Raw genomic sequence first — 57,162 nt, forward strand, 5'->3', positions numbered from 1 at the left:
TGGAGTTGCCGACGATCAACGAGATACCGCCCAGCAATTGAGTGCTGGCGGTCACTTCGGCATTACCGTCTTCAAGCAATTTGTAGCGCCCGTTGAGGCTCTTGTCGCGCAGGCTGAAAACATCGGCCTGAGCGCGACCGTTGACCACGTATAGCCACTGCTGACGCGGGTCGACGAAAATGTTCTTCACCGGCTCGGTCATTTGCGGCAGTTCGATGCGCTTCTGCTCGTTGGTGACTTCGCCGGTCATCATGTTTTCTTCGCTGGTCAGCGACATGACATGCAGCTGCGCACCGGTGGAGCCGGCCAGCATCAGGGTCGAATCGGTAGCGTTGAGGCTGACGTGCTCCAGAGCTCCGCCCGCCTCGTTCAGCGCGATGGGTGTCTCGCCGTACGGGTATTCGATGGCCGGGGAAATGGTTTTCTTGCCGTCCGGGTAGCTGACTTTATACGTGTGACGAAACACCAGCGCCTGGCCGTTGGACAAGCCCACCGCCACCAATGGATGGCCGGGCTGGTCTTCAGCGATGGAGGTCACGCTGGTGCCGGCCGGAATCGGCAGGTCGACGCGGCGCAGCTCGGCACCAGTATCGATATCGAAGAACAGTGCCTGGCCCTTGTCGGAAACCCGCATGGCGACCTGGTTCTGTTCTTCGAGGGAGATCATCAGCGGTTTGCCGGCGTCTTGCATCCAGGCGGGCGTGATGGCGTCTTTGGCGGTCAGGTCGGCACCCTGGAACAGGGGCGCGACGACGTAACCGAGAAAGAAAAAAATCAGAGTGATCGCACCAAGAACGGCGAGGCCGCCGACGAGGACGTACCAGCGGGTCAGGCGATCTTTCAGCGCACGAATGCGGCGCTTGCGGTGCAGCTCAGGCGTATTGAAGTCAATTCGCTTGGGAGGATTTGTAGTCATGGTGGAGTTGGCCAGATCATTCATGCGCACACCCTAGCGATCCTGTATGACAGAAAGATGACAATGCAGTGACGCAACAAATCCGCCGCCCGTGGGAACTGGCAGTGGATCGGAAATTTGGGGGTTGCAGGAGCTGTCGAGGGAACCGAGGCTGCGATCTTTTGATCTTGCAGCTGGAAGCCAGATCAAAAGATCGCAGCCTCGTTTCACTCGACAGCTCCTACACAGGTCCGGGGTTTAGCCCGGACCTAGGGTTTTACTTTTTTGCGACGTTGCCGCCTTCTTGCAGACCCAGGTCAGCCAGTGCTTTTGCAGCAACCTTGGCTGGCAGCGGGATGTAGCCGTCTTTCACAACCACTTCCTGACCCTGCTTGGACAGAATCAGTTTCACGAACTCGGCTTCCAGCGGGGCCAGAGGCTTGTTCGGGGCTTTGTTGACGTAAACGTAGAGGAAGCGCGACAGCGGGTATTTGCCATTCAGGGCATTTTCTTCGCTGTCTTCGATGAAGTCAGTGCTGCCCTTCTTGGCCAGGGCCACGGTCTTCACGCTGGCGGTCTTGTAGCCGATGCCCGAGTAACCAACGCCGTTCAGCGAAGAGCTGATCGACTGCACGACCGACGCCGAGCCTGGTTGTTCGTTGACGTTTGGCTTGTAGTCGCCTTTGCACAGGGCTTCTTCCTTGAAGTAGCCATAAGTGCCGGATACCGAGTTACGACCGAACAGTTGTACTGGCTTGTTGGCCAGGTCGCCGGTCACACCCAGGTCGCCCCAGGTTTTCACGTCGGTTTTGGCACCGCACAGACGAGTCGAGGAGAAGATCGCGTCGACTTGCTCCATGGTCAGGTGCTGGATCGGGTTGTCTTTGTGTACGAACACAGCCAAGGCGTCTACGGCAACCGGGATAGCGGTTGGCTTGTAGCCGTACTTCTGCTCGAAGGCAGCCAGTTCGGTGTCCTTCATCTTGCGGCTCATCGGGCCCAGGTTGGAGGTGCCTTCAGTCAGCGCAGGTGGCGCAGTGGCGGAGCCAGCGGCCTGAATCTGGATGTTTACGTTCGGGTATTCTTTTTTGTAGTTCTCAGCCCACAGGGTCATGAGGTTGGCCAGGGTATCGGAGCCGACGCTGGACAGGTTGCCCGACACACCAGTGGTCTTGGTGTAGCTCGGGATAGCAGGGTCAACAGCGGCAACCGCGTTGGCAGTCGCAACGCCAGCAGCGACAAAAGTCATTGCCGCCATCAAACGCTTCAGTTTCATGCCTTACTCCTAGCAGATAGGTGTGTTAAGTCGGGGCCAAGTATCAGCAGGCCGTGTGAACACTCTATGGCTGAAATATGACAATTGGATGAAAGGCCAGTATTTGGATTTACAAGATGATTCGCGTCACCTTCATCGCGAGCAGGCTCGCTCCCACAGGGGATCTGCGGTGAACACAGAATAAATGTGGGAGCGAGCCTGCTCGCGATGGGGCCAGTGCAGTCGATGAAAGCGTCGGCTTAACGCCCTTTCTTCCAGAGATACCCGCCCACCAGAACCCCGACCCCACAGATAATCGCCACGTAATAGGCCGGCCCCATCGGGCTTTCCTTGAGCAGCAGGGTGACGACCATCGGGGTCAGGCCACCAAAAATCGCGTAAGCCAGGTTGTAGGAAAATGACAACCCGCTAAAACGCACCACCGCCGGGAAGGCTTTGACCATCACGTACGGCACCGCACCGATGGTGCCGACCAGCAAACCGGTCAGGGCATACATCGGGAACAACCAGTCGGGGTGGTTGAACAGGCTGTGATAGAAAGTCCACGACGTCAGCAGCAGCAAACCGCTGCCGAACACGAACACCCGACCGGCACCGAAGCGGTCAGCCAGTGCACCGGAGGCGACACAACCCAGGCTCAGGAACACGATGGCCAGGCTGTTGGCCTGCAACGCGGTAGTCGGCGCGAAGTGGTAAACGGTCTGCAGCACGGTCGGGGTCATGAGGATGACCACGATGATGCCGGCGGACAACAGCCAGGTCAGCAGCATGGAGATCAGAATCGCACCGCGATGGTCACGCAACACCGCGCGCAGCGGCACTTCTTCGGCCAGGGCCTTGCGCAATTGCAGTTCGGCGAATACCGGGGTTTCGTGGAGCCAACGGCGCAGGTAAACCGAGAACAGGCCAAACACACCGCCCATCAGGAACGGGATCCGCCAGGCGTAATCCGAAACTTCAACCGGCGTGTAAATGCTGTTGATTGCGGTGGCGACCAGCGAGCCCAAAAGAATACCGACGGTCAGACCGCTGGTCAGCGTGCCGCAGGCATAGCCGATGTGCCGCTGTGGCACGTGTTCGGAAACGAATACCCACGCCCCCGGCACTTCACCGCCAATCGCCGCGCCCTGAATCACCCGCATCAGCAGCAATAGAATCGGCGCCCACATACCAATCTGCGCATAAGTCGGCAGCAAGCCCATGATCAGGGTCGGCACGGCCATCATGAAAATGCTCAAGGTGAACATCTTCTTGCGCCCCAGCAGGTCACCGAAGTGCGCCATGACGATGCCGCCCAGCGGCCGCGCCAGGTAGCCGGCGGCGAAGATGCCAAATGTCTGCATCAAGCGCAGCCATTCGGGCATGTCGGCGGGGAAGAACAGTTTGCCGACCACCGTGGCGAAGAACACAAAAATGATGAAGTCGTAAAACTCCAGCGCGCCGCCCAAGGCAGACAGCGACAATGTCTTGTAGTCGTTACGGGTCAGCGGACGTGCGGGTTGGGCTGGCTGCGCGAGGCTCGAGGGCGCTGTGGTCATGGCAAGGGCTTCTCTTATAGTCGGATCTGCAACCTCAACAACGCTGGCGGAGGCTTGGGCAGGTTCGGCACGATAGCAAATTGTTCGAAAAAGCACATAGAGGTGCGTATTTGACGGTCAAAATGAGAACCGGACGGTCGTCTAGGAGTCTACCGATCGATATACTCGCAACATTGCAACGGCTTGTAAGGGGTTGCTGTGCGAAACCGTCGTTGGCGCCCGTCAGCCGATTTCGCAGAGTTTCCCTTTAGGCGCCTTACGAAAAACGTGACGAACGTAGTATGTTCGGGGCTGAATCGTTTTTCTTAGAGACGGCTATTCAACCTGAAGTACCAATGAAGAGTCACGGGTCAGAGGCACCCCCGGCATGATAGAGCTCGAACAAGAAGATCCAATCCCGCAAGGCGATCTGGCCCTGCAAATCACCGCACTTCCGCGCGAAACCAACGGCTTTGGCGATATTTTCGGCGGCTGGCTGGTGGCGCAGATGGACTTGGCCGGCACAGCAATGGCCAGCAAAGTGGCTGGCGGGCGCGTGGCCACCGTTGCGATCGACCGCATGGCGTTCCTGGTACCGGTGGCAGTGGGCGCTCAGCTCTCCTTCTATACCCAGGCCCTGGAAATCGGCCGCAGCTCGATTCAGATGATGGTCGAAGTCTGGAGCGACGATCCACTGTCCAGCGAATGGCGCAAAGTGACCGAAGCGGTATTCGTGTTTGTCGCCATCGACGGCAGTGGCCGTACGCGTTCGGTTCCGCCTAGAGCTCGTTAAACCCGGCGACCATTTTGCGGTCCATTGCAGCCCTGTTCCTGATTGAGAGTCACCCCATGAGCACGCCCAACGTTGAAGCCGTGAAACTGGATGAACTGAACTGCTGGCGCATCCGCCACGGTCAGGCCGAATTGCTGGTGGCTCAGCAAGGCGCGCACATCCTCAGTTATCAACTGGCCGGCCAGCCGCCGCTGATCTGGCTCAACGACGAGGCGGTGTTCAAGACCGGCAAAGCTATTCGTGCCGGCGTACCGGTGTGCTGGCCGTGGTTCGGCAATCTGTCGCGTAACCCGCAAAGCGTTCAGGCCATGCGCGTCAGCCAGGAACCGCCGACCGCTCATGGGCTGGTGCGGGCGATGGATTGGGAACTGGGCGGCATCGAAGCCGAGGGCGAAAGCCTGAAGGTGGAATTCGTCCTGCCCTACCCCGAAGGCGGCTTGCCGGAATGGCCGCATCAGGTGGACTTGAAGCTGAGCATTCGTCTGGATGAACAGCTGCACATCAGCCTGACGAGCGAAAACAAGGGTGCCGAACCCGTCACGATCAGCCAGGCACTGCACAGCTATTTCGCCGTCAGCGACGTACGCAACGTGCATGTCGAAGGGCTGGATGGCTTGAGTTACATCGAGACGCTGGACGACTGGAAAACTGTCGCTCAGGCCGGTGATCTGCGCTTTACCGGTGAGACCGACCGCATCTATCTGAATACCCCGCCGAAGCTGAGCATCGTTGACCCGCACTGGGAACGACGCATTGAACTGACCAGCAGCGGCTCGCGCTCGGCGGTGATCTGGAACCCCTGGATCGACCGCGCCGCAGCGTTCAGCGACATGGCCGACGATGGCTGGCAGCGCATGCTGTGCATTGAAACGGCGAATGTGATGGATGATGTGGTGACATTGGCGCCGGGAGCGAGTCATACCCTGGGCGTGAGCATCGGCAGCAAATCCCTCTAACACCACAAAACGAATGTGGGAGAGGACTTGCTCGCTCCCACATTTTGATCCGTGCCAGGCTGACGGGCGCTTTTACAAATCCGACTCTTTGACCGCCCGCACCTGCGCCGCATCCAGCGCATACGCCGCATCCGCCAGGTCGTTGTTGACCGTCTCGATCTTCAGCGTGCCGGTCACCCACAGCGGCGTGTAGATGTCATTCAGCTTCAGGCCCTTGGGATAACGCACCAACACCAATTGGTTAGGCGGTGGTGGGGGCACGTGGATGCAAGCGCCCGGATACGGCACGAGGAAGAACAACGTGCTGCGGCCCTTGGCATCGGATTCCAGCGGTACCGGATAACCGCCGATGCGGATGTGCTTGTCGTTCATCGACGGCACGGTTTTGGTCGAATACATCACCGCCGGCAAGCCTTTGCTCTGCTTCATGCCACCCTTTTGGGTAAAGGTGCCGTTGGCTTCCGGGGAGTTGTGATCGATTTCTGGCATGGCCTCGAGGGCTTTCTGGTCCGACTTGGGCATCAGTTCGAGCCAGTCGGTTTCCGGCAGTTCGCCGGCATGGGCCAAACCACTGCCCAGGAAGAGAAGAGTCAACAGAAGACGGCGCATGAAAGTGCTCGGCAAAGGAAAGGACAGTGTGACGCCGAGCATTCTAGCCCTCTCCGACGATGGCGCAGAGAGGGCTTTGTCGCTTGAATCAGTTCTTTTTGATCAGGCCGTAGATCACCAGCAACACCACCGCCCCCACCAGCGCACCGATGAAGCCCGCGCCTTGACCGGCATGGTAAATGCCCAGGGCCTGGCCGCCGTAAGTGGCCGCCAACGAACCGCCGATACCGAGCAGGATGGTCATGATCCAGCCCATGCCGTCATCGCCCGGTTTCAGGAACCGGGCCAGCAGGCCAACGATCAAGCCGATAAAGATGGTTCCGATAATTCCCATGGCATTTCCCTCTGAATGATTTGGTGAGACAGGACACCCGGCCCAAGCCTAGACAGACTTTGGCATCCTGCCATCAGAGAGCGGCGGCCACTGAAGGTTCCGCCGCTGCCACATGAAACTATTCGGCGATGAGCGCTTCGACCTTGAGGATCTGCGCAGCCAACGTCTCACGGTCCGCACAGCGCAAATTGGCGTGACCGACCTTGCGGCCGACCTTGAAGGCCTTACCGTAGTGGTGCAGGTGGCAGTCGGCAATCGCGATCACTTTCTCTACTGGCGGCACGACACCGATGAAGTTGAGCATCGCGCTCTCACCAACCTTGGCGGTCGAACCCAGCGGCAGACCGGCAACGGCTCGCAGATGGTTTTCGAACTGGCTGCACTCGGCGCCTTCAGTGGTCCAGTGCCCGGAGTTGTGCACGCGCGGGGCAATTTCGTTGGCCTTGAGGCCACCGTCGACTTCGAAGAACTCGAACGCCATCACGCCGACGTAGTCCAGCTGCTTGAGCACCCGGCTGGAGTAGTCCTCAGCCAAGGCTTGCAGCGGGTGATCGGTGCTGGCCACGGACAGTTTGAGAATGCCGCTGTCGTGAGTGTTGTGAACCAGCGGATAGAACCTGGTTTCGCCATCGCGAGCACGCACGGCGATCAACGAAACTTCGCCGGTAAACGGCACGAAGCCTTCCAGCAGGCAGGCGACGCTGCCCAGTTCTGCGAAAGTACCGACCACATCTTCAGGCTTGCGCAGGACTTTCTGGCCCTTGCCGTCGTAACCCAGTGTGCGGGTTTTCAGCACGGCAGGCAGACCGATGGACGCCACGGCGGCGTCCAGATCGGCCTGGGACTGGATGTCCGCGAACGCGGGAGTCGGGATGCCCAGATCCTTGAACATGCTCTTCTCGAACCAGCGATCGCGGGCGATGCGCAGCGCTTCGGCGCTCGGGTACACCGGAACGAATTGCGACAGGAAGGCCACGGTTTCAGCCGGGACGCTTTCGAACTCGAAGGTCACCAGATCGACTTCATCAGCCAGTTGACGCAGGTGATCCTGATCGCCGTAATCGGCCCGCAGGTGTTCGCCCAACGCGGCTGCGCAAGCATCCGGCGCCGGGTCCAGGAAAGCGAAGTTCATGCCCAGCGGAGTGCCCGCCAGCGCCAACATGCGACCCAACTGGCCGCCACCGATTACACCGATCTTCATCGTCAACAACCTCAGGCGATGCGTGGGTCTGGATTGTCCAGGACGCTGTCTGTCTGCTCTGCGCGGAATTTTTTCAACACGGTATGAAACTGCGGGTGCTTGGCGCCCAGGATGCTCGCCGAGAGCAGCGCTGCGTTGATCGCGCCAGCCTTGCCGATGGCCAGGGTGGCGACCGGAATGCCCGCGGGCATCTGCACAATAGAGAGCAGCGAATCGACACCCGAGAGCATCGACGACTGCACCGGCACGCCCAGCACCGGCAGGTGGGTCTTGGCCGCACACATACCCGGCAGGTGGGCCGCGCCACCAGCACCGGCGATGATCACCTCGATGCCACGCGCCTCAGCCTCTTCGGCGTACTGGAACAGCAGGTCCGGGGTACGGTGGGCAGAAACCACTTTCACCTCGTAAGGGATGCCGAGCTTTTCCAGCATATCGGCGGTGTGGCTAAGGGTGGACCAATCGGACTTGGAGCCCATGATCACGCCAACCAGTGCGCTCATCGTCGTGCCTCTTCTCTCTGGGCGCCCGCAGGCGCGTCAAAAAACAACAAGCCACGCAAAATGCGTGGCTTGATTGTACGAATTATGGCCAGTCAAACCGGCCGAAGGCCGCGCAGTATACCTCAATGAAGCAGATAAACAGCCCCCTATACGACCATCTGTCATGCGGTGCAAAGCAGCGGTTTTGTTGACCTCAAGGTCAATCAAATACACCACAAGTCCCTGTGGGAGCTGGCTTGCCTACAATGAGGTCGGCATAGCAAACATTGATGTTGCCTGCCCCTCCGCAATCGCGGGCAAGCCCGCTCCCACAGGGTTCTTCTTTGTATTCAAGAGCCGGTGGTGGTTTGGGCTACGCTGCCCTCAAGTTTGCGCCAGAGCAACCGCACGTTCGCCTTGCGCACCAGCGCGCAGCGATACAGGCGAATCTCCAGCGGCACATGCCATTGCGGGCCACCGCAGACGACCAGCTCGCCGCGAGCCAGTTCGGCGCGCACGCTCAGATGCGGCACCCAGGCAATTCCCAAACCTTCCAGCGCCATGCTTTTCAGACTGTCGGCCATGGCGGTTTCATAAATTGTGGTGAATCGCAGGGCTCGCTGGCGCAACAACATGTTGACCGAACGCCCGAGAAACGCACCAGCGCTGTAGGCCAACAGCGGCACACTGGTTTCGCCCTCCAGATCGAACAATGGCTTGCCGTCAGCGTCCGCGGCGCAGACCGGGAGCATTTCGGTGTCCCCCAGATGCAGTGACGGGAAAATTTCCGGGTCCATTTGCATCGCTGCGTCCGGATCGTAAAAAGCCAGCATCAGATCACAGCCGCCTTCACGCAGCGCATGCACTGCATCGCCTACGTTGGTGGCCACCAGTCGCGTGGCGATGTTCAACCCTTCGTTGCGCAATTGCGCAATCCAGCGCGGAAAAAAACCCAGCGCCAGGGAGTGCGCGGCGGCGACTTGCATCACCTCGCCCTGCCCGCCTTCCAGATGATGAAGGTGACGCAGCACTTCACCCAACTGCTCGACCACGGTTCGCGCGGTGACGAGAAACAGCTGCCCCGCCGCCGTCAACTCGACCGGGGTGCGGGAACGATTGACCAGGGTCAGCCCCAGCGCGGCTTCAAGGCTGCGGATCCGCCGGCTGAATGCCGGCTGAGTTACGAAGCGTCTTTCAGCCGCCTGGGAGAAGCTGCGGGTAGCGGCCAGAGCACTGAAGTCCTCGAGCCATTTGCTTTCCAGATTCATCACGCCCCTCCCGAAAATGCACCGATTTAGGTCACACGTTCGCCGCACACGCGGCGTCACACCGGCATTATGCCGAATGTGCATAGGCTAGTGTTTAACAGCATTGGCTCAAAATTCTCCACACGCCTAGCATTTGCCGTGTTCCGGCACAGACCGGGTCCATATCGAGATGATTTCTATCATGTCCTCCGCTGCATCTTTCCGCACAGAAAAAGACCTGCTTGGCGTACTCGAAGTACCTGCTCAAGCGTATTACGGCATCCAGACCCTGCGAGCGGTGAACAACTTCCGTCTCTCCGGTGTTCCGATTTCGCATTACCCGAAACTGGTTGTTGGTCTGGCGATGGTCAAGCAGGCCGCCGCTGACGCCAACCGCGAGCTGGGTCACCTGAGCGAAGCCAAGCACGCTGCCATCAGCGAAGCCTGTGCCCGATTGATCCGCGGCGATTTCCACGAAGAATTCGTGGTGGACATGATTCAAGGCGGTGCTGGCACTTCGACCAACATGAATGCCAACGAAGTCATCGCCAACATCGCGCTGGAGGCCATGGGCCACAGCAAGGGCGAATACAAGTACCTGCACCCGAACAACGACGTGAACATGGCGCAGTCGACCAACGACGCCTACCCGACCGCGATCCGTCTGGGTCTGCTACTGGGTCACGACGCTCTGCTGGCCAGCCTCGACAGCCTGATCCAGTCGTTTGCCGCCAAAGGTGAAGAATTCAGCCACGTTCTGAAGATGGGTCGTACCCAGCTGCAAGACGCCGTGCCGATGACCCTGGGCCAGGAATTCCGCGCCTTCGCCACCACCCTGAGCGAAGACCTGGCGCGCCTGAAGACCCTGGCGCCTGAGCTGCTGACCGAAGTGAACCTGGGCGGCACCGCGATCGGTACCGGCATCAACGCCGACCCGCGTTACCAGGCCCTGGCCGTTCAGCGTCTGGCCCTGATCAGCGGTCAACCGCTGGTGCCGGCTGCCGACCTGATCGAAGCCACCTCCGACATGGGCGCTTTCGTGCTGTTCTCCGGCATGCTCAAGCGCACCGCGGTCAAGCTGTCGAAGATCTGCAACGACCTGCGCCTGCTGTCCAGCGGCCCACGCACCGGCATCAACGAAATCAACCTGCCAGCGCGTCAGCCAGGCAGCTCGATCATGCCAGGCAAGGTCAACCCGGTAATTCCGGAAGCCGTTAACCAGGTAGCGTTCCAGATCATCGGCAACGACCTGGCCCTGACCATCGCGGCCGAAGGCGGCCAGCTGCAACTGAACGTGATGGAACCGCTGATCGCGTTCAAGATCTTCGACTCGATCCGCCTGCTGCAACGCGCCATGGACATGCTGCGCGAACACTGCATCGTCGGCATCACCGCCAACGAAGAGCGCTGCCGTGAACTGGTCGAGCACTCGATCGGCCTGGTCACCGCGCTGAACCCGTACATCGGCTATGAAAACGCCACCCGCATTGCCCGTGTCGCCCTCGAAAGCGGCCGCGGTGTGCTGGAACTGGTGCGCGAAGAACGCTTGCTCGACGAAGAAATGCTCGCCGACATCCTGCGCCCGGAAAACATGATTGCTCCGCGTCTGGTGCCTTTGAAGGCTTAACCGAACGCAGGCTCTTTTGAAGAGCACGCTCACCAGGTCGAGGGACTAGACACCTCTCACCTTTTGAGGGCTTGGGGATTTGTTCCCTCAAGCCCTTTTTTTTCAACGCTTTTGCGGATTTTACGAACATGCTGAATGTTTCCGGTTCCGCCAAGATCGCAGCCTTCGACAGCTCCTACAGGGTCTGATATACCCCCGTAGAGGCTGTCGAAGGCTGCGATTTTTTGATCTTGCAGCCCTCTCGTTTCGTCGCTCGCACCACAACCGTGCAGACGGAAGGCACACTCCTATGTATAGTGCCGGCCCTCTTCGCTTGAGCGGTCGTCGGTAACGAGGCCCAAACACATGCGAAAACCGAACTAATAAAACCCGCGATATGGAACGGGGACGAACCTTCGACCCACCTGGTGTGCCACGCACAATCGGGTGTAAAGCGATGTGTCGGACCATCCAGCATTCGCACACACAAAAAATAGCGAGGAATAATCCATGCTCGAAGTCATCAACGACTTCCTCTCAGGGAAAGTACTGATCGTGCTCATTGTCGGGCTCGGTAGCTACTTCACGATCCGCTCGCGTTTCGTTCAGTTCCGTCATTTCTTTCACATGTTCGCGGTGTTCCGTGACAGTCTGCGCAGCAGCTCCGAACAACTCAGCTCGTTCCAGGCCCTGATGCTCAGCCTCGCCGGCCGCGTCGGTGCGGGTAACATCGCGGGTGTCGGCATCGCCGTGACCCTCGGCGGCCCCGGTGCGGTGTTCTGGATGTGGGTGACCGCACTGGTCGGCATGTCCAGCAGCTTCTTCGAATGCTCCCTCGGCCAGCTCTACAAGCGCTGCGACTCCGAAGGCCAATTCCGTGGCGGCCCGTCCTACTACATCCAGCACGGCCTGCAGAAACGCTGGTTGGGCATGATCATGGCGTTCCTGCTGCTGATCACCTTCGGCTTCGCTTTCAACGGCCTGCAAGCCCACGCCGTGACCCACTCGCTGAACAACGCGTTCGGCTTCGACACCACTTACACCGGGCTGGCCCTGGCGGTGTTGCTGGGTCTGGTGTTCATCGGCGGGATCAAGCGGATCGCCAAGGTCGCTGACCTGCTGGTACCGGTGAAAACCCTGGTGTACATCGGCGTGACCATCTACGTGATCGTGCTGCAGTTCGACCACGTTCCGGGCATGTTGATCACCATCGTCAAAAGCGCCTTCGGTCTGGACCAGGCGTTCGGCGGCCTGATCGGCAGCGCCATCGTCATGGGCGTGAAGCGCGGCGTGTTCGCCAACGAAGCAGGCCTGGGCAGTGCGCCGAACGTGGCCGCTGTGGCCTCGGTCGAGCACCCGGTCGCGCAAGGCGTGGTTCAAGCGTTCAGCGTGTTCCTCGACACCTTCGTGATCTGCACCTGCACCGCGTTGCTGATCCTGCTGTCGGGCTTCTACACTCCGGGCTTCGAAGGCGACGGCATTGCCCTGACCCAGAACTCCCTGGCTGCCGTGGTCGGTGAATGGGGCCGGATGTTCATTTCCGTAGCCCTGGCGTTGTTCGTGTTCACCTCGATTCTCTACAACTACTACCTGGGCGAGAACAACCTGCGCTTCCTGATCGGTGAAAACCGCAAGGCGCTGATTGGCTATCGCGCGCTGGTATTGGCACTGATTTTCTGGGGTGCCATCGAGAACTTGAACACGGTGTTCGCGTTCGCCGACATCACCATGACCCTGCTGGCGTTCGTGAACCTGATCGCGCTGTTCCTGCTGTTCAAGGTTGGCATGCGCATCCTGCGTGACTACGACGACCAGCGTGCCGCCGGTATCAAGACCCCGGTGTTCGATTCGAGCAAATTCCCGGATCTGGACCTGGACCTGAAAGCCTGGCCAGCCAATCCGCCAGCTGCTGCGCCTCAGGCACAGCCTCAGCCGGAAGGCGTGACCGCAGCGCAACGCTGATCGGTAAAAACCGGGCGTATCCCCTGCGCCCGGCGTGACACAGCGTTCGGTCGGCGTCATGCTCGACCCTACGCTGTGGCAGCTAGATGAGGCTGCCGTTCAGGGTTCAAGCCTGCAAGACCGCATCGCGGCCATTCGCGAGCAAGCCCGCTCCCACAGTTTTCGGAGACCCCCATGAATTCCTCGACTTTTCCTGCTGCCCAGCACGTCATGGTGCTCTACACCGGTGGCACCATCGGTATGCAAGCCAGTGCCCACGGCCTGGCTCCGGCGTCCGGTTTCGAAGCGCGGATGCGCGACTACCTGCACGGCCAGCCTGAGCTGGTGGTGCCGCAGTGGCGCTTTCGCGAGATGTCGCCGCTGATCGACAGCGCCAACATGACACCGGCGTACTGGCAGCAACTGCGTGAAGCGGTGGTCGACGCCGTCGATGTCCAGGGCTGCGACAGCGTGTTGATCCTGCATGGCACCGACACCCTGGCCTACAGCGCCGCGGCCATGAGCTTTCAATTGCTCGGCCTGCATGCCCGCGTGGTGTTCACCGGCTCGATGTTACCGGCCGGTGTGACCGACAGCGATGCCTGGGAAAACCTCAGCGGTGCGTTGGTTGCCCTTGGTCAAGGCCTGGCGCCGGGGGTTCATCTGTACTTCCACGGCGAGCTGCTCGACCCGACTCGTTGCGCGAAGGTTCGCAGTTTCGGTCGTCATCCGTTCAAGCGGCTGGAGCGCCAGGGCGGCGGTGTGAAGGCGACTTCCGTGCCGGCGCAGCTGAACTACAACCAACCCAATCAACTGGCGAAAGTCGCGGTACTGCCACTGTTCCCCGGCATCGGCGCCGAGCAGCTCGATGGCCTGCTCAACAGCGGTATTCAGGGTCTGGTGCTGGAATGTTATGGCAGTGGTACCGGGCCAAGCGACAACCCCGAGTTTCTCGCCAGCCTGGAACGGGCGCGAGACAAAGGCGTGGTGGTGGTCGCGGTCACGCAATGCCATGAAGGTGGAGTGCATCTCGACGTGTACGAGGCCGGTAGCCGCTTGCGTGATGCCGGTGTGTTGTCCGGTGGCGGCATGACCCGCGAGGCGGCGCTCGGCAAGTTGCGTGCGCTGCTGGGTGCGGGGCTTGAAACTGCTGAAGTTCGGCGGCTGGCTGAACTCGACCTGTGCGGCGAACTTATCTGACACAAAGCGGCCCTGTGGGAGCAAGCTCGCTCCCACAAGGTTATTGCGCTCGGCACATAACTTGCTCCCGTTCCAGCATCTCGACGCTGGAACACTCCATGCTCCACTCCCATCTCACCACCCTCAACGCCGTTTCCCTGGTGCTTAACACCTTCAAGGCCGAAGGCCTGTCCAGCGAGGCGTTATTGGCCGGCAGCGGCATCAGCGCGGCGGATCTGAGCCGGGCGGACACGCGAATCACCACCAATCAGGAGATGCTGGTTTGCGCCAACGCCGTCGCCTCGCCGCTCAGGCACTCCTCGATCAAGGCCACAAAAGGTCGCGATCCTCGATGTCGATTACCACCACGGCAACGGCACCCAATCGATTTTCTACGAGCGCAGCGATGTGCTGTTCACCTCGATCCATGGCCATCCGGAAGCCGAGTTTCCGTTCTTCCTCGGCTACGAAGACAAACACAGTGAAGGCGCAGGCGAAGGGTTCAACTTCAACTACCCTTTGCCCGCCGGTTCAGGCTGGGACCGTTGGAGCGGCCCGAACCTGTACCCGACGGAAACGGCGATGAGCACGCTTTACACCCTGCAACCGTTGCCTCGCGATGCCGAACGGGCGCGGACCCGGGCCTGGACCAAGATCAAGTCCGGGACCTGATGCGGACGCCGTCGCTCACGCCGGGCTCCAGACCTCTTTGAGCCTCGCCAGTGCCGATTCGATCGCCGCCTCCGGCACTGCGGCGAACCCCAGGACCAGCCCCGCTCGCTGGTCCTCGGGAAGCGTCGTGTCTGGCAGCCAATAACTGCTCAGTCCATTGACCTCCACCCCGACGCTGGTGGCTTGTTCGATCAATTCGCGCTCACGGGCCACGCTGTCGACACGTACCGTCAGGTGCAAACCGGCCGCCACACTGGGCAGCTTAGCGACGCCCGGGATATCCACAGGCCAACCATTGAGCAAGACGTTACGCCGACTCAACGCAGCACGGCGCATACGCCGGATGTGTCGCTGGAAGTGCCCGGCCGCCATGAACTCAGCCATTACCGCTTGAGTGCTGACCTCCGAATGCCGCACGTCCACCGCACGACGCTGGGAGAAAGCCTCAACCAACCCGGGCGGCAACACCAGATAACCCAGTCTTAACGCTGGGAATGCGACCTTTCCGAAGGTTCCGACATACAGCACTCGCCCCTGCCGATCCAGTGCAGCCAACGGCGCCAGCGGTGCGCCGCTGTAACGGTATTCGCCATCGTAGTCATCCTCGACGATCCAGCCTTGGGTGCGTTCGGCCCAGGCCAATAATTCAAGGCGTCGCGCCAGACTCATGACCACTCCGGTCGGGTACTGATGCGACGGCGTGACGTAAGCCAATCGACAATCGCTGAGCCCCGCCAATTCGGTGCAATCAATGCCCTCACTGTCCACCGCTACCCCGTGCAATCGCGCGCCAGCTACAGCGAACGCATGACCCGCCGCTCGATACCCCGGATTTTCAATGCCCACCCCATCGCCAGGCTCCACCAGCAACTGTGCACAAAGGCTAATCCCCTGTTGTGCGCCACTGGTGATCACTATTTGCTCAGCCGAGCACTGCATGCCGCGCGAACTGCGCAAATAAGCAGCAATCAGCCCGCGCAAGCGCTCATCGCCTGCCGGATCGCCATAACACAGTTGCTGTAAATCCGGCTTACGCCAGAAAGCCGCGCTCAGCTTGGCCCAGACCTCGAAAGGAAACAGATCGAACGCCGGCACACCGACCCTGAATGCGCGCGGTGGACCACCCGGCGGCACGGCCAAATGATTCTTTTCAACGCGTCCCAAAGCGTCGCTGTGGATAACTTTACTGGATGAAACCACAGGCAAATCCAGCCAATTTGTGGATAAGGCTGTGGGTAACCCTGTTGAAAACCCTGTGGATACTTTTGTGGATAATTTTTTCACCGGCCACGCGGCTTGAGGCAATTGCGCGACGTAAGTCCCATCGCCCACACGCCCCTCGATGAAGCCTTCAGCGTAAAGCTGATCGTAGGCCCGGACCACGCTGTTGCGGGAAATCGATAACGCCGCCGCCAGATCGCGACTGGCCGGCAGTCGTGTGCCGCTGGCCAATCGCCCGTCGAGCACGCGTACCCGCAGCGCTTGATAGAGCTGACGGCTCAGGCCCTGACGGCGATCGAGTTCGATACCGGCCGGATTGAACGACGAGGGAAGCGGCGTATTCGACATGAAAATGGACCTATGAAATTGGTCATTAATGGCTCTTACAACAGACCATTAGCCTGCCTAGGATGAAGGTATTCGCCAAGGAAATTTTCCCTGTACCTGCCACTTTGACGCGTTAAGGAATGAACATGAGTCAGATCGACATCCGCCAGGTCACCGCCGACGATCACGCTGCCTGGCTGCCGTTGTGGCAAGCCTATTTGCACTTCTACAACACCGAACTGCCCGATACCGTGACCCAAAGCACCTGGCAACGCCTGCTCGACCCGAACGAACCTACCCACGGGGCGCTGGCCTGGGCCGATGGTAAAGCGGTGGGCATGGTGCATTTCATCTATCACCGCTCGAACTGGAGCATCGAAAACTCCTGCTACCTGCAAGACTTGCTGGTGACGCCCGAAACCCGCGGCAACGGTGTCGGTCGGCAACTGATTGAGTTCGTCTACACCACGGCCAAGGCCGACGGGTGCTGCGAGGTCCATTGGCTGACCCATGAAACCAACGCCACCGCGATCCAGCTCTATGAGCGCATCGCCGAACGGCCTGGTTTCATCCAGTTTTGCAAAGCCCTTTAAGGTTCAAGGAGAGCAGCATGTCGACTTCACTCGCGGACTGGAAAGGTGTTCCGCCACCCTCGATTCAACTGATCGAAGGGCGTTTCATCCGCCTGGAAAAACTTGACCCGGCGCGTCACGCCGACGGCTTGTGGAAAGCCCTCGAAGGCCCGGGCTCAGATCCGAAACTCTGGGACTATTTGCCCTATGGTCCTTTCCCGGAGCGCAGCGCGTTCAACGATTGGCTGAACAACCATGCGGCCAACAGTGACCCGTATTTCTTCACGGTGATCGACCGCGCCAGCGGCGATGTGCAAGGCATCCTCAGCCTGATGTCGATTGTCCCTTCCCAGGGCCGCATCGAAATCGGCCATGTGACCTTCGGCGCGCCGATGCAACGTTCACCAAAAAGTACCGAGGCGGTTTACCTGCTGGCCAGGGAATCCTTTGCCTTGGGTTATCGGCGCCTGGAATGGAAGTGCAACAACGGCAATGCCCGTTCCAAGTATGCGGCGGAGCGGTTGGGGTTCAGTTTCGAAGGGGTGTTCCGTCAGCACATGGTGGTCAAGGGTCAGAACCGTGACACGGCGTGGTATTCGATTCTGGATTCGGAATGGCCGGCGATTGGCGCAGGGTTCGAGCGGTGGCTGTCCGATGAGAACCAGACGGAATCGGGGCAGGTGAAAACTCTGGTTGAGTGCCGCCAGTAATCTTCGGCGCCCGGACGGACGCTATCGCGAGCAGGCTCGCTCCCACATCGGATCGTTGTCGAGCACAATATACGTGTTCACTGAAGATCTATTGTGGGAGCGAGCCTGCTCGCGATTGGTGTCACGCCAGTTTCTGGGCGAGCACCGCAATATGCTCCGGCCCGATCCCGCAGCACCCGCCCAAATGGCTGGCCCCGCGCTTGCGCCAGTCGGCTGCCCACTGCAGATAACCCGGCGGGTCGAGATCCTCGCGCAACGGGTCCAGGCCGTCATTGGCCGTGGCCTCTTTCGGCTGCGGCGGGAAGGCATTGGCGTACGCGCCGATGTGAATCTTCACCCCTAAGCGTTCGAAGGTTTCCCGCGCCGCATCAATCGCCGCGCCGATCACCTCTGGCTGGCTGCAGTTGAACAGCAAGGTCTCGACACCCAACTCAGCCGCCACCACGGCGGCCTCAGCCACGGGTTCACCGGAACGCAATCGCGGCACTTCGTCGGTGTCTTCATCCTTCAAGGTAAACGACAACCAGAACGGCTTGCCGTCCTTCGGCAGACCCGCATGGATCGCCCGCGCCTCGATGATCGAACTCTGGGTTTCGGCCAGCCACAAGTCGACATGAGGCGCCAGTCCATTGACCAGGGGCGCCAGCAGTTCAGTTACGCGAGCAGCGTCGAACAGGTCCGGACGATAGGAGCCGAACAAGGGTGGCAATGAACCGGCCACACGCACCGGTTTACCCGCCGCATCGACCGCACGACGGGCCAGTTCACCGGCCAACGCTGCAAGCGCCTGCCCCTCAGCGGCAAAACGCTCTTCGCCAATATGGAACGGCACCACTGCGTAACTGTTGCTGGTGATCACGTTGGCACCGCTTTCAATATAAGCCGCGTGCACCGCCTCTACGGCTTGCGGCGCCTCGCTCAGGGCCAGTGCCGACCACTCGGGCTGCTTGAACGGCGCCCCTCGGCGTTGCAGCTCCCGACCCATGCCGCCATCCAGAATTACCGTGCTGCCTGCGCCCATATGCTTTTCACTCATAAGCTTATGAAAATAACTCACTATCGGAGTCGTTCTTATAACTATTTAATACGCACCATCAGGTTAATAACAACCTCTTTTTTCAGGGATCAACTGTGAAATTTCAACCGCTGCTGGCCCTGGGCCTGACGATTCTAGCTGCCTCCACCCAAGCCTTGGCGGGTGTCACCCTGGATCGCATCGAGCAAAAGAAAGAATTGGTGGGTGTGTTGATGGAAAGCTATCCGCCCTTCTCGTTTCTCAACGACAAAAACCAGCTCGACGGTTTCGACGTCGACGTGGCCAAGGCCGTGGCGGACAAGCTGGGGGTCAAGCTGCGCCTTGAAACGCCGTCCTGGGATGTGATCGCCGCCGGTCGCTGGAGCGGGCGTTATGACATCTGCATCTGCTCCATGACCCCGAGTAAGGCTCGCGCCGAAGTCTTCGATTTTCCGGTCGAGTACTACGCCTCCCCTGCCGTGATCGTGGTCAATGCCAAAGACGACAGCATCCACAGCGCCAAGGACCTGAGCGGCAAAAAAGTCGGCCTCACCAGCGCCTCCAGCTATGAAAGCTACCTGAACAAAAACCTGGTGATCGAAGGCGCTGAAGATACCCAATTGCAGTACCCCTTCGAGAACGTGCAAATCGCCCCGTATGACACCGACAACGTGGCATTCCAGGATTTGGGCCTGGGCGCCGGCGTGCGTCTGGACGCTATTCTCACCAACCTGGTGACCGCGCAACCGCGCCTGAACGAAGACAAACGCTTCAAGCTCGCCGGTGAGCCGTTATACTCGGAGCCAAACTCGGTGGCCATCGAAAAGGGCGACGCCCAGTGGGACGCCAAAGTACGTGATGTGTTTGCCCAGTTGAAACAGGACGGCACCTTGAGCAAGCTATCGCAAAAATGGATCGGCGCCGACATCAGTAAATGACTTCTTTCCCCAAACCACCTCAGCCACCGCAACCGGTGGCTGAGTCGTTGTTGCAACGGATTTTCGGTTTCCGCACGCGGTTGTACCTGACCTGGGCGGCGATGTTCGGCTTGTTCGCGAGTTTCTTCCTGAGCTTCGACCTGAAGTTCTCGATCATTCTCGACAAACTGCCAAACCTGATCGGCTTGCACCTGGCGCCCAACGGCTTTCTGCAAGGCGCGGCGCTGACGTTGTTCTTGTGCCTGTGCTCGATTGTGGCGTCGTCGCTGCTGGGCTTCATCACCGCCCTGGCCCGACTGTCGAAAAGTGCCGTAGCGTTCGGCATCGCAAGCTTCTATGCCTCGTTCTTTCGCGGCACACCGCTGCTGATCCAGATTCTGCTGATCTACCTCGGCCTGCCGCAACTCGGCGTCGTGCCGGGCGCCATCGCCGCCGGCATCATCGCTCTGTCGCTGAACTACGGCGCCTACCTGAGCGAAATCTTCCGCGCCGGCATCCTCGGCGTCCCCCACGGCCAACGCGAAGCGTCGCTGGCCCTGGGCATGCGCGAAACCGTGATCTTCTGGCGCGTCACCCTGCCCCAGGCCATGCGCACCATCATCCCGCCCACCACCAACCAGTTCATCTCCATGCTCAAGGACTCGTCACTGATCTCGGTGATGGGGGTTTGGGAAGTGATGTTCCTGGCGCAGTCGTATGGGCGCTCGAGCTATCGCTATATCGAAATGCTGACAACGGCGGCGATTATTTATTGGCTGATGTCGATTGGCTTGGAGCTGATTCAGGCGCGGATGGAGCGGCATTACGGGAAGGCGTATTTGAGCCGTAGCCAGGTTTAAAGCAAAAAGATCGCAGCCTTCGGCAGCTCCTACTTCGGGTCGACGTACACCCAAGGAGCTGCCGAAGGCTGCGATCTTTTGTTCTTTCACGTGCGGTAGATGCGCTTTGTTACGGCACGATAGCCCCCATGTCTTGATTCGCTGTAAGAAAAAGCGTCCAGCACGAATGGCTAAAAACAGCCGCCCTCAAGCGGCCGGCAATTTTCGACACATCCTTCTGACAACCCCCGCAAGCCCGCCGGAAGCGACTGACATCGGCACCTATAGCCTCCCTTTTAGAGTTTGGCCTCCTGTCAAAAGAGGCCTTACTCGATGCCCGTTCAACAAAAATACCGACCACAACACCTTGTCCTGGCCATTGCACTTGCCGTTGGTTGTGCAGAGTTCTCCCTGGCCCAGCAACTGGAGCCTCAAGTCGATGCCGACGCAAAGCCCACCAAAACCCGAAAAAAAACCGCCAAACCTGTAGCCCCCACTGGCAGTGTGCTTGAAGAGGCCTCCAGCGATCTGGCATTCATGACGCCGCAGGCTTCCTATAGTGACACTCAAGTGGCGCTGACCCGCAACGACGTGCCGCTCGAGACGGTTGCCACCTCTGACAGCGGGCAGGCCCTGGCCCGCAGTGTGGACACCCCCAAAACCGTGATCGCCAACCCTGCCGTCAGCGCGCTGGTGGTCAGCGACAAGGCCAATGCCTCCGTCGCCATCGAACAATTGGCCGCCGGTAGCAACGCCAACCTCGCAAAAGCCACTTTAAGCAGTGTCAGCCCCGTCAGTGCCAGCATGCTCTCAGCCATGCGCCAGCTGACTAACGGCACGGGCACTTTCTCCGACAAAACTCCACGCCTTGCCGCTGACAGTGAGAGCCGCAGCCGCGTCTGGCTTCAGGCATTGGGCAATGGCGGCAAAGTCGAGAGTGATTTCGCCAGCACTCTGAAACATTCCACCCAAGGCCTCGTTCTGGGCGCCGACTGGCGGCTCGACGAGCAATGGCAAGTCGGGGTGATAGGCGGAAAATCACAGACGAAACTCGATGCCCGGCAATTCGACGGCGATCTCGACAGTTGGCACCTGGGGGCTTATGCGATGCGCCAGGACGGCCCATTGGCGCTGCGTCTCGGTGCTACCTACGCCAGCCATGAAGGCAGCAGCAAACGTCGGGTCGCATTCAACGGATTCAACGACCGCCTCAAAGGCAGCTATGACGCCAACACCCAGCAGGCCTTCGCCGAAGCGGGCTTCAATCTGGGCCGCAACAAGGTGATGGTCGAGCCATTCGCCAGCGTCGGTTATCAACGCTACCAGCGTAACAACCACACCGAAAAAGGTGGGGATGCTGCGCTGAAAGTCTATGGGCAAACCCAGGACAACTTCAGCAGCACCTTCGGCCTGCGCGCGGCAAAGCTGAACACATTGGACAACGGCATGCGACTGACACCGCGATTCAGCGCCGGCTGGAAACACATCTACGGCGAGCTCGACAGCGAAACGCGCCAACAGCTGGTCAAGGGCGGGAAACGTTTCGACATCGCCGGGGCAGCGTTTGATCGCGACAGCCTGTCGCTTGATGCCGGGCTCGACCTGGGGCTCTCGGCCAACCACACGCTGGGTGTGGGCGTCACTGGGGAGATTGGCACTGACAGCCGCAGTCATGGCGTGATGGGACAATGGCGGATAGCGTTCTGATGAACTCGCCTCCCCCTCACTGATTCAGCACAGCACCTTGTGGGAGCGGGCTTGCTCGCGAATGCGGAGTGTCAGTCAATATGGATGCTGAACGTCACACCGTTTTCGCGAGCAAGCCCGCATTGGATCTGCGGAGCCTCACCAAAGTGGCCGGGCGAAAAAAAAGGGGAGCACATGCCCCCCCGAGGTTTAAAGCGGTATATCGAGGCTGTTAACTCAGCCTTCGATCTCGATCAGGATCTCGCCCGGGTTCACCCGGTCGCCCTTGACCACGTGAATAGCGGTGACTTTGCCGGCGATGGCCGATTGGACTTCGGTTTCCATCTTCATCGCTTCGGTGATCAGCACGGCTTGGCCGGCTTTCACGGTGTCGCCTTCCTTGACCAGCACATCGACGATGTTGCCTGGCATGGTGGTGCTGACGTGGCCCGGTGCAGTGGCTTGCTTGCGCTTGCTGCTGCCGCCGCTGACGAATTCGTTGAGCGGTTCGAACACCACTTCTTCCGGCATGCCGTCGATGGACAGGTAGAAGTGGCGCTTGCCTTCCGCTTTGACGCCCACACCGGTGATGTCGACGCGGTAGGTTTCACCGTGAACGTCGATGACGAACTCGGTCGGCACGCCTTCGCCACCCGCCGAAGTCACGCCGCCGGCTTCCGGAATCGGCAGCAGCACTTCTGGGGCCAGGGTGCCGGCAGCACGTTCTTCGAGGAACTTGCGGCCGATGTCCGGGAACATGGCGTAGGTCAGCACGTCTTCTTCAGACTTGGCCACGGCGCCGATTTCGGCACGCAGCTTGGTCATTTCCGGTTTGAGCAGATCGGCTGGACGGACGTCGATCACCTCTTCGCTGCCAATGGCCTGGCGACGCAGCTTTTCATTCACCGTACCCGGCGCCTTGCCGTAGCCGCCTTGCAGGTAGAGCTTCACCTCGTTGGTGATGGTCTTGTAGCGCTCGCCAGCCAGCACGTTGAAGAACGCCTGGGTGCCGACGATTTGCGAGGTCGGGGTCACCAGCGGCGGGAAGCCGAGGTCTTCACGAACGCGAGGGATCTCCGCCAGCACTTCGCTCATGCGGTTCAGGGCGCCCTGCTCTTTCAACTGGTTGGCCAGGTTGGAAATCATCCCGCCCGGCACCTGGTTGACTTGAACGCGAGTGTCGACGGCAGTGAATTCGCTTTCGAACTGGTGGTACTTCTTGCGCACGGCGTAGAAGTACAGGCCGATCTCTTGCAGCAGCTCCAGGTTCAAACCCGTGTCGAACTCGCTGCCTTTAAGGGCGGCGACCATCGATTCGGTGCCCGGGTGGCTGGTGCCCCAGGCGAAGCTGGAGATCGCGGTGTCGATATGGTCGGCGCCGTTTTCGATGGCCTTGAGTTGGCACATTGCAGCCAGGCCAGCGGTGTCATGGGAATGGATGAACACCGGCAGCGATTGCTCGGCTTTCAGCGCCTTGACCAGCTCGCCAGTGGCGTATGGGGTCAGCAGGCCAGCCATGTCCTTGATCGCCACCGAGTCGCAACCCATGGCTTCCATTTGCTTGGCTTGCGCCACGAAAGCCTCGATGGTGTGTACCGGGCTGGTGGTGTAAGCGATGGTGCCTTGGGCGTGTTTACCGGCAGCTTTCACCGCTTCGATGGCCACCCGCAGGTTACGCACGTCGTTCATCGCATCGAAAATGCGGAACACGTCGATGCCGTTGACCGCAGCCTTGGCGACGAAGGCTTTGACCACGTCGTCGCTGTAGTGGCGGTAGCCCAGCAGGTTCTGGCCACGCAGGAGCATTTGCAGACGCGTGTTAGGCAAAGCCGCGCGCAGTTGGCGCAGGCGCTCCCACGGGTCTTCTTTCAGGAAGCGTACGCAGGCGTCGAAGGTCGCGCCGCCCCAGCATTCCAGCGACCAGTAGCCGACTTTGTCGAGCTTGTCGCAGATCGGCAGCATGTCTTCGGTGCGCATGCGGGTGGCGAGCAGCGATTGGTGGGCGTCGCGCAGGATTGTGTCGGTAACGTGGATTTGCTTGCTCATTGTTCTTTTCCTCACAGGCCTGCGTGGGCGGCGATGGCGGCGGCGATGGCCAGGGCCAGCTCTTCGGGTTTGCGCTTGATCGAGTAGTTGGTCAGTTCAGGGTGGCTTTCAACGAAGCTGGTGTTGAACTGGCCGCTACGAAATTCCGGATTACGCAGGATTTCCTGGTAGTACGCGGCGGTGGTCTTGACCCCTTGCAGACGCATGTCGTCCAGAGCTCGCAAGCCACGGTCCATCGCCTCTTCCCAGGTCAGCGCCCAGACCACCAGTTTCAGGCACATGGAATCGTAAAACGGTGGAATGGTGTAACCGGTATAGATCGCCGTATCGGTGCGCACACCAGGACCGCCGGGTGCGTAGTAACGGGTGATCTTGCCGAAGCTCGGCAGGAAGTTGTTTTTCGGGTCTTCGGCGTTGATGCGGAACTGCAGCGCGAAACCGCGGTGCTGGATGTCTTCCTGTTTCACCGAGAGCGGCAGGCCGGAGGCGATGCGGATCTGCTCGCGCACGATGTCGATGCCGGTGATTTCTTCGGTGATGGTGTGTTCCACCTGCACCCGGGTGTTCATCTCCATGAAGTACACCTCGCCCTCGGCGAGCAGGAACTCCACGGTGCCGGCGTTCTCGTAACCCACGGCCTTGGCCGCACGCACCGACAGGTCGCCGATGTAGGCACGCTGCTCCGGGGTCAGTTGCGGGCTCGGAGCAATCTCGATCAGCTTCTGGTTGCGACGCTGGATCGAGCAATCACGCTCGAACAGGTGCACCACGTTGCCAAAGCTGTCACCGAGAATCTGCGCTTCGATGTGTTTCGGATTGACGATGCATTTTTCCAGAAACACTTCCGCCGAACCGAAAGCCTTGGTGGCTTCGGAAATCACTCGCGGAAAGGCTTGTTCGAGTTCTTCGCGGCTGTTGCAACGACGAATACCGCGGCCGCCGCCACCGGACGTGGCCTTGAGCATCACCGGGTAACCGATGCGGTCGCCTTCGCTCAGGGCTTCTTCGATGCCCGACACGTTGCCTTCGGTGCCTGGGGTGACCGGTACGCCAGCCTTGATCATGCTGCGGCGCGCTTCGGTCTTGTCGCCCATGCGGCGAATCACTTCAGCCGATGGACCAATGAATTTGATCCCGCGTTCAGCACAGATGTCCGCCAGCTCGGCATTTTCCGAAAGGAAGCCGTAGCCGGGGTGCAACGCATCGCAACCGGTTTCCACGGCCAGGTTCACCAGCTTGCGCGGGTTCAGGTAACCAGCCAGCGGCTCGGCACCGATGCTGTGGGCCTCGTCCGCACGCTTCACATGCAAGGCATGGCGATCGGCGTCGGAATAGATCGCGACCGAGCGGATGCCCATCTCGGCGCAAGCCCGCACGATTCGTACGGCAATCTCACCACGGTTGGCGATCAGGATTTTTTTTATCACTTGGAGGTTCCCTTGAGCCGGTGGTACCCACGACCTGTCAAACCAGGTCGACGCGTGACCAAATGTTTCAATTCAGTCGCAGCTCCACACTAGCGCTCGCAAGGGATTAACAAAAATGAATAATAATTGGGTCACGCATAAGCAAAGACTTATAGTTGAGGCATCAGCCTTCGCTCAGGATTTATAGAAAATGCGTAAGTCATTGATGCGTATGACATTGCGTCAATTGCAAATCTTCAATGAGGTGTGCGACCTAAGGTCCTACAGCCGCGCAGCTGATGAAATGTCTCTCACACAACCTGCCGTGAGCCTACAGATTCGTCAACTCGAAGAGCTGATTGGTCAGCCCTTGTTCGATTACGTCGGCAAAAAACTCTACATGACCGAGGCGGCCGAAGCACTGCAGCGCGCCAGCCGGGATATTTTCGGGCGCCTGGAAAACCTCGATATGCAGCTGTCGGACATGCAAGGCTCATTGCAGGGCCAACTGAAACTGGCGGTGGAATCCAGTGCCAAGTATTTCGTACCGCACCTGTTTGCCGCCTTCAAGCGCCAGCACCCGGAGGTGAATCTGCAACTGACGGTGGTCAACCGTGGGCAAGTGATCCGGCGCCTCTCCGACAACCGCGACGACCTGGTGATCATGTCCATGGTGCCGCAGGACATGGGGCTGGAGTTCTTGCCATTTCTCAACAACCCGATTGTCGCCGTAGCACCGCCGGATCATCCGCTGTGCCACATGGGCCCACTGCGCTTGCAGGATCTGGAGCCCTACACGCTGCTATTACGCGAATCCGGCTCCGGTACGCGATTGGCCTGCGAAGAGTATTTCAAAGAAAAGCGCGTGCACTTCAACCAGACCCAGGAGGTCTCATCGGCCGAAGCCCAGCGTGAATGTGTGCTCGCGGGTCTGGGCTTGGCGCTGTTGACGCGCCATGCCCTGAACCTTGAGTTGGCAACGGGCGGACTGATCGAGTTGCCGGTTGAAGAGCTGCCGCTGTTCCGTAGCTGGTGCCTGGTGCAGGCCAAAGCCAAACGGCTGTCACCCGTGGCGCACGCATTCCTTGCGTTTATCCGCAGCGAGCGTATGCAAATCAGCGCCCTGGTTGAGCGTTTCGACGGGAAGTTGCGGGAGCTGCCTGCCAGTAATTGAGTTCCAGACCGTCAGGAAATTCGCCGATTTCGGCCAGAAGCTGGCGGCGTTCGCAGCGATCTTCGATCGCGCGACGAAATTCCATGCGGCGCTGGTCTTCTTGCTGACGACGGGTTTTGACAGCGCTGTTGCGTTCTTCGTAGGGCTGGGCCATTTCGAGTCTCCCAAGGCGAGTACGGGAGTTTCAAGATAGGCGCGAGGGATGACGGTTTGGCGGCGGGAGGGTTACAGAGGTGTGAACATTGGCAGATGACAGGGGTGTTTTTGAGGGCGCCTTCCGGGCAAGCCCGCTCCCACAGGGGCCGGTGGTGTTCGCTCATTCTGTGCAACACAGCCGATCCTTGTGGGAGCGGGCTTGCCCGCGAAAAGGTCGGAACGACCTTCCGACTATTTCACGCCAAACGACGAATCAATCGTCGAGGGCTTTTACTGACTTGGGCGACAGTCGCAAGCTGCGAAGGCTGCGCTTGACGCTTTTCAGGTGATTGACCAGGCTCGGACCGCGGGCCATGGCGACGCCCATCGCCAGCACATCGATCACCACCAGGTGGGCGATGCGCGACGTCAGCGGCGTGTAGATTTCGGTGTCTTCGTGCACATCGATCGCCAGGTTGACGGTCGACAACTCGGCCAACGGTGTCTGGCTCGGGCACAGGGTGATCAGCGAGGCACCGCTTTCGCGCACCAGGTTGGCCGTGATCAACAGATCTTTGGAACGCCCCGACTGAGAAATACAGATCGCCACGTCGGTTGGCTTCAGGGTGACCGCCGACATCGCCTGCATGTGCGGGTCGGAATACGCCGCCGCGGTCAGCAGCAAACGGAAGAACTTGTGCTGGGCATCCGCCGCTACCGCACCGGAGGCGCCGAAGCCGTAGAACTCGACACGCTGGGCCTGGGACATCGCCGTCACGGCTTTTTGCAATGCCACCGGATCGAGTTTCTCGCGAACCTCCATCAGCGTATGCAGGGTGGTGTCGAAGATTTTCAGGCTGTAATCGGCAACCGAATCGTCTTCATGGATCGCGAACTGCCCGAAACTCGCGCCGGCCGCCAGGCTCTGCGCCAGTTTCAGTTTCAAATCCTGAAACCCGGAGCAACCGATGGCGCGGCAAAACCGCACGATGGTCGGCTCGCTGATGCCCACGCTGTGGGCCAGGTCGGCCATGGAACTGTGCATCACCGCCGCAGGGTCAAGCAGCACGTGGTCGGCGACCTTGAGCTCCGACTTGCGTAACAGGTGGCGTGACTGGGCGATGTGTTGCAGCAGATTCAAAGGGGCGGACTCTTTGTTATTGGCAGGTGCCGGGGATGTAGCACGCTTGTAGTTATACTACATGAATTGGCTTTTTGCCTGCTCAATGCGTAACTCGATGTCCCCATTTCACGCGACATGCACTCTATGTAGCACTTACAAGGGTTTCGCGTCCGCACGCAACAGCTCAGCCAGGTCAGCAGCCTCAACCGGGCGGCTGATCCAATAGCCCTGCACCTCATCGCAACGCTCGGCCCTCAGAAATTCCAGCTGCTCCGGTCGCTCGACGCCTTCAGCCACCACTTTCAGCGACAAACCATGGGCCATGGCAATAATCGCCCGGGTGATCGCCGCATCTTCACTGCTCTCCCCCAGACCACGGATAAACGCCTGATCGATCTTCACGTAGTCCACAGGAATGCGCTTGAGGTAGCTCAGCGACGAATACCCGGTACCAAAATCGTCGATTGCCAGCTTCACCCCAAGGTCACGCAACTGCTGGAAGGTCGCAAGGATGTGCTCGACGCTGTCCAGCAACTGGCTTTCGGTGAGTTCCAGTTCCAGGTAATGCGGCGCCAGACCGGTTTCCTCCAGCACCTGGCGCACCAGACTGACCAGTTTTCCCTGACGCAGCTGATGCACCGACAGGTTGACCGACACCCGAATCGGCTCCAGCCCCTGACGCTGCCACTCGCACGCTTGCCAACAGGCTTGACGCAAAACGAACTCACCGATGGCGCCGATCAGCCCGGTTTCCTCGGCCAGACCGATGAAATCCCCCGGTGGCACCTGGCCCAGGGTCGGGTGATTCCAGCGTACCAACGCCTCGGCGGCATTCAGCCGGCCGGTGGCGAGGCAGAGTTTGGGTTGATAAAACACCTTAAGCTGCTTTTCTTCGATGGCTTTGCGCAGCTGGTTCTCGAGCTGCAAACGCTCGAGCGTGCTGGCTTGCAAGCTATCGGTATAGAACTGGAAATTATTGCCGCCCAAGTGTTTGGCATGCTGCATGGCCATGTTCGACTGACTGACCAGCGCGGAAATCTCCCGTGCGGTGTCCGGCAACAGGCTGATGCCCATCGACACGCTCACCACCAATTCATGACCTTCGACGGTGATTGGCAATCGCAGCTTGGTCGACAAACGGGTCGCCACCCGTGCCAGGCTCGACAGGCTGCCGTAGGCATCGAACAGCACTGCAAATTCATCGCCGGACAATCGGGCAATGGTGTCTGCTTCTGGCAGCGCATTGACCAACCGTCGGGCCATTTTCTGTAACAACTCATCGGCAATTTCATGGCCGAGGCTATCGTTGAGCAGCTTGAAACGGTCAAGATTGATGTGCAGTAACGCCAGACTGCGACGACCGCCCTGGCGCCCCCGTTGATGAGCCTCGTGCAGCCGTTCGCGGAATAACGAACGGTTGGCCAGCCCCGTGAGTTCATCGTAATGGGCGAGGTAGCGCATACGTTCTTCTGACTCACGCCGAGCGGACAGATCGGCGAAGAAACCTACGATATGACTCACATTTCCCCGCGTATCGCGCACGGCATTCAGTTGCAGCCATTGCGGATACAATTCGCCATTCTTGCGGGTTTCGACCAGCTCGCCCTGCCAGCTGCCCTGCTGTTCCAGCGCCTGACGAATTGCCGCGTAATGCCTCCGGGCGTCGCGACTGCACGGCAACTCGACCACGTTTCGCCCGAGCATGTCTTCAATGTCGTAACCCGTCACCCGACTGAAGGCCTGATTGACGGCAATCAACGCGTAATTCGGGTCCAAAATCACAATGCCTTCGCTGGCGGCCTCGAACACCGTCGCCGCCAGTTGGCGCTGTTCTTCCAGGCCCTTGCTGGCGCTGATATCGCGGCGGGTGCCGACCATGCGGATCACTCGGCCGTTTTCGCTTCGCTCGACCGCTCGACCCCGGTCCTCGATCCAGACCCAATGGCCATCGCCATGTCGCACCCGGTACTCGATCTGATAATCCTCGGTGCGGCCCTTCAAATGCTCGACCAGCGCCCGCCTCAGCGATGGCAAGTCGTCGGGGTGCAGCCTCGGTTTGAGGTGGCGGAGCATCGCCGTCACGTATTCCGGTTCCAGCCCGAACAACTCCTGGAGCTGGGTGTGATGGACTTCGTCAGTCTGCAGGTTCCAGTCCCACAACCCGAGTTCGCTCGCCTTCAACGCTAGCGCCAGCCGTGCCTCGCTCTTGCTCAAGGCCTGGTTGGCCGCGTCCAGCTCCAGGCTGCGTTGGGCGACTCGGTTTTCGAGGTCGACCTGGGTTTCGCGCAATTCGTCTTCGGCACGGCGACGCTGGTCGATTTCCTTGGCCAGCTCGTGGTTGAGCTGGTCGCTGCGACTTTGGGCCTGCTGCAAGTGCTCGATCAGTGCCTGATTTTGAAAGCGTCGCAGCAACCCCTGATCGATCAGGCGATTGACCTGCCAGGCGACCACGCTCAATGAGCCCAGCAAAATCAGCCCGAACCAGCCCCAGCCCTGCTCCTGTTCATCGCCGCCCCAGAACAGATAGCCGATGGCCGGCAACAGACAGGGCAAGGTAAAGGACAGAAAAGCCGGCAGGCTGACGGCATAAGCGACACTGGCCGAGAGGGCTGCGGCGCCGATCAGGCCGAACACCCAGGCCTGCTGCATGAAATTATCAACGGGCACCAACGCGATGCCGGCACCGGCCAGGGTCAGGCCGGTCATGGCCGAACCGAGCAGGAACATACGACGCCAGATCGGATGGGCCTGACGGTTGGGAATCGCCGAATCGAAGGCCGCGACCTGAATCACTCGCAATGCCACCAGCGACAACAACCAGATCAGCCAGACGCTGACCACGAAGTAACGCTGCGGGCTCCAGAGCAACCCGGCACACACCAGACCGTTGATCAGCATGAACAGCGTCGGCAATAGCGAGCCCTGGTACAGCAGACGCGTGCGTTCGACCGCCATCTCCATGGCGTATTGTTTGCGGATAACCCGGGGCTCCACAGAGGGGCCCGACAGGTCGGAGCTGAGGGTCATAGGCAATGTTCTTGTTCTTATAGTGAGCATGTGAGCTCGAGTTGTGAACGGAGCATACACAAGCAAATGCCCGGACCAAACTGGTCCAGGTCATAAATATAGACAAAAATATCGGCCGCCCACGCCTGCAGCCAGTGACCGACCGGTCGTCATCGGTGCTTCTTTCATCGGCTAATGCAAAGCTCGGTTTGCCCGGTGTGACGGCGCACCCTAGAATGCCCCGATGCGCGATGATCTCTCCCTTCTGCTGAACTCCCTCAACGATGCCCAACGCCAGGCCGTAGCTGCCTCCGTGGGTCGTCAGTTGGTCCTGGCCGGTGCTGGCTCCGGTAAAACCCGAGTGCTGGTGCACCGTATCGCCTGGTTAATCCAGGTCGAGAACGCCTCGCCCCACTCCATTCTGTCGGTGACCTTCACCAACAAGGCCGCTGCCGAGATGCGTCACCGCATCGAGCAGCTGATGGGTATCAACCCGGCCGGCATGTGGGTCGGCACCTTCCACGGCCTGGCGCACCGCTTGCTGCGGGCGCACTGGCAGGAAGCCGGGCTGAGCCAGACCTTCCAGATTCTCGACAGCGACGACCAGCAACGGCTGGTCAAGCGGGTGATCCGCGAACTGGGCCTGGACGAGCAACGCTGGCCGGCCCGTCAGGCCCAGTGGTTCATCAACGGGCAGAAAGACGAAGGTCTGCGTCCGCAACATATTCAAGCCAGCGGCGATCTGTTCCTGGCGACCATGCGCAGCATTTATGAAGCCTACGAGGCTGCTTGCCTGCGCGCCGGCGTCATCGACTTCTCCGAACTGCTGCTGCGCGCCCTCGATCTGTGGCGCGATAACCCGGGACTGCTCGCCCATTATCAGAAGCGCTTCCGGCACATTCTGGTGGACGAGTTCCAGGACACCAACGCCGTGCAGTACGCCTGGTTGCGCCTGCTGGCCAAGGGTGGCGACAGCCTGATGGTGGTCGGCGACGACGATCAGTCGATCTATGGCTGGCGTGGCGCGAAAATCGAGAACATTTATCAGTATTCCGACGACTTCCCGGATGCCCAGATCATTCGTCTGGAGCAAAACTACCGCTCCACAGCCGGGATCCTCAAGGCCGCCAACGCCCTGATCGCCAACAACACCGGGCGCATGGGCAAAGAGTTGTGGACCGATGGCGGCGAAGGCGAAGCAATCAATCTGTACGCCGCCTTCAACGAGCACGACGAAGCACGCTACGTGGTTGAAACCATTGAAAGTGCGCTGAAAACCGGCTTGGCTCGTAGCGATATCGCGATTTTGTACCGCTCCAACGCCCAATCGCGCGTTTTGGAAGAAGCCTTGCTGCGCGAGCGCATTCCGTACCGCATCTATGGCGGTCAGCGCTTCTTCGAACGGGCAGAAATCAAGAACGCCATGGCGTACCTGCGATTGCTGGAAGGCCGTGGCAACGATGCGGCCCTGGAGCGGGTGATCAACGTTCCGGCCCGTGGCATCGGCGAGAAAACCGTCGAAGCCATCCGCGATCATGCGCGCCACAGCGAGGTGTCGATGTGGGAAGCCATGCGTCAGCTGGTGGCCAATAAAGGCCTGACTGGCCGCGCTGCCGGTGCTCTTGGGGCGTTTATGGAGCTGATCGAGAACCTTGCCGCCAAGTGCCTGGAAATGCCGCTGCACCTGATGACCCAGACCGTCATCGAACAGTCGGGACTGATCGCCTACCACCAGGCGGAAAAAGGCGAGAAAGGCCAGGCCCGTGTAGAAAACCTTGAGGAGCTGGTCAGCGCCGCGCGCAACTTCGAAAACCCGGAAGAGGACGAAGAGCAGTCGCCATTGGCGGCGTTCCTCGGTCACGCCTCCCTGGAGGCCGGAGATACCCAGGCCGACGAGCACGAAGACAGCATCCAGTTGATGACCCTGCACAGCGCCAAGGGCCTGGAATTCCCTTACGTGTTCCTGGTGGGCATGGAAGAAGGCCTGTTTCCGCACAAGATGAGCCTGGAAGAACCCGGCCGTCTTGAAGAGGAACGCCGCCTGGCCTACGTCGGTATCACCCGGGCGATGCAGAACCTGGTGCTGACCTATGCTGAAACCAGACGCCTGTATGGCAGCGAGACCTATAACAAGGTGTCGCGTTTCGTACGTGAAGTTCCGAAAGGCCTGATCCAGGAAGTGCGGCTGTCCAACAGCGTCAGCCGTCCGTTCGGTGGCGGCCAGCAGCAGAGCTCCAGCAGCCTGTTCGGCGGCAGCGAGATCCCGGAGACCGGGTTCAGCCTTGGCCAGACGGTGCGGCACTCGGTGTTCGGCGACGGTGTGATCCTGAATTTCGAAGGCGCCGGCGCTCAGGCGCGGGTGCAGGTGAACTTCAGCGAAGGCAGCAAGTGGTTGATGCTGGGTTACGCCAAGCTGGAAGCCGTTTAAAGGCTACCGTCAGGGCGCATTTCTGTGGGAGCGAGCCTGCTCGCGATGAACGATGACGCGGTGTTTCTGTTGTTCCGCGGTGCGACTATCGCGAGCAGGCTCGCTCCCACAGTTTGATCGCGTAGTGGCGCTGGTCGCTTTTCCTACAGAACTCATACACTCGTCCTACAGACCAAAGTTAACAGGCCTTATTGCGCTGACTGAAGCTGAACACAACCTGTCAGGCAAAAGCCCGAAACACTCTGCCGCTAGCCAGTAACACTTCAGCTGTGCAACATGGCGCGCGTGCCTTCCACAAATGGGAATTCCCTTTATGAAACGTTTTCTTAGCATCGCCATGGCGTTGTGCATTGGCCTGACGATGAGCCTCGACGCCAATGCCGCCAAGCGCTTTGGTGGCGGCAAAAGCTCCGGCGCTGCGCCGACTCACCAGACCAGCCAAATGGCTCCTTCTTCTGCTGCAGGCGGCGCTGCTGCCACTGCGGGCGCGGCCGGTGCTGCTGGCGCCGCTACCAAGGCCAGCGGTGCTTCGCGCTGGCTCGGCCCTCTGGCCGGTATCGCTGCCGGTGGCCTGCTGGCCTCCATGTTCATGGGCGACGGCTTCCAGGGCATGCAGATCTTCGACATCCTGATCATGGCGGTCATCGCCTTCCTGGTCTTCCGTTTCATCGCCGCTCGTCGTCGCAAGCAGCAGGAGCACATGGCTCCAGCCGGCGCGCCGATGCAACGTGAAGTGTTCGAGCAGAAACCAGCCATGGGTTCGATCTTCGGCGGTTCGGCTGCACCTGCTGCCGCGCGCCCTGTGATCAATGCGCCAGCCTGGTTCAACGAAGAGCGCTTCGTCGAAGCCGCCCGCAACCACTTCCAGTCCCTGCAGCAGCACTGGGACGCCAACGAAATGGACAAGATCGCCGAGTTCGTGACCCCGCAACTGCTGGAGTTCCTCAAGCGTGAACGCGCCGATCTGGGCGACGGTTTCCAGTCGACTTACATCGATAACCTTCAGGTACAGCTGGACGGCGTTGATGACCGTGCGGACAAGACCATCGCCACCCTGACCTTCAGCGGCGTGTCGAAAACCTCGCGTTTCGACCAGGGCGAAGTGTTCAGCGAAAGCTGGAACATGGAACGTCCACAGGGCGAAAACCAGCCTTGGCTGGTGGCCGGTATCCGCCAGAACGGCTGATCACTTCCCGCGTTTCAACTGTTGTAATAAAACCCCGGCCTCGGCCGGGGTTTTCTATTTCGCGGTTGCATCTATAGCGAGCTACTGTATAAACCGCCCCAACCAAACCGCGCCATCAAGCAAGAGGATCCCGGACGTGGAAGAAATCATCGAACAACTGCGTGAAGCCAACGAACCGGTACCGGTCCCCTTGGAGTTGCCAGACGAAGATCAGATTGTGGAAATCGAAGAGCAACTGTTCATCGACATCCCGTTTGTCTTCAGAGAGTTCCTGCTGACCGTCAGCGACGTGGTCTACGGCAGCCTGGAGCCGGTGACCGTCACCGACCCGCAATCCCACACCTATCTGCCGGACGTTGCCGCCAACGCCTGGGATGCTGGCGTCGATCGCAGCATGATTCCGATCTGCCAGGACGGTGACAATTACTACCTGGTCGAAGAAGATGGCACCGTGGTGCTGTGGTTGGCCGAAGAAGAGCTGATCGCCGAAGAAACCTGGGAGTCGGTGTGGCACTGGGCGCGGGACGTCTGGCTGGAAAGCTGATCCGCCCTAACCCCGACTTTGTAGCAGCTGGCGCAGCCTGCGTTCGGCTGCGAAGCAGTCGTGAACCCTGACACTCGGTTAACCTGAATCACCTCAGCGCCTGACTTGCGGCTGCTACGCAGCCGAACGCAGCCTTCGGCAGCAGCTACAGACGCGCAACGTCAGTGGCCTGATGCATCCTTGTGATTGTCCAGCGTTTCCAGCAAGGCCACCTGCATCCGCGTATGCACACGGATGAACCAACGCCAGAGCAGTGCCACCACGGCGGCCGCGACTACGACGATCAGCACCAGCAACTTGTTGGTCGGCAGAATACTGGCCGACAAGGCTGCCAGCAGCAGGAAAATCACCAATAGCGAGAGGATCGGGATCACTTCGGCGATCACCCGACGCACTCGCTGAGTGTGGCGGCCGGCCATCTCGGGCTTCACCCCCATCTCTGCCAGCAGCATCGACAGCGCCTTGAGTTTGCGATAGGCGGCGATCAGGAACGGCAATGACAGCAGCAACGCCCCACCCCAGATCAACGCCTTCTGCCAGCTCGGGTCGCTGATCCAGCCCTGCAGGTAAACGGACATGCGCTCGGCGAAGAAGGCGCCCGATAAAAAGATCGCAACCACCAGCGCCAGATTGACCCCTACCTGCAACAGAATCCGTCGAATCATCGATGCCAACAGCGCGCCCTCACCTTGAGGCTGGATGCTGCGCAGCCATTCGCCATACATCCCCAGCACACGGCCCAGACGCTGCGGCATCACCACGGCAAGCTTGAGCGACAGCGGATCGGCTGCGCGTATCAGATACGGCGTCAGCAGCGTGGTGATCACCGAGACGGCCACAGCTACCGGATAGAGAAAGTTGCTGGTGACCTGCAGCGTCATGCCCAACGCCGCGATGATGAAAGAAAATTCGCCAATCTGGGAAAGCCCCATCCCCACGCGCAGTGAGGTGCGTCCGTCATTGCCGGCGATAAACGCGCCAAGACCGCAGGACAGCATCTTGCCCAACACCACGGCCACAGTGATTACCGCAATCGGCCAGGCGTATTGCAGCAGGATCATTGGGTCGAGCATCAGGCCGATGGCGACGAAGAAGATGGCACTGAACAGGTCGCGAACCGGCTCGATCAACTGCTCGATTTTCAGCAGTTGCCGCGATTCGGCCATGATCGCGCCGATCAGGAACGCGCCGAGGACCATGCTGTATTCAAGTTTGACCACCAGCAGGCAGAAGCCGAAACACAGGCCCAGCACGGTGATCAACAACATCTCGTTGCTTTCGAATTTTGCCACATAGGCCAGTAGTCGCGGCACCAGCAGAATACCGATGACCAGTGCGACAATCATGAACAGTGAAAGCTTGCCGACCGTGGAAAACACTTCGCCGGAACTGACTGTGCCGCTGACCGCGATGCTCGACAGCAAGGCGATGATGCCGATGCCAAGGATGTCTTCGACGATCAGTACGCCGAAGATCAGCTGTGCAAAACGCTCGTTCTTCATCTTCAGATCGTTGAGCGCCTTGACGATGATGGTGGTCGAGGAAATCGCCAGGATCGCGCCGAGGAACAGCGAGTCCATGGTATTCCAGTCGAACCAGCGGCCGATTTCGTAGCCGATCCAGATCATCAGGACGATTTCCAGAAAGGCCGCGATAAACGCCGTGGCGCCGACCTTGAACAGCTTTCGCAGGCTGAACTCCAGCCCCAGGCAGAACATCAGGAAAATCACCCCGAGCTCGGCGAGGGTCTTGATGGTTTCTTCGTCGTGGATCAGGCCGAAGGGCGGCGTGTGCGGGCCGATGATGAAGCCGGCGACGATATAACCGAGCACCACCGGTTGTTTGAGACGATGAAAGAGCACGGTCACCACACCCGCGATCAACATGATCACTGCCAGATCCTGAATGAAACTGATGGCATGCACGGTGTGTGGCTCCTTGGGGTGGGCTTTTGAAGGGTAACACCGCGACTTCCGGCGGGAAGACGGTGCAATATATGGAAACAGATCGATTCGGGCGTGACGGCGGCGGCCCGCCCGGCGTCCCGATAACGTTGGTTTGAAAAACACCGACCAGGCACCCGCAGAGGTGTAACCCCGAAACCCTGCCTTGAACCCGTGAGTACGTTATGGAACCCGGAAACGCCCAGCTGTCGATGACGGTATTGATGACCCCCGACATGGCCAACTTCTCTGGCAATGTCCACGGCGGCACCTTGCTCAAATACCTCGATGAAGTGGCCTACGCCTGCGCCAGCCGGTATGCCGGCCGCTACGTGGTGACCCTGTCGGTGGATCAGGTGATCTTCCGCGAACCGATTCACGTCGGCGAACTGGTGACCTTTCTGGCCTCGGTCAACTACACCGGCAATACCTCGATGGAGGTCGGCATCAAGGTCGTGACCGAGAACATCCGCGAGCGCTCGGTGCGCCACACCAACAGCTGCTTCTTCACCATGGTCGCGGTGGATGACCAGCGCAAACCGGCCGCCGTCCCGCCGCTGCAACCGCAGCACAGCGAAGACAAGCGTCGGTACATGCAGGCCCAGCAGCGTCGGCAGATTCGTCAGGAACTGGAAAAGCGCTATCAGGAAATCAAGGGCGACGCCTGAGCTATTCCGTCAGTTTGATGGTGTTCATGAGATCGTCTTCGCGAGCAAGCCCGCTCCCACTCTGGTTCTCTGTCGTACACAAAATATGTGTGCACTGAAGATTTATTTTGGGAGCGGGCTTGCTCGCGAATGGGGCCAACGCGGATCAGAGGCTGATCGCAGTCGCCTCGAACCGCACCCGGGGATGGGCGATCCGGTCCTGCGCCCGCACCAGTTCCAGCTCATAGCTGGCGCAAGCCTGGGTTTCCAGCAGCACTTCATGCACCGCCGCTGCGGTGAATTCAAAGGCACTCACCAGACTGTCACCCAGCAGCACGCGCGCCAGGAACAGCCCGGAAGTCAGATCCCCAACGCCCACCGGCTGACGCGGAAACGCCAGCAGCGGCCGACGCAAGTGCCAGCTGCCTTCAGCGGTCACCAGTAACATCTCGAAGCCATCCGCCAGTTTGCCGGGATAGTCGAGATGCTTGACCAGCACCGCCTTCGGACCGCGCGCCAATAGCGCCCGCGCCATGGCCAGGCAATCGAACAACGACTGCGCCTTGCGCCCCGAGAAGCTGTTCAGCTCCAGCTGGTTCGGGCACATGAAGTCGGCCATCGCCGCCGCCTCTTCCAGCAGAAAATCGCTGACTTCGGCTGGAACGCTGCACCCCTTCTCTGGATGGCCCATCACCGGATCGCAGAGGTATAAGGCTTTGGGATTGATCGATTTGATTCGCTCCACCCCCACCAGAATCGCCCGGCCCTGGGCCGCGCTGCCGAGGTAGCCGGACAACACGGCGTCGCAGTTGCCCAATTCGCCAATCGCCGCAATCCCTTCCACCAGTTCCGGAATCTGATGCGGGGACAACACTTCCCCGGCCCACTGGCCATATTGCGTGTGGTTGGAGAACTGCACGGTATTGAGCGGCCAGACGTTCACCCCGACCCGCTGCATCGGGAAAACCGCGGCGCTGTTGCCAGCGTGGCCGAACACCACGTGGGACTGGATGGCGAGCAGATGGGGCGTACGTTTCATGCGGTGAGTTTTCCGTAAACCGATTGAAATTCGAGCCGCGCAGTATGCGACTAAACGCAGCCTGTACGACAGACCAGAGACGCAGTTAAGCTGGCACTATATTGTTGGAGCACCCTGTTGATGCTGACCCTCGGAAATATCTTCGTGCTGATGCTGCTCGCCTCCGGTGGCGCGTGGTTGTGGCACAACCACGGCTTGCGCGAACGTGCGCTGGAGCGGGTTCAGCAGCATTGCGCCAAGCTACGGATCGAGTTGCTGGACGGCAACGTAGCCTTGAAAAAGATCGCATTCATTAAAGATGCCAACGGCCGTCGGCGCCTGGCCCGTGTGTATGACTTTGAGTTCACCGTGACCGGCGAAACCCGCCACACCGGCACCATCACCCAGTTCGGCGCCCATAGCGCACAGATCGAGCTCGCGCCCTACCCGATGCCGTTCGACGATACACCGCCAGTGGTCGATATCGCGAAGCCCAGCGCCGAGGTGATTGAGTTGAGCCAGTGGCGGCAAGAACACACCAAGTGGCGGCCTTGAAGTAGTTGTCGTCAGCTAAATCCATTCGCGAGCAAGCCCGCTCCCACATTTGATCTGTTGTGCTGCACAACTTGCGTGCCTCCCAAGCCCCCTGTGGGGCTTGCTCGTGAAGAGGCCTGCACAGGCGGTGCAAAAAACCAGCTAGTTCGCTTGAACCCTGCATCCCGCCAGACCTTCCTGCAGCACTTCAACAGCCTGCGGCTCACTGAAAATCAGCTCGATACGCGAATCCCGACGCCATTCGCTGGGTTGCCAATCCAGTAACGAGTTATCCAATGCGTTGGCCGATATCCACCCCTCGACACTGTGGATAACCAGCTTCGCCCGCCGCCACTCAAGGCGCTCAAGCCACTTCCCGATTAGTACGGCATCGAATATCTGACCCGGATGCCAGCGCCAGCCGATGCTCCAGCCGCCCTCTTGCGCCTGACTCAAGCAAATCGGCAACGTGGGGTCGGTCCAGATGGCCGGCATCTGCGACAATCCCTTGGGCACGATGAAGTTATCCAAACCTGCCACAGCCTGAGCCTTGAGGCCCGGTAACTCGCTCAACGGCAAGACAGCTTGCTGCGTCCAATACAAAGGACGCGTCGGCAACTGTGCGGCGATTCGCTGGCGATCACTGTCGTCGAGGCTTTCTGCCTTGTTCAGCAACAGCAACCCGGCACTGTCCAGCGCGTGCTGTTGCGCCGCAGGCAGCGGTTTTCCGGCCGCGAGCGCCTGGGCATCCAGCACCAGCACACAGGGTTGCACCGCCAGGACGCCTCGCCATGGAGCCTCACTTAATTGCTTGAGCAACTGCGCCGGATGCCCCAGCCCGGAAGGCTCAATGAACAGTCGATCCGGTCGTGCCTTGCGCAGCAACCGCCCGAGGCCGATCTGAAACGGCGCACCATTGACGCAACACAAACAGCCCCCGGCCACTTCCCCCAGTGCGATACCATCGGCGTCCTGAGTCAACAGCGCAGCATCCAGGCCGATCTGGCCGAACTCGTTGATCAGCACCGCCCAGCGCTCACCGGCCGGCCGTTGCGCCAGCAGGTGCTTGATCAGGCTGGTCTTGCCGGCACCCAGCGGGCCGGCAATGACGTGGGTCGGAATGTTCTGCAACATGGTCGAGGTTTTCTGAGGAGGTAAAGGATGCGGTTGATGGGATGGTCGTTGCTTCTGGCGCTCACATCGGGCGAAGCGCTGGCCCAGGCCTGCGTGGTGCACAGTACGGCTGAGCGGCTCGACGTGAAGGTTTGCCAGCAAAACCGTAACATCCCGGAAAAACTGTTCGCCGACGGATTCTGCAAGCCGAACCTTCCCGGACAGAAAGTCGAGGTGCAGTACGTCGACCAATGCCCCACTGGCGCATTCGGGGTGTGCAACAACGCTCAAGTCGCCAATATGCCTTACCGGCAGGATATTCACTATTACGGCGTGGCTACCGACGCGGCGTATTTGAAACCGTTTTGCGAAGCCCAGAGCCAGGGAACCTGGCTCAAACCTTGAGCAGCTAGCTCAACCAGTCGAGGGTCAGGATCAAACGGCGCTCGCCCGGTGCCGGCTGCGGTGAGCGGTGGATCAGACCGAAGCCTTCGTTGCCGTGCCACTTCTCTCCTTTGAGCAGCGCCACTTCGCCACTGGCGATCTGCTGGATCAGCGAGTCGTCCTGCGGTTCGGCGTCCGGTTTGCCTAATTGCCGGCGATCCATCGCCCCTTCCTTCAGCCACTGGCTGCCAATACCTGCGTAGGTGGTGATCAACCGCACCGGCACATGATCGACGTGGAAACGCGGGCACATGGCTTTGTCCAGAACCCGCAGGCGCAGGCCGATGCGCTGGGCGCCCAATAGGCAGGCGAAAGCGCTGACCAGCCAGGAAACGTCGGAGATGAAGCCTTCGTAGCCTTCCAGATCGCTGAAGCCTGAGGCTAAACCGTGGAGATTGGGTTCGGCGTCCTCACTGGGCATTTCCAGGGAAAGCGACTCGGCCAGCGGTTCGTTCAGGGACAACAGCAAGCGACCGAAATCGGCAATGTGTGCCGGCAGTTGGCGTTGCCAGAGGCCGAGGTTTACGCCGTCATCCAGAATCCCGGTCAGCGCTTTGGGCGTATCACCTTGAACCTGACCAATGACCGATCGCCGCTTCAGACTGGGCGCCAACATCAGGCAGCCGCCTCTTCATGCCAAGGGCCGAACGGATCAGGCAGCAACCGCCAGCCCTCGACACCCAAGGCCATTTCAGCATCCGTCAGCAGACAGTTATCGAGTTCGGCGGTGAGTTGCGCAAAGTCGATGTTCTGGCCGATAAACACCAGTTCCTGACGGCAATCGCCGGTGGCGGCCGTCCAGTTTTCCATGATCCCGGCGGTGCTTTCTTCGTCTTGCGGCCACTGATTTTTCGGCACGAAACGCCACCAGCGCCCGGCAAAGCCGTGGCGCATCAAGCCGCCGGCCTGGGACCAGCTGCCGGCATCCATGTGTTTGCTGGCCAGCCAGAAAAAGCCCTTGGAACGCAGCAGTTTGCCGTTCACCCACGGACGGTCAATGAAGCTGAAGAAGCGCTGCGGATGAAACGGTCGCCGCGCCCGATAAGCCGTGGAGGCGATACCGTATTCCTCGGTTTCCGGCACGTGTTCACCGCGCAATTCCTGTAACCATCCTGGCGCCTGAGCGGCCTTTTCGAAGTCGAAGCGGCCGGTGTTGAGGATTTTCCTGAGCGGCACTTCGCCCATGACCATCGGAATGATTTCCGCCTGGGCATTGAGCCGTTCAAGGATCGCGATCAACTCCTGGCGTTCGCTGCTGCTGATCAAATCGATCTTGCTGATCAGGATCACGTCAGCGAACTCGATTTGCTCGATCAACAGGTCGGTGATCGAGCGTTCGTCCTCCTCGCCCAGGGTTTCGCCACGGGAAGCGAGGCTTTCGGCGGCCTGATAGTCGAGCAGGAAGTTCATGCCGTCGACCACGGTGACCATGGTGTCGAGCCGCGCAATGTCGGCCAGGCTCTGCCCTGCTTCATCGCGAAACGTGAAGGTTTCCGCCACGGGAAGCGGCTCTGAGATGCCCGTGGATTCGATCAACAGATAATCGAAACGACCGTCCTTGGCGAGTTTGCTGACCTCTTCGAGCAAATCTTCCCTCAAGGTGCAGCAAATGCAGCCGTTGCTCATTTCCACGAGTTTTTCTTCGGCACGGTTCAGGCTGACATCACGCTGAACTTCACTGCCATCGATATTGATCTCGCTCATGTCGTTGACGATCACCGCGACCCGCAAATTATCGCGATTACGTAGTACGTAATTAAGCAGTGTACTTTTTCCGGCGCCGAGAAAGCCCGACAGGACGGTCACGGGGAGACGATTGGGCATCAGGTATTCCTCACAGGGATGCCCGGTCGCAATGTCGGGCTTAATTTAAGCTATAGTATAACAATGCAATCTAGCCACTCCCCTCTTGCTCACCAAGACAAAGGGCACGATGCTTTAACCCGTCCGCCCCTTGACAAATGCCATGGGAAACGCCCTGAGACTCTCGCTGTTGAGTCTTTCGCTACTGATCGCGGTCGATGCCTGGGGACAAATCCCCAGCCTGGCCAAATGCACCCGCAGCGCCAATCTGCTGGCCTGCGTGGATGCCGACGGCAATGCCTACAGCGTTAACACCGTCGGTAGCACGATCTACTTGCGCGGCTTTGAAGTGGCCGGTAAACGCTATTGGGCGCAAACCAATAGCCGTTACGGGCAACTGACGTTCTTTACCGGCATCGCGTCCGATGGCGAAGCGTGGGTCGGCTACAACCGCCGGGTTGGCTGGACAACCATCAATCGGTTCTCCAGCTCCGGCGGCAGCAGTGGCAAGTTCACGTGTAGCCGGATGACCGGCTGCTAGGCCTGCGTTTTTTTCTGTTCCTGCTGCCAGGCGATGTAGCTGTTCATCGGTGGGTTCTTCTGAAAATAGCGCTGCAAACCTTCGAACAAACCATCTGCCACGGCTTGCTGATGGCGGGCAGTCACCAGTCGCTGACTGTCGCGGGCGTTTGAGATGAAGCCGGTTTCCACCAGAATCGACGGCACATCCGGCGACTTCAATACAGCGAATCCCGCTTGTTCCACGCGCTTCTGATGCAGCGTGGTGATGCCCGCCAGGCTGCCGAGCACGGTGCTGCCCAGTTGCAAACTGGCGGCGATAGTGGCGTTCATCGACATGTCGAGAATCACCCCGGCGAGCATCGGATCCTTGTCCTTGAGATTGAGCAAGCTGGTGGCGCCCAACAGGTCCGCACCGTTCTCCCGTTGCGCCATGAAGCGCGCCGTGGCCGAGGTCGCGCCGCCTTCGGACAGGCAGTACACCGACGCACCTGAAGCGGTGAGACGCGGCGCCGCGTCCGCATGAACCGAGATGAACATGTCGGCATTGTGCTTGCGGGCGATCTCCACCCGTTTGCGTAGCGGGACGAAGAAGTCGTCGTTGCGCACCAGTTTCACGTCGAAGCCCTTCTCGCGCTTCAGCCGCTTGGCCAGCAATTGGGCGATCGAGAGCACCACGTCTTTTTCCCGCTCACCTTTGGCACCGACCGCGCCCGGGTCTTTGCCGCCATGACCAGGGTCGACCACCACGACGATGTCGCGCTTGGGGTGAGACTTGTCGGTGACGGGTTCGCGTTTCTCCGCCGGCGCCGCTGCGATCTGTAGCGGCGTAGCAGTCTTCAGATCGAGCACCAATCGATGCCCCTGCCCATCCTGCGGCGGCAGCAGGAAACTGTTGAGTTGCACCGGGCCGCTGAGGTCGAGGACGATCCGCGTATCGCCCTGGCCGAAATGTCCGGAACGGATCGCGCGAATCACCGTGTTGCTGAGCACCAACTGACTGAAGTCGCCACTTAGGTTGGCGCCACTCAGATCGATGATCAGCCGCTCTGGAGCACTCAGGGAAAACGTCTTGTACTGCACCGGCCCGCTCAGATCGAACACCAGTCGCAGCTTGTCGTCGGAACGCCACAGTCGTGCATTGCGAATTTGCGTGGCCGACGCACCAAAGGGTAAAGCGAAGGCCGCGCTGGCCAGAATCAGGTTGAGCAAGTGACGTCTGTGCATGATGAAAGCTCGTTCACGAAAAAGGCATCGTCGATTTGATTGTTATAATATAACATGCCAAATCAACTCCCACGATGGACCTGCTCATGAATGCGCTGACTCTGCCGGATATCGCCGCGCAGGCCTCACGCCAAGCCCTGCCACTCGATTGGGTGGGCATGTGCGGCATTGCTCTTCCTGTTTCATTCGATGGCCAGCGACTGAGTGCAAAGGCCGACGCTGGTGTTAGCCTCGACGATGGAGAGGCGCGCGGCATTCATATGTCGCGGCTGTATCTGGCGTTGGAAATGCTTGAGCAGGAAAACCTTTCACCCGCGTTGTTGCGGCGAGTCTTGCAGAGTTTTCTAGAGACTCATGAAGGACTTTCCCACAACGCTTACCTAAAAATTCATACCGATCTGCTGCTCAAAAGACCCGCACTCGTCAGTCCGTTGGCCGGTTGGAAAACTTATCCGGTGAGCATCGAAGCGCGTTTGAAAAACAAGATGTTCCACGTGGAACTTAAAATCGACGTTCCTTATTCCTCAACCTGCCCGTGCTCAGCAGCACTTTCGAGGCAGTTGATTCAGCAGCAATTCGTTGATGACTTCGCCAATCAACCATTGCAACACGCAGACGTTCTGGCTTGGCTCGGCTCCACGAAAGGCATCGTCGCGACGCCGCATAGCCAACGCAGCAACGCGCAATTGCAGCTGCGTCTGCACGACTATCTGGATGACCTGCCGCTGATCGCCGCGATCAACGACGCGGAAGCGGCCCTCGGCACCGCTGTGCAAACCGCCGTGAAACGCGCCGACGAACAAGCTTTCGCCCTCGCCAACGGTCAGAACCTGATGTTCTGCGAAGACGCCGCCCGACGCTTGAATCTGGCCCTGAAACGCTCCCCGGGCATCAACGCCTTTCATGTGCGAGTCGTTCACGCCGAAAGTCTTCATGCCCACGATGCTGTCGCTGAAAGTCGCTGGAATTGGGAGGCCGCATGATCCAATGCCAAGCCTTGCGCTGGGGAGCTCCCGGTCAACCGCTCACTCCGTCGGTGGATTTCCAATTACCCAAAGGAAGTCTGACCGCCGTCATCGGTGCCAACGGTTCGGGTAAAAGCAGCCTGCTAAAAGTCATCGCCGGTCTGCAAAAGCCTCTGACCGGAAAAGTCATCATTGATGTTCCACGCAAAGGCGGCCTTTCGTTCCTGCCTCAGCAACAACACCTGGACCGGCAATTCCCCATCAGTCTGCAAGAGTTGGTGGCTGCCGGGTTCTGGGGCAGCAAACAAGCTCCGGAGATACGCAGCCGGCGCCTCAAGTCTGCGCTGGAAGACTGGTGTCTGACAGGCTTGGAGCATCGCCCATTGATGGCCCTCTCCGGAGGCGAATTGCAGCGCGCCCTGCTCGCCCGGCTAAGCCTCGCCGAAGCGCCCTTGCTGCTGCTCGACGAACCCCACGCCGCCCTCGACGAGCTTGGTCAGGCGCTGCTCTGGAAACACATCCACGCCTGGCATGCCGACGGCCGAACCCTGGTCGTGGTGTGTCATGACCTGGCGGCCGTGCGCCAACACATCCCACAAGCCCTATCGATCAAAAGCAGCGGCTGCGTCCTCGGCCCGAGCACCGATCTGATTCGCCAACAACACCAGACGCAGGTGGCCTGATGATCGCTGCCGCTCAGCTTTGGCAACCGTTCCACGAGTTCGTGTTCATGCGCCGGGCACTGCTCGGTGGCTTGGTTCTGGCATGCAGCACCGCCCCGCTTGGGGTGTTTCTGATCCTGCGGCGCATGAGCCTGATCGGCGACGCGGTGGCTCACGGCATCTTGCCAGGTGCCGCATTGGGCTTCTGGTTCGCCGGATTGAGCCTGCCCGCGCTGACCATCGGCGGCCTCGGTGCCGGCCTGAGCATGGCCGGCCTGGCCGCCTGGATCACCCGCCGTACTGGCCTGCGGGAAGACGCCAGCCTGGCCGCGATCTACCCGATATCGCTGGCTAGCGGCGTGTTGATCCTCGGCATCGCCGGCAAGCGGCTGGACCTGTTGCACCTGCTGTTTGGCTCGGCGCTGGCGGTAGATGGTCCGACGTTGACCGGCATGCTTTGGGTCTCGGGCTTCAGCCTGATCGCCATGCTCCTCATCTACAAACCATTGTTGCTGGACACCCTCGACCCGCTCTTTCTACAAACCGTCAGCCGCCTCGGGCCACTGGCTCACGGGGTATTTCTGACCCTGGTGGTGCTGAACCTGGTGATTGGCTTCCAGGCCATCGGCGCGCTGATGGTGGTCGGCTTGATGATGTTGCCGGCCGCCGCTTCTCGCTTCTGGAGTCGCCGCTTGCCGGTACTGATGGGCATCGCTGCGCTGCTCGGCTGTCTCTCGGTCTGGTTCGGATTATTGCTGTCGTTCTACTACTCGCTGCCCAGCGGCCCGGCGATCGTGCTGGTGGCTGGTGGTTTGTATCTGCTGTCCGTGGTGTTCGGTCCGGTGCACGGTTTGCTGCGCCGCCCGCCTTTGCTCACATCCCAATGAGGTGTTACCCGATGCGCGCTTTACTCGTGCTGTTCAGTTTGATGCTGTCGATGTCGTTGTCTGCCGCGGAAAAACTCCAGGTAGTCACCAGCTTCAGCATCCTCGCCGACATGACTCATCAGGTTGGCGGCGATCATATTCAGATCACCAACATGGTCGGCCCGGACGCCGATGCCCACACCTACGAGCCGACTCCGGACGATGCGAAGGCATTGCTCAAGGCCAGGCTGATCATCAAGAACGGACTGGGTTTCGAGCCATGGCTGGACCGTCTGGTGACCAGCACCGAGACCAAAGCTCCGGTAATCAGCGCCAGCCATGGTGTTATTCCGCGCTCGCTGGATGAAGATGGCGAAACCATCCCGGACCCACACGCCTGGCACAACCTGGCGAACACCGAGTTGTACATCAGCAACATCACCAAAGCGCTGATCGCCGCCGACCCTGCCAATAAAGCCGACTACGAACACAACAGCCAGGCCTACCTGAAAAAGATCTACGCCCTGCTCGCCGAGGCCAAAGCCAAGCTGGGTTCGCTTCCGCCGGGTAATCGCAAAATCGTGACCTCCCATGACGCCTTCGGCTATCTCGGTCAGGCTTACGGCATCGACTTCATGGCGCCTCAAGGTCTGTCCACAGAACGCGAACCTTCGGCCGCCGAGGTCGCTGCGCTGATCACTCAGATCCGTCAGGCCAAGGTCAAAGCGGTGTTCATGGAGAACATCAAAGACGCACGCCTGCTCAAGCAAATCGCGGATGAAAGCGGCGCGCATATCGGCGGCACGTTGTACTCCGATGCCCTCGCAGCAGCCGGCCCGGCCAGCACCTTCACCGGGCTGTTCGAATACAACCTCAACACCTTGTACGACGCGTTGAGCAAGCCATGATCCGCAAGAATCCCTCAGGCGATCTGCCGTTGATTGCGGAGTCCGCGTATGTAGATAAAACCGCAATCATCTGCGGCAAAGTGGTGATTGGCGAGAACGTCTTCGTCGGCCCCTACGCGGTGATTCGCGCCGACGAAGTGGATGACTCGGGCGAGATGGAGCCGATCACCATCGGCGCCAATTCGAACATCCAGGATGGCGTGGTGATCCACTCCAAGTCTGGCGCGGCGGTGACCATCGGCGAGTACAGCTCCATCGCCCACCGCTCCATCGTCCATGGCCCCTGCACCGTCGGCAATCGCGTGTTCATCGGTTTCAACAGCGTGCTGTTCAACTGCGCGGTTGGTGACGGCTGCGTGGTGCGGCACAACTCGGTGGTCGATGGTCGTGACTTGCCTGAAGCCTTCTACGTGCCCTCCACCACGCGCATCGGTCCCAACACTGACCTGTCGCAGTTCCCACCGGTGAGCGTCAGCGCCTCGGAGTTTTCCGAAGACGTGGCACGCACCAACGTTGATTTAGTCCGTGGCTACAAAGCCCTTCAGAACGAGTTCTGACCATGAGCAGCGTGCTGATTCGCAACGCCCGGCTGGTGAACGAAGGTCGAGAATTCGATGGCGATTTATTGGTGAACCACGGACGTATCGTCAAGATCGCCAGCAGCATCGAAGGTGAAACGGCCGCCGTGGAACTCGACGCCGACGGCCAATGGCTGTTGCCGGGCATGATCGATGACCAAGTGCATTTCCGTGACCCCGGAGCACCGGACAAGGGCAGCTTTCATAGCGAATCTCGAGCGGCGGTGGCCGGCGGCATCACCAGTTTCATGGACATGCCCAACACCTCCCCGGCCACCCTGACCCTCGCCGCACTGGCCGACAAGAAGCGCCGAGGTTTGTCTGCACCACTTGCTGTTCGACAACCGTGACTACCCGAGCCTCGGCAACCTGATCAAACGCAACCCGGCGATCAAGACCCAGGCCGACCGAGACGCCTTGCGCAAAGCACTGTCGAGCAATCGACTGGACGTGATCGGCAGCGATCACGCGTCTCACACCTGGGCTGAAAAACAGCGACCCTACAGCCAGGCACCATCCGGTTTGCCACTGGTGCAACACGCCCTGCCCGCGCTGCTGGAACTGGTAGTCGATGAGGTCTTGTCGATCACCACCCTCGTGGCCAAAACCAGTCACCGGGTCGCCGATCTGTTTGCCATCCCCGACCGTGGCTACCTGCGTGAAGGCTATTGGGCCGACCTGGTGTTGATCAAACCCGAGCCCGATGGCGTTGCCGTTTCCACTCAACCGATCCTTTCGCAATGCGGCTGGACGCCTTTCGTCCAGCATCGCTTTCGCCACAGCGTCAGCACCACGATCGTATCGGGGCAAATTGCCTGGCACGCCAATCGTCTATACGACAGCTGTCAGGGATTACCCCTGCGGTTCATGCGCTAACGCACGTTTAGATACCGTATCTGTTGGTGGTGGGGAAGAAGGAAAAGGACGGGGGGGTTGTCAGTATGCGCAGCTGCAGTGGAGAGGATTTTGGGGCGCAAGGGATTGAGGCGGTGTGTGAATTGTTGAATCCGCCAAAGACTGAAAGTGCCTGAGCGGACGCCTTCGCGGGCAAGCCTCGTTCCTACGGGTCATCAACATTCCGAAGGAACGGAGGCTTGCCCGCGAAGCCTTTAGGCCCTTGGCTTCACAGTCCCGCAATCCTGACCCAACCACACAGCACGAGTATCGAGGCTACCCTTCTGCTGAATGCCGGTGGCGTTGAAGGTGCCATTGACCTTGGTGGTGAACTCACGATCGCTGAGGAACGTGGCGACACCCGCACCTTGCGCTTTCGGACAACTGAAACGGAATTTCCACTGGTTGCCGGTACGCTCGGTGATTTCCTGCTTGCAGCCCGATTGTGGGTCCGTCAATGGAATGTTGTCGCTCTTCACCTGCTCAGGAGTCAGGCAGGACCGAATCCCTTTGCCACCCATGGTGATGCCCTGCTTCTCCAGCTGCGCGCGCTGTTCAGGGGTCATCTGACTCTGTATCTGGCCGAGAATCAGTTGAAGATCGGGCAGGTTCTGGTCATCGACCTTCATGTTGCTTGAGGTCAATTCCCATAAACCCGGTTGCAGCATTTGCGCCTGAGCGGCCACAGGAAGTGCCAAACCAAGCGCCATGGCCAAACCCAGCAGACGAACGTTCATCGAGTAACTCCTGATCATTAGTGGCCGTTAGACGTCAGCCACGGGCTTCGGTTCATGGGCCAATTAAATAGCGACATTCTGCCCGGAACATGGTCTGTTAAGCATTGAATCTTCAGGAGCAAGGCTGCCCCATGGATTATTTCGGACCGCATGTTTTCGGTTATCTGATCGCACTGTTGCACACACTGGGCTTGATCGCCGCCATCCATGCCGTATTGACCGTTCGGACCGCCCAAGGCTCGATCGCCTGGGCTCTGTCACTGCTGTTCATTCCCTACCTCACGCTTATCCCTTATCTGGTCTTCGGCCGCAGTACCTTCGATGGCTATATCAAGGCACGGCGGCAAGCCAACGAGGAAATGCGCAAGGCCATCTCCGAACTGAACTGGCGCCCCTGGGTAGAAGAGGCACTGGCTGCTCGCGCCTCCAGCGCTTACGCGTCTTTGCGGGCGATGCCTCAGCTGGGGCGCATGCCGTGTCTGGCGAATAATGACGTGCGCTTGCTGATCGATGGCCAAGCCACCTTCGATGCGATTTTCGACGCCATCAGCAACGCCAGGGAAGCGGTGCTGATCCAGTTTTTCATCATCCACGACGACCGACTCGGCCAACGCCTGCACACCCTGCTGACAAAGAAAGCAGCCGAGGGCGTGGCGATTTACCTGCTCTACGATCGCATTGGCAGCCACTCCCTGCCCCACAGTTACGTGCAAACGTTGCGCGATGCCGGCATCGAGGTCAAAGCCTTCGCCACCCGCAGCGGCTGGCTCAACCGCTTTCAGGTCAATTTCCGCAACCACCGCAAAATAGTGGTGGTCGACGGGATTGTCGGTTTTGTCGGCGGGCTCAACGTCGGCGACGAATACATGGGCGAGAAACCGCCTCTGGCACCGTGGCGAGATACTCACGTGCAAGTGCGTGGGCCGGTGGTGGCCAGCATGCAGGAGTCCTTTGCCGAAGACTGGTTCTGGGCAGCCCGCTCGCTCCCCCCGCTGATCCTGCCGGACGTTTACCCGGACGACGGCGTGCTCTGCCAGTTGCTGGCCAGCGGTCCGGCGGATTCCTACGAAACCTGTTCGCTGTTCTTCGTCGAAGCCATCCATGCGGCGACGGAGCGAGTGTGGATCACCAGCCCTTACTTCATCCCCGACGAAGCCGTATTCGCTGCGTTGCGACTGGCAGTGTTACGCGGTGTGGATGTACGGATCCTGTTGCCGTCGCGACCGGATCACCGGATCGTCTACGCCGCTTCCAGTCTGTACGCCTTCGAAGCGGTGCGTGCCGGAGTGCGCGTGTTCCGTTACCAACCCGGCTTCCTGCATCAGAAAGTGGTGCTGATCGACGACGAGATCAGCGCCATCGGCAGCGCCAACATGGACAACCGTTCGTTCCGGCTGAATTTCGAAGTGATGTTACTGACGGTCGACAGCGGGTTTGCCGCCGAAGTGGAACAGATGCTCAACAACGACTTCGCCCAGGCTCACGAAATCGCCAAAGAAGAAGGCCGGGAAACCCGCCGCCTGCAACAGGTCGGCATGCGAATCGCCCGGCTTATTTCACCGATTCTCTAGTTGTAGATGTCGTCGCGAGTCCACGGCAGTTCATGGCTGCCATCGGGATGGGGTTTCACCGCGAGGATTTGATGCAGGTTGATCCAGCCTCTGGCGAAGGCATAGGCGCACCCTGCCAGGTACAACCGCCAGATCCGTAGCGCCTGCTCCGGCACCAGTTTGCCGGCCGCTTCCAGATTGTCCTCCAGGCGTTCGCTCCAGTGGTCCAGGGTCCGCGCGTAATGCAGGCGCAAACTCTCGACGTCGACGATCTCCAGCCCCGCGTCGCTGATCTCGGCCGAGATCATCGACAGGTGCGGCAGCTCGCCGTTGGGGAACACGTACTTCTCGATGAACTCACCGGCACCGCGCCCAACCGGACGACCGTCGATGTGTTTGGCGGTGATCCCGTGGTTCATCACCAGGCCGCCCTCTTTCACCGCGCCGAACAAGGTTTTGCAGTACTCGGCCAGGTTCGCGTGGCCGACGTGTTCGAACATGCCGACGCTGACCACCTTGTCGAAGCGCCCGTCCTGAGGCAGATCGCGGTAATCGAGCAGTTGCAGTTCGATCTGATCCTCCAGGCCTTCGGCTTTCACCCGCTCACGAGCCAAATCCAATTGCTCTTTACTGAGCGTGATCCCGAACACCTTCGCGCCGAACTCCCGAGCCGCATACCGCGCCAACCCGCCCCAGCCGCAACCGATATCCAGCAGATACTCGCCTGGCTGCAACCGCAACTTGCGGCACAGGTGGCGAAACTTGGCTTGCTGAGCTTGCTCGAGGGTTTCACTGCCGGTCTCGAAGTAGGCGCAGGAATACGCCATGTCGCTGTCGAGCCACAGCTGATAAAACGCGTTGGAGAGGTCGTAGTGGTAGGAGATGGCTTTGGCGTCGGTTTCCTTGTCGTGAACCGAGCGCACCGGTTGCTCATCGTCGTCCTCGTTGATCAGCGCCTGACTCCATTCATCGCAGACACGAATCACCTCGCTGATGGAGCCTTCAAGCTCCAGCCTGCCTTCGACAAACGCCGCCCCCAACGCGTCGAGGCTTGGATGGGTGAACTGGGTAACCATATGCGGGTCCTTGACCACAATGGTGACGCTGGGCGTCGGCCCCAGATTGAACTCATGGCCGTCCCAGAGCCGCAAGCGAAGCGGTAATTGCAGATTCTGTAAGGCCGGTGGAAGTTGCGCGAGCATGAAAAGTCCCCCTTGTTTCAGACGTCAAATCTGAGGGTAGACCATCCTTGAAAAATAGCAGGCTATCGAATTAACAGCCTTTTTCTATTCCCGATGTTGCCTGCAACACTGAAACCATCCCACGGGCGATCATTGAAAATGACCGCCTTACCCTAGATGACTACAAATCCGGCACACAGTCCTGAACAGTTGTAGATGCTCACACCTCATCCTTAAGCTTGAGTAGGGGTTCCTGAAAGCGTAGCAAACGCCCGGCATTACCGAGCACTAATAGCGTGCTCAAGTTATGCAACAGGGCAGCAATCATCGCCCCTGCCGCGCCGAGCCAGCCAAATGCGGCGAACGCGACGATGGCCAGCGTCCAGCCCAGACCGATAATCACGTTCACCTGCAAGGTTTGCCGACATTGGCGACTCAAGCGCACGCAGGTTCCGAGCCGGCGCAGGTCGCTGCCGATCAGTACGATATCGGCCGAAGCCAGCGCGATGTCCGCGCCGCCCGCCCCCATCGCCACGCCGACCACACCGGCCTTGAGCGCCAGGGAATCGTTGATGCCGTCTCCCACGACCATCGGCCGGAAACCGCTGCCGATCTCTTTCAACACGCGATTGAGTTTGTCCTCGGGCAAGGCCTGGGCTTCGACATCACTGATCCCCACATCCCGGGCCAGCGTGTGTGCCACGCTTTGTCGATCCCCGGTGAGCAACAACTGACGACCCAGGCCCAGTTCTCGCAACTCGCTCAGGGCAAACCGCGCCTCGGGTTTGACGCTGTCGGCGAGCAACAGCCAGGCGAGAAATTCGCCGTCGAGTGCCAGCCCGGCAATCGGGCCATCGTGTTCGGGAACAGTTGAAGTGGCGATGCCCAATTGCGCGAACAGCTCCGGACGACCGAGGGCCGCCTCGCCCTGCTCGGTCATCGCCACGACGCCCAGCCCCTGACGCTCATGAATGTCGGAGAGCAGCAGAAAGTGTTCCTGCGTGACCAACCCGGCCAACGCGCGGCTGACCGGGTGGCTACTGGCGGAACCAAGGCTGGCGGCGAGTTTCAGTACGTGACTGCGATCCTCCAGCGGACTGTCGATCGATTGCAGACGCAAGGTGCCGAAGGTCAGGGTTCCGGTCTTGTCGACCACCAACGACGTCAGGTCAGCCAACTCTTCGAGGAACGCCGAGCTGCGAATCAGAATCCCGTGCCGGGCCGCCACCGCCACCCCGGCAATGGCCGTGGCCGGCGCCGATAACACCAGCGCGCAAGGACAAGCGGCCACCAACACCGCGAGCATCGCCTGGGCATCGTTGGTGACGAACCAGGTCACGGCAGCCAGCAGCAACACCAGCACCATGTAGCTGCCGGCATAGCGTTCGAGCAAACGTGTGATGGGTGGCTTGGAACGTTCGGCACTTTGCATCAGCGCGATGACTTTACCCAGCGTCGATTCGTGCCCCGTGCGGGTCACTTCAATGCGCAGCAGGCCATCGAGGTTGATCGCCCCGCCGAACACCGGCATGCCCACAACGGCCTCTATTGGCACCGACTCACCGGTGATCGATGCGGTGTCGAGGCTCGCCTGGCCGGACAATACCCGGCCATCGGCCGGCACGCGATCACCGGCACGCACCTCTACGAGGTCGCCGGCCTTGAGTGTGCCGTTGTCGACTTCGACGACGGAGCCGTCAGCCTGAATCTTGCGCGCATGGCTGCGCGTCAGTTTGCCGAGGGCATGAATCGCTTCCTGGGAACCGATCACACTGCGCTCCTCCAGCACATGGCCGAAGATCATGATGATCGGCAGCAGCGCCGCGGTGAGCAGATCGCCTGTGGCCCAGGCGCCGAGCATGGCCAGGGCGATCAACTGATCGGTGATCCCGTGCAGGCTCGGATAACGCAGGCTGTACCACGCCGAGCGCATCACCGGCACGGCGACCAGCAAGGAGGCAAAACCCAGCAGCAATTGGCTGACCCCGGTCTGCTCCGGCGACAACCAGCGCCAGATCAGGCCCAGCGCAAGCAACCCAAGTGCAAGCATCGCCAGAGTCAACTGGCGCGCGGCGCTACGTTGTTCAGCCGAGGACAACATGCTCGGCGCGGCGGCGGTATGGGCAGTCATTGCGCAGCTCCCTGGATGATCAGGCGCGAATCGTCTTTCGGATCGACCGTCGTCACCGAGCCGGCCTGCCCGAGAATCTTCGGCATCCGCTCACGGTAAATACGCAGCAGCATCTGCGGGTCGGTGCCCTGCTGTTGCGTCTTGGCCAAACTCAGTACCGTGGCGGTGTCGGCAGAGGCTTTTGCCAATCGTTCGCTGGCCTGGGCATGAGCCACTTGCAGCGTGCGGTCGGCTTGTTCGTTGGCACTCTGAGTCAGTTTCTCGGCTTCCGTGCGCGCGTTGGCCACGGCTTTGTCGGCCTGCTGGCTGGCGGTTAACACGGCGTTGAAAGCGCTCACCGCCGGGCCGGGCAAACTCGACTGCACATCGACCCGCGCCACTTCGATACCCAAGCCCTGCCCGGTCGCCGTCAGTTCGGCCAGGCGTTGATTGATGCCTCGCACCATGTCGCCACGTAGGCGTTCGCGACGTTCGGCGGCCTGATTGTCGGTGCCGATCAGTTCTGGTCGAGCCACCAGAATGGTGTCCAGATCTCGCGCAGCGGTGAGCGCCACGGCACTGCGCGTGACCAGCCGATCCAGCGCCGGCAGCACATGCTCGCCCTGAAGAACGAAGGCATAGGGTTCGGTGACTTTGTAGAACACCCGCACATCCAGCTGCACCACGCCCGCATCCCCGGTCAGCAGATAACCGGAGCCAGCGAGTGCATCGCTGATGGGCGTGGCGAAGCTCGCCACTCGATCAGCCTGCAACGCGGCATCGGTGCGTAGAAGATTTTCCACCCGACGCTCAATCACTCGATCCGCTGCCGGCAACAAGATCACCTGCTCAAACGGGCGCGGCCATGCCAACAGCAACCCGGCATTTTGAATGCGATCCAGCGCGCCGAAGTGCAACACCACGGCACGATTTTGCGGGTCGATTTGCCGCACATTGGAAAATGCCCATGCCAACGCAGCCAGCACAGTCACGGCGTAAAGCGCCAGAAAAGCCAAGCGCCCGGCCTGAATCCAGGAGCTGCTCAACTCATTTGTTCCACGTGGAACCAAACTCATGGCTGCGACCCGGACTTGTTATCGAGGGTCGGCGGGCCGTCAACCAATACCCGGAACGGCGCGGCATCGGTACGTAAAATCAATTTAGTGCCCGGCGTGACGATGGTGCCCAAGGTGTCGAGGGACCGCAGCAAATTGTAGAGCTGCGGTGAACCGGCGTAGGCCCGGCCGTAAATCTGCGCGGCTTCGACGCGGGATTGGGCTTCGATGTCCGCGGCTTTCACCGTCGCATCGGCTTGCACGATTCGCGCATCACGCTCGGCCGCGGAGCGAATTTGCGCGGCTTCCCGTTTACCAATGGCCGTGCGTTCAGTGGCGATTGTTTCACGCTCGGCGCGCATACGATCGACGGTCGCGGTGAGTGTCACCGACGGCAGGGTCAAACGCTCAATGCCGACTTGCAACACTCGCACGCCATAGGTGGTGAGCAACTGCTGATCGATCTGCTGACGCAGCTGTGCTTCGAAGTCGGCGATGTGCACTTGGTTGGCGTCGGTGTTCACCAGATTGGCCAGATCGAAACTGCTGGCGGTGGTTTCCAGCGCCGAGCCGACAAAGGTACGAATCTGCCGCGCCGCTTCGTCCGGCTGGTTCTGTACGGCGCGCATGAAGCGTTGCACGTTGTCCGGATCACCCTGCACCTGCCAGGCCACGTAGGCTTGCACGATGATGCGCAGACCATCGCGCGTGCCCACATCCTGCAAACCGCTGGAGGTGGTACGCAGCCGCAGATCCACCGGGATCGCCGCCTCGAACGGTGCTGGCCAGCGCCAGCCAAGACCCGGCTCCAGCAACACCCGCGATGGATTGCCGAAGCGCGTAATCACCGTGGCCTCTCCCGAGCGCACTTGCACCAGGCTCGCCGCCGCAATGGCAAACGCCACCAGCAGCGCTGCCCAGCCCATCCGCCGCCACGGGAATGGGCCAGCTTCGTGTGGATCACCGTGGTGGTGGTGATGATGACCGTGGTGATGCCCGCCATGGCCGTGATCGTGGCCGGCGTGGTCATCGTGATCGTGAGTAGGCGTCGACTGGCTCAATGGGCGGCTCCTGGCTGAGCGGTATTACGCGGCGGCGCAAGGTCAGCCGGCAGCGTGAATGTACGTAGGTCGATGGTCGGCGCATTGCTGCTGCCACCCAGACGATGATCGAGAACCAGCAGCTTGGCGTTGGCCAAACCCTGGGTCAGTTGGCTGAGGTATTGCTCTAGCACGAAGGCTTGGCCGGCGCTGGAATAAGCCTTTCGCTCGGCGGCAAATTTCAGGTCGGCGGCCTGAGCGGCCGAGTTGATTTCATGAGCACTGGCCGTGGCTTGATCACGAGCGATACTGGCCTGTAATTGCG

General features: G+C 60.0%; 51 protein-coding genes and 3 pseudogenes (2 of these 54 running past the window's edge). 27 read left to right on the forward strand and 27 right to left on the reverse strand.

Annotated features, from left to right (window positions below):
- The 3 genes from LOY38_RS29625 to LOY38_RS29635 form a co-directional block, all read right to left on the reverse strand.
- Positions 1-691, reverse strand: the 5' portion of a protein-coding gene (locus LOY38_RS29625) for an ABC transporter permease subunit (protein WP_258700820.1). 1,343 nt of this gene lie to the left of the window's left edge; the window shows 691 of its 2,034 coding nt (coding positions 1-691); the start codon lies at positions 689-691; its stop codon lies beyond the left edge, outside the window.
- Between the two features lie 481 nt (positions 692-1,172).
- Entirely contained in the window at positions 1,173-2,171 is a 999-nt protein-coding gene (locus LOY38_RS29630; protein WP_258698244.1) for a phosphate ABC transporter substrate-binding protein PstS family protein, read from the reverse strand.
- 239 nt (positions 2,172-2,410) lie between these two features.
- Entirely contained in the window at positions 2,411-3,709 is a 1,299-nt protein-coding gene (locus tag LOY38_RS29635; protein WP_258698245.1) for an MFS transporter, read from the reverse strand.
- A gap of 367 nt (positions 3,710-4,076) precedes the next feature.
- On the opposite strand from LOY38_RS29635, the gene LOY38_RS29640 reads away from it, so the two are divergent.
- The gene (locus LOY38_RS29640; protein ID WP_007896491.1) at positions 4,077-4,481 is read left to right on the forward strand and encodes an acyl-CoA thioesterase; all 405 of its coding nucleotides are present in this window, start codon (positions 4,077-4,079) and stop codon (positions 4,479-4,481) included.
- 56 nt (positions 4,482-4,537) lie between these two features.
- Complete coding sequence (locus LOY38_RS29645) at positions 4,538-5,437, forward strand: D-hexose-6-phosphate mutarotase (protein WP_258698246.1); 900 nt, start codon at positions 4,538-4,540, stop codon at positions 5,435-5,437.
- A gap of 72 nt (positions 5,438-5,509) precedes the next feature.
- Here the strand turns inward: LOY38_RS29645 and LOY38_RS29650 are convergent, their stop codons facing one another.
- From LOY38_RS29650 to LOY38_RS29670, 5 genes are all read right to left on the reverse strand, one after another.
- Positions 5,510-6,046 carry a DUF3299 domain-containing protein gene (locus LOY38_RS29650; protein WP_258698247.1) on the reverse strand — a complete coding sequence of 179 codons (537 nt, stop codon included), beginning with the start codon at positions 6,044-6,046 and terminating at the stop codon, positions 5,510-5,512.
- An 88-nt stretch (positions 6,047-6,134) separates the two neighbouring features.
- Complete coding sequence (locus LOY38_RS29655; protein WP_258698248.1) at positions 6,135-6,380, reverse strand: GlsB/YeaQ/YmgE family stress response membrane protein; 246 nt, start codon at positions 6,378-6,380, stop codon at positions 6,135-6,137.
- Positions 6,381-6,498: 118 nt separating this feature from the next.
- Positions 6,499-7,581 carry a 5-(carboxyamino)imidazole ribonucleotide synthase gene (locus LOY38_RS29660; protein WP_258698249.1) on the reverse strand — a complete coding sequence of 361 codons (1,083 nt, stop codon included), beginning with the start codon at positions 7,579-7,581 and terminating at the stop codon, positions 6,499-6,501.
- 11 nt (positions 7,582-7,592) lie between these two features.
- Entirely contained in the window at positions 7,593-8,084 is a 492-nt protein-coding gene (gene purE, locus LOY38_RS29665; RefSeq protein WP_003196369.1) for a 5-(carboxyamino)imidazole ribonucleotide mutase, read from the reverse strand.
- A gap of 329 nt (positions 8,085-8,413) precedes the next feature.
- A complete protein-coding gene (locus LOY38_RS29670) occupies positions 8,414-9,331 on the reverse strand; it encodes a LysR substrate-binding domain-containing protein (protein WP_258698250.1) in 918 nt (305 codons plus the stop codon).
- Between the two features lie 181 nt (positions 9,332-9,512).
- Between LOY38_RS29670 and aspA the strand changes: the two genes are divergently transcribed.
- The 5 genes and pseudogenes from aspA to LOY38_RS29695 form a co-directional block, all read left to right on the forward strand.
- Complete coding sequence (aspA, locus tag LOY38_RS29675) at positions 9,513-10,937, forward strand: aspartate ammonia-lyase (RefSeq protein ID WP_258698251.1); 1,425 nt, start codon at positions 9,513-9,515, stop codon at positions 10,935-10,937.
- Between the two features lie 489 nt (positions 10,938-11,426).
- On the forward strand, positions 11,427-12,878 hold the full coding sequence (locus LOY38_RS29680; protein ID WP_258698252.1) for a sodium:alanine symporter family protein: 1,452 nt from the start codon (positions 11,427-11,429) through the stop codon (positions 12,876-12,878).
- A gap of 174 nt (positions 12,879-13,052) precedes the next feature.
- A complete protein-coding gene (locus LOY38_RS29685; RefSeq protein WP_258698253.1) occupies positions 13,053-14,057 on the forward strand; it encodes an asparaginase in 1,005 nt (334 codons plus the stop codon).
- A 98-nt stretch (positions 14,058-14,155) separates the two neighbouring features.
- A pseudogene (locus LOY38_RS29690) lies at positions 14,156-14,338 on the forward strand (AraC family transcriptional regulator); the annotation flags it as partial.
- Positions 14,338-14,588: pseudogene (locus LOY38_RS29695) on the forward strand (histone deacetylase family protein); the annotation flags it as partial. The pseudogenes LOY38_RS29690 and LOY38_RS29695, both read left to right, overlap by 1 nt.
- A 135-nt stretch (positions 14,589-14,723) precedes the next feature.
- On the opposite strand, the gene LOY38_RS29700 reads toward LOY38_RS29695, so the two are convergent.
- Entirely contained in the window at positions 14,724-16,277 is a 1,554-nt protein-coding gene (locus LOY38_RS29700) for a PLP-dependent aminotransferase family protein (protein ID WP_258698254.1), read from the reverse strand.
- Between the two features lie 125 nt (positions 16,278-16,402).
- On the opposite strand from LOY38_RS29700, the gene LOY38_RS29705 reads away from it, so the two are divergent.
- Positions 16,403-16,849 carry a GNAT family N-acetyltransferase gene (locus LOY38_RS29705; protein ID WP_258698255.1) on the forward strand — a complete coding sequence of 149 codons (447 nt, stop codon included), beginning with the start codon at positions 16,403-16,405 and terminating at the stop codon, positions 16,847-16,849.
- Positions 16,850-16,866: 17 nt separating this feature from the next.
- Positions 16,867-17,538 carry a GNAT family N-acetyltransferase gene (locus LOY38_RS29710; protein ID WP_258698256.1) on the forward strand — a complete coding sequence of 224 codons (672 nt, stop codon included), beginning with the start codon at positions 16,867-16,869 and terminating at the stop codon, positions 17,536-17,538.
- A 121-nt stretch (positions 17,539-17,659) separates the two neighbouring features.
- Here the strand turns inward: LOY38_RS29710 and LOY38_RS29715 are convergent, their stop codons facing one another.
- Positions 17,660-18,559 (reverse strand): homocysteine S-methyltransferase family protein, encoded by a 900-nt coding sequence (locus tag LOY38_RS29715; protein ID WP_258698257.1) that lies wholly within the window; start codon positions 18,557-18,559, stop codon positions 17,660-17,662.
- Positions 18,560-18,669: 110 nt separating this feature from the next.
- On the opposite strand from LOY38_RS29715, the gene LOY38_RS29720 reads away from it, so the two are divergent.
- The 3 genes from LOY38_RS29720 to LOY38_RS29730 all read left to right on the forward strand — a co-directional run bounded on the left by LOY38_RS29720 (position 18,670) and on the right by LOY38_RS29730 (position 22,016).
- The gene (locus LOY38_RS29720; protein WP_258698258.1) at positions 18,670-19,491 is read left to right on the forward strand and encodes an ABC transporter substrate-binding protein; all 822 of its coding nucleotides are present in this window, start codon (positions 18,670-18,672) and stop codon (positions 19,489-19,491) included.
- A complete protein-coding gene (locus tag LOY38_RS29725; RefSeq protein ID WP_258698259.1) occupies positions 19,488-20,330 on the forward strand; it encodes an amino acid ABC transporter permease in 843 nt (280 codons plus the stop codon). Before LOY38_RS29720 ends, LOY38_RS29725 begins: the two co-directional genes overlap by 4 nt.
- Positions 20,331-20,642: 312 nt before the next feature.
- On the forward strand, positions 20,643-22,016 hold the full coding sequence (locus LOY38_RS29730) for an autotransporter domain-containing protein (protein ID WP_408980549.1): 1,374 nt from the start codon (positions 20,643-20,645) through the stop codon (positions 22,014-22,016).
- A 216-nt stretch (positions 22,017-22,232) separates the two neighbouring features.
- Here LOY38_RS29730 and oadA read toward each other — a convergent pair whose 3' ends face one another.
- Both oadA and LOY38_RS29740 read right to left on the reverse strand, forming a co-directional pair.
- Positions 22,233-24,041, reverse strand: coding sequence for a sodium-extruding oxaloacetate decarboxylase subunit alpha (gene oadA / locus LOY38_RS29735; RefSeq protein ID WP_258698260.1), 1,809 nt, complete (start codon positions 24,039-24,041; stop codon positions 22,233-22,235).
- A gap of 11 nt (positions 24,042-24,052) precedes the next feature.
- Positions 24,053-25,468 (reverse strand): acetyl-CoA carboxylase biotin carboxylase subunit, encoded by a 1,416-nt coding sequence (locus LOY38_RS29740; protein WP_258698261.1) that lies wholly within the window; start codon positions 25,466-25,468, stop codon positions 24,053-24,055.
- Positions 25,469-25,658: 190 nt separating this feature from the next.
- Here LOY38_RS29740 and LOY38_RS29745 point away from each other — a divergent pair, with 190 nt between their 5' ends.
- Entirely contained in the window at positions 25,659-26,621 is a 963-nt protein-coding gene (locus tag LOY38_RS29745) for a LysR family transcriptional regulator (protein ID WP_258698262.1), read from the forward strand.
- Here LOY38_RS29745 and LOY38_RS29750 read toward each other — a convergent pair.
- The 3 genes from LOY38_RS29750 to LOY38_RS29760 all read right to left on the reverse strand — a co-directional run bounded on the left by LOY38_RS29750 (position 26,563) and on the right by LOY38_RS29760 (position 30,906).
- Complete coding sequence (locus tag LOY38_RS29750) at positions 26,563-26,775, reverse strand: PA3496 family putative envelope integrity protein (protein WP_223489242.1); 213 nt, start codon at positions 26,773-26,775, stop codon at positions 26,563-26,565. The genes LOY38_RS29745 and LOY38_RS29750 overlap by 59 nt on opposite strands.
- A 255-nt stretch (positions 26,776-27,030) precedes the next feature.
- Entirely contained in the window at positions 27,031-27,897 is an 867-nt protein-coding gene (gene hexR, locus LOY38_RS29755; protein WP_003187110.1) for a transcriptional regulator HexR, read from the reverse strand.
- Positions 27,898-28,032: 135 nt separating this feature from the next.
- Positions 28,033-30,906 (reverse strand): EAL domain-containing protein, encoded by a 2,874-nt coding sequence (locus tag LOY38_RS29760; protein WP_258698263.1) that lies wholly within the window; start codon positions 30,904-30,906, stop codon positions 28,033-28,035.
- A gap of 223 nt (positions 30,907-31,129) precedes the next feature.
- Between LOY38_RS29760 and uvrD the strand changes: the two genes are divergently transcribed.
- The 3 genes from uvrD (at position 31,130) to LOY38_RS29775 (ending at position 35,043) form a co-directional block, all read left to right on the forward strand.
- Positions 31,130-33,313 (forward strand): DNA helicase II, encoded by a 2,184-nt coding sequence (gene uvrD, locus LOY38_RS29765; protein ID WP_258698264.1) that lies wholly within the window; start codon positions 31,130-31,132, stop codon positions 33,311-33,313.
- A gap of 313 nt (positions 33,314-33,626) precedes the next feature.
- Positions 33,627-34,499 carry a Tim44 domain-containing protein gene (locus LOY38_RS29770; RefSeq protein ID WP_258698265.1) on the forward strand — a complete coding sequence of 291 codons (873 nt, stop codon included), beginning with the start codon at positions 33,627-33,629 and terminating at the stop codon, positions 34,497-34,499.
- 136 nt (positions 34,500-34,635) lie between these two features.
- Positions 34,636-35,043, forward strand: a complete 408-nt coding sequence (locus LOY38_RS29775) for an SMI1/KNR4 family protein (RefSeq protein WP_008007803.1) — start codon at positions 34,636-34,638, stop codon at positions 35,041-35,043.
- 161 nt (positions 35,044-35,204) lie between these two features.
- Here the strand turns inward: LOY38_RS29775 and LOY38_RS29780 are convergent, their stop codons facing one another.
- Positions 35,205-36,968, reverse strand: coding sequence for a cation:proton antiporter (locus LOY38_RS29780; protein WP_258698266.1), 1,764 nt, complete (start codon positions 36,966-36,968; stop codon positions 35,205-35,207).
- A 203-nt stretch (positions 36,969-37,171) separates the two neighbouring features.
- On the opposite strand from LOY38_RS29780, the gene LOY38_RS29785 reads away from it, so the two are divergent.
- Positions 37,172-37,654 carry an acyl-CoA thioesterase gene (locus tag LOY38_RS29785; protein WP_253417501.1) on the forward strand — a complete coding sequence of 161 codons (483 nt, stop codon included), beginning with the start codon at positions 37,172-37,174 and terminating at the stop codon, positions 37,652-37,654.
- 145 nt (positions 37,655-37,799) lie between these two features.
- Here the strand turns inward: LOY38_RS29785 and pdxY are convergent, their stop codons facing one another.
- Positions 37,800-38,672, reverse strand: coding sequence for a pyridoxal kinase PdxY (pdxY, locus tag LOY38_RS29790; RefSeq protein ID WP_258698267.1), 873 nt, complete (start codon positions 38,670-38,672; stop codon positions 37,800-37,802).
- 120 nt (positions 38,673-38,792) lie between these two features.
- Here pdxY and LOY38_RS29795 point away from each other — a divergent pair, with 120 nt between their 5' ends.
- The gene (locus LOY38_RS29795; RefSeq protein ID WP_258698268.1) at positions 38,793-39,206 is read left to right on the forward strand and encodes a DUF3301 domain-containing protein; all 414 of its coding nucleotides are present in this window, start codon (positions 38,793-38,795) and stop codon (positions 39,204-39,206) included.
- A 141-nt stretch (positions 39,207-39,347) separates the two neighbouring features.
- Here the strand turns inward: LOY38_RS29795 and LOY38_RS29800 are convergent, their stop codons facing one another.
- Positions 39,348-40,319 carry a GTP-binding protein gene (locus LOY38_RS29800; protein WP_258698269.1) on the reverse strand — a complete coding sequence of 324 codons (972 nt, stop codon included), beginning with the start codon at positions 40,317-40,319 and terminating at the stop codon, positions 39,348-39,350.
- A 27-nt stretch (positions 40,320-40,346) separates the two neighbouring features.
- Between LOY38_RS29800 and LOY38_RS29805 the strand changes: the two genes are divergently transcribed.
- Positions 40,347-40,703 carry an NADH:ubiquinone oxidoreductase gene (locus LOY38_RS29805; protein ID WP_258698270.1) on the forward strand — a complete coding sequence of 119 codons (357 nt, stop codon included), beginning with the start codon at positions 40,347-40,349 and terminating at the stop codon, positions 40,701-40,703.
- Positions 40,704-40,707: 4 nt separating this feature from the next.
- On the opposite strand, the gene LOY38_RS29810 is transcribed toward LOY38_RS29805, so the two are convergent.
- Both LOY38_RS29810 and zigA read right to left on the reverse strand, forming a co-directional pair.
- Positions 40,708-41,358: a DUF1826 domain-containing protein gene (locus tag LOY38_RS29810; protein ID WP_258698271.1), complete on the reverse strand. Its 651-nt coding sequence runs from the start codon at positions 41,356-41,358 to the stop codon at positions 40,708-40,710.
- On the reverse strand, positions 41,358-42,566 hold the full coding sequence (gene zigA, locus LOY38_RS29815) for a zinc metallochaperone GTPase ZigA (RefSeq protein WP_258698272.1): 1,209 nt from the start codon (positions 42,564-42,566) through the stop codon (positions 41,358-41,360). Before zigA ends, LOY38_RS29810 begins: the two co-directional genes overlap by 1 nt.
- 142 nt (positions 42,567-42,708) lie before the next feature.
- Between zigA and LOY38_RS29820 the strand changes: the two genes are divergently transcribed.
- Positions 42,709-43,086, forward strand: a complete 378-nt coding sequence (locus tag LOY38_RS29820; RefSeq protein WP_258698273.1) for a glutamine synthetase — start codon at positions 42,709-42,711, stop codon at positions 43,084-43,086.
- Here LOY38_RS29820 and LOY38_RS29825 read toward each other — a convergent pair.
- Positions 43,083-44,291 (reverse strand): N-acetylmuramoyl-L-alanine amidase, encoded by a 1,209-nt coding sequence (locus tag LOY38_RS29825; protein WP_258698274.1) that lies wholly within the window; start codon positions 44,289-44,291, stop codon positions 43,083-43,085. The two genes, LOY38_RS29820 and LOY38_RS29825, sit on opposite strands and share 4 nt — an antisense overlap.
- Positions 44,292-44,377: 86 nt before the next feature.
- On the opposite strand from LOY38_RS29825, the gene folE2 reads away from it, so the two are divergent.
- From folE2 to LOY38_RS29855, 6 genes and pseudogenes are all read left to right on the forward strand, one after another.
- On the forward strand, positions 44,378-45,274 hold the full coding sequence (gene folE2, locus LOY38_RS29830) for a GTP cyclohydrolase FolE2 (protein WP_258698275.1): 897 nt from the start codon (positions 44,378-44,380) through the stop codon (positions 45,272-45,274).
- Positions 45,271-45,939, forward strand: a complete 669-nt coding sequence (locus LOY38_RS29835; protein ID WP_258698276.1) for a metal ABC transporter ATP-binding protein — start codon at positions 45,271-45,273, stop codon at positions 45,937-45,939. Before folE2 ends, LOY38_RS29835 begins: the two co-directional genes overlap by 4 nt.
- The gene (locus LOY38_RS29840) at positions 45,939-46,805 is read left to right on the forward strand and encodes a metal ABC transporter permease (RefSeq protein WP_258698277.1); all 867 of its coding nucleotides are present in this window, start codon (positions 45,939-45,941) and stop codon (positions 46,803-46,805) included. The genes LOY38_RS29835 and LOY38_RS29840 overlap by 1 nt, the downstream gene beginning before the upstream one ends.
- 11 nt (positions 46,806-46,816) lie before the next feature.
- Entirely contained in the window at positions 46,817-47,692 is an 876-nt protein-coding gene (locus LOY38_RS29845) for a metal ABC transporter substrate-binding protein (RefSeq protein WP_258698278.1), read from the forward strand.
- On the forward strand, positions 47,689-48,249 hold the full coding sequence (locus tag LOY38_RS29850) for a DapH/DapD/GlmU-related protein (protein ID WP_258698279.1): 561 nt from the start codon (positions 47,689-47,691) through the stop codon (positions 48,247-48,249). Before LOY38_RS29845 ends, LOY38_RS29850 begins: the two co-directional genes overlap by 4 nt.
- A 2-nt stretch (positions 48,250-48,251) precedes the next feature.
- Positions 48,252-49,146 (forward strand): annotated as a pseudogene (locus tag LOY38_RS29855) (amidohydrolase family protein).
- A 233-nt stretch (positions 49,147-49,379) separates the two neighbouring features.
- On the opposite strand, the gene LOY38_RS29860 reads toward LOY38_RS29855, so the two are convergent.
- On the reverse strand, positions 49,380-49,901 hold the full coding sequence (locus LOY38_RS29860; protein WP_258698280.1) for a DUF3617 domain-containing protein: 522 nt from the start codon (positions 49,899-49,901) through the stop codon (positions 49,380-49,382).
- A 131-nt stretch (positions 49,902-50,032) separates the two neighbouring features.
- Between LOY38_RS29860 and cls the strand changes: the two genes are divergently transcribed.
- A complete protein-coding gene (gene cls, locus LOY38_RS29865; protein ID WP_258698281.1) occupies positions 50,033-51,472 on the forward strand; it encodes a cardiolipin synthase in 1,440 nt (479 codons plus the stop codon).
- Here cls and cfaB read toward each other — a convergent pair.
- The 5 genes from cfaB to hflK (LOY38_RS29890) form a co-directional block, all read right to left on the reverse strand.
- Entirely contained in the window at positions 51,469-52,653 is a 1,185-nt protein-coding gene (gene cfaB / locus LOY38_RS29870) for a C17 cyclopropane fatty acid synthase CfaB (RefSeq protein ID WP_258698282.1), read from the reverse strand. The two genes, cls and cfaB, sit on opposite strands and share 4 nt — an antisense overlap.
- Before the next feature lie 199 nt (positions 52,654-52,852).
- Complete coding sequence (locus LOY38_RS29875; RefSeq protein ID WP_258698283.1) at positions 52,853-54,763, reverse strand: heavy metal translocating P-type ATPase; 1,911 nt, start codon at positions 54,761-54,763, stop codon at positions 52,853-52,855.
- Positions 54,760-55,818, reverse strand: coding sequence for a protease modulator HflK (hflK, locus tag LOY38_RS29880; protein WP_258698284.1), 1,059 nt, complete (start codon positions 55,816-55,818; stop codon positions 54,760-54,762). Before hflK (LOY38_RS29880) ends, LOY38_RS29875 begins: the two co-directional genes overlap by 4 nt.
- On the reverse strand, positions 55,815-56,858 hold the full coding sequence (gene hflC, locus LOY38_RS29885) for a protease modulator HflC (protein WP_258698285.1): 1,044 nt from the start codon (positions 56,856-56,858) through the stop codon (positions 55,815-55,817). Before hflC ends, hflK (LOY38_RS29880) begins: the two co-directional genes overlap by 4 nt.
- Positions 56,855-57,162: the 3' portion of a protease modulator HflK gene (hflK, locus tag LOY38_RS29890; RefSeq protein WP_258700821.1), read on the reverse strand. It continues 1,657 nt past the right edge of the window; the window shows 308 of its 1,965 coding nt (coding positions 1,658-1,965); the start codon falls outside the window, past its right edge — the gene reads right to left on this strand; its stop codon occupies positions 56,855-56,857. Before hflK (LOY38_RS29890) ends, hflC begins: the two co-directional genes overlap by 4 nt.

This window comes from Pseudomonas sp. B21-015, from assembly GCF_024749285.1.
GTDB lineage: Bacteria > Pseudomonadota > Gammaproteobacteria > Pseudomonadales > Pseudomonadaceae > Aquipseudomonas.

Excerpts from the sequence above, each read along its gene's own strand:
- uvrD (WP_258698264.1), top strand. The coding sequence starts at position 31,130 with ATGCGCGATGATCTCTCCCTTCTGCTGAACTCCCTCAACGATGCCCAA.
- LOY38_RS29770 (WP_258698265.1), top strand. The coding sequence starts at position 33,627 with ATGAAACGTTTTCTTAGCATCGCCATGGCGTTGTGCATTGGCCTGACG.
- LOY38_RS29645 (WP_258698246.1), top strand. The coding sequence starts at position 4,538 with ATGAGCACGCCCAACGTTGAAGCCGTGAAACTGGATGAACTGAACTGC.
- LOY38_RS29800 (WP_258698269.1), bottom strand. The coding sequence starts at position 40,319 with ATGTTGCAGAACATTCCGACCCACGTCATTGCCGGCCCGCTGGGTGCC.
- aspA (WP_258698251.1), top strand. The coding sequence starts at position 9,513 with ATGTCCTCCGCTGCATCTTTCCGCACAGAAAAAGACCTGCTTGGCGTA.
- LOY38_RS29700 (WP_258698254.1), bottom strand. The coding sequence starts at position 16,277 with ATGTCGAATACGCCGCTTCCCTCGTCGTTCAATCCGGCCGGTATCGAA.
- pdxY (WP_258698267.1), bottom strand. The coding sequence starts at position 38,672 with ATGAAACGTACGCCCCATCTGCTCGCCATCCAGTCCCACGTGGTGTTC.
- cls (WP_258698281.1), top strand. The coding sequence starts at position 50,033 with ATGGATTATTTCGGACCGCATGTTTTCGGTTATCTGATCGCACTGTTG.
- zigA (WP_258698272.1), bottom strand. The coding sequence starts at position 42,566 with ATGCCCAATCGTCTCCCCGTGACCGTCCTGTCGGGCTTTCTCGGCGCC.
- LOY38_RS29785 (WP_253417501.1), top strand. The coding sequence starts at position 37,172 with ATGGAACCCGGAAACGCCCAGCTGTCGATGACGGTATTGATGACCCCC.
- LOY38_RS29680 (WP_258698252.1), top strand. The coding sequence starts at position 11,427 with ATGCTCGAAGTCATCAACGACTTCCTCTCAGGGAAAGTACTGATCGTG.
- LOY38_RS29760 (WP_258698263.1), bottom strand. The coding sequence starts at position 30,906 with ATGACCCTCAGCTCCGACCTGTCGGGCCCCTCTGTGGAGCCCCGGGTT.
- purE (WP_003196369.1), bottom strand. The coding sequence starts at position 8,084 with ATGAGCGCACTGGTTGGCGTGATCATGGGCTCCAAGTCCGATTGGTCC.
- LOY38_RS29655 (WP_258698248.1), bottom strand. The coding sequence starts at position 6,380 with ATGGGAATTATCGGAACCATCTTTATCGGCTTGATCGTTGGCCTGCTG.
- LOY38_RS29670 (WP_258698250.1), bottom strand. The coding sequence starts at position 9,331 with ATGAATCTGGAAAGCAAATGGCTCGAGGACTTCAGTGCTCTGGCCGCT.
- LOY38_RS29725 (WP_258698259.1), top strand. The coding sequence starts at position 19,488 with ATGACTTCTTTCCCCAAACCACCTCAGCCACCGCAACCGGTGGCTGAG.
- LOY38_RS29810 (WP_258698271.1), bottom strand. The coding sequence starts at position 41,358 with ATGTTGGCGCCCAGTCTGAAGCGGCGATCGGTCATTGGTCAGGTTCAA.
- LOY38_RS29805 (WP_258698270.1), top strand. The coding sequence starts at position 40,347 with ATGCGGTTGATGGGATGGTCGTTGCTTCTGGCGCTCACATCGGGCGAA.
- LOY38_RS29710 (WP_258698256.1), top strand. The coding sequence starts at position 16,867 with ATGTCGACTTCACTCGCGGACTGGAAAGGTGTTCCGCCACCCTCGATT.
- LOY38_RS29685 (WP_258698253.1), top strand. The coding sequence starts at position 13,053 with ATGAATTCCTCGACTTTTCCTGCTGCCCAGCACGTCATGGTGCTCTAC.
- cfaB (WP_258698282.1), bottom strand. The coding sequence starts at position 52,653 with ATGCTCGCGCAACTTCCACCGGCCTTACAGAATCTGCAATTACCGCTT.
- LOY38_RS29850 (WP_258698279.1), top strand. The coding sequence starts at position 47,689 with ATGATCCGCAAGAATCCCTCAGGCGATCTGCCGTTGATTGCGGAGTCC.
- LOY38_RS29640 (WP_007896491.1), top strand. The coding sequence starts at position 4,077 with ATGATAGAGCTCGAACAAGAAGATCCAATCCCGCAAGGCGATCTGGCC.
- LOY38_RS29875 (WP_258698283.1), bottom strand. The coding sequence starts at position 54,763 with ATGACTGCCCATACCGCCGCCGCGCCGAGCATGTTGTCCTCGGCTGAA.
- LOY38_RS29660 (WP_258698249.1), bottom strand. The coding sequence starts at position 7,581 with ATGAAGATCGGTGTAATCGGTGGCGGCCAGTTGGGTCGCATGTTGGCG.
- LOY38_RS29845 (WP_258698278.1), top strand. The coding sequence starts at position 46,817 with ATGCGCGCTTTACTCGTGCTGTTCAGTTTGATGCTGTCGATGTCGTTG.
- hflK (WP_258698284.1), bottom strand. The coding sequence starts at position 55,818 with ATGAGTTTGGTTCCACGTGGAACAAATGAGTTGAGCAGCTCCTGGATT.
- LOY38_RS29650 (WP_258698247.1), bottom strand. The coding sequence starts at position 6,046 with ATGCGCCGTCTTCTGTTGACTCTTCTCTTCCTGGGCAGTGGTTTGGCC.
- LOY38_RS29750 (WP_223489242.1), bottom strand. The coding sequence starts at position 26,775 with ATGGCCCAGCCCTACGAAGAACGCAACAGCGCTGTCAAAACCCGTCGT.
- LOY38_RS29745 (WP_258698262.1), top strand. The coding sequence starts at position 25,659 with ATGCGTAAGTCATTGATGCGTATGACATTGCGTCAATTGCAAATCTTC.
- LOY38_RS29840 (WP_258698277.1), top strand. The coding sequence starts at position 45,939 with ATGATCGCTGCCGCTCAGCTTTGGCAACCGTTCCACGAGTTCGTGTTC.
- LOY38_RS29715 (WP_258698257.1), bottom strand. The coding sequence starts at position 18,559 with ATGGGCGCAGGCAGCACGGTAATTCTGGATGGCGGCATGGGTCGGGAG.
- LOY38_RS29635 (WP_258698245.1), bottom strand. The coding sequence starts at position 3,709 with ATGACCACAGCGCCCTCGAGCCTCGCGCAGCCAGCCCAACCCGCACGT.
- LOY38_RS29630 (WP_258698244.1), bottom strand. The coding sequence starts at position 2,171 with ATGAAACTGAAGCGTTTGATGGCGGCAATGACTTTTGTCGCTGCTGGC.
- LOY38_RS29705 (WP_258698255.1), top strand. The coding sequence starts at position 16,403 with ATGAGTCAGATCGACATCCGCCAGGTCACCGCCGACGATCACGCTGCC.
- folE2 (WP_258698275.1), top strand. The coding sequence starts at position 44,378 with ATGAATGCGCTGACTCTGCCGGATATCGCCGCGCAGGCCTCACGCCAA.
- LOY38_RS29730 (WP_408980549.1), top strand. The coding sequence starts at position 20,643 with ATGCCCGTTCAACAAAAATACCGACCACAACACCTTGTCCTGGCCATT.
- LOY38_RS29860 (WP_258698280.1), bottom strand. The coding sequence starts at position 49,901 with ATGAACGTTCGTCTGCTGGGTTTGGCCATGGCGCTTGGTTTGGCACTT.
- LOY38_RS29795 (WP_258698268.1), top strand. The coding sequence starts at position 38,793 with ATGCTGACCCTCGGAAATATCTTCGTGCTGATGCTGCTCGCCTCCGGT.
- LOY38_RS29820 (WP_258698273.1), top strand. The coding sequence starts at position 42,709 with ATGGGAAACGCCCTGAGACTCTCGCTGTTGAGTCTTTCGCTACTGATC.
- oadA (WP_258698260.1), bottom strand. The coding sequence starts at position 24,041 with ATGAGCAAGCAAATCCACGTTACCGACACAATCCTGCGCGACGCCCAC.
- LOY38_RS29825 (WP_258698274.1), bottom strand. The coding sequence starts at position 44,291 with ATGCACAGACGTCACTTGCTCAACCTGATTCTGGCCAGCGCGGCCTTC.
- LOY38_RS29835 (WP_258698276.1), top strand. The coding sequence starts at position 45,271 with ATGATCCAATGCCAAGCCTTGCGCTGGGGAGCTCCCGGTCAACCGCTC.